The sequence below is a fragment of the Paenibacillus sp. FSL R5-0486 genome (assembly GCF_037975155.1).
In the GTDB taxonomy this organism is placed as follows: Bacteria; Bacillota; Bacilli; order Paenibacillales; family Paenibacillaceae; genus Paenibacillus; species Paenibacillus amylolyticus.
In genome coordinates, this window is sequence record NZ_CP150237.1 from 4,959,740 (window position 1) to 5,017,410 (window position 57,671).

47 protein-coding genes and 1 other RNA gene (1 of these 48 cut by a window edge) are annotated in these 57,671 nt (G+C 46.3%); 4 read left to right on the forward strand and 44 right to left on the reverse strand.

Features of this window, described 5'->3' with window-relative positions; all coding sequences use genetic code 11:
• From MKY01_RS21990 to MKY01_RS22045, 12 genes are all read right to left on the reverse strand, one after another.
• Window positions 1-550, reverse strand: the 5' portion of a protein-coding gene (locus MKY01_RS21990; RefSeq protein WP_127545281.1) for a hypothetical protein. 206 nt of this gene lie to the left of the window's left edge; 550 of the gene's 756 nt are visible here — the first part of the coding sequence; it begins with the start codon at window positions 548-550; its stop codon lies beyond the left edge, outside the window.
• A 20-nt stretch (window positions 551-570) separates the two neighbouring features.
• Window positions 571-1,662: a YcaO-like family protein gene (locus MKY01_RS21995; protein ID WP_339283512.1), complete on the reverse strand. Its 1,092-nt coding sequence runs from the start codon at window positions 1,660-1,662 to the stop codon at window positions 571-573.
• Window positions 1,663-1,675: 13 nt separating this feature from the next.
• Window positions 1,676-2,584, reverse strand: a complete 909-nt coding sequence (locus MKY01_RS22000) for a YcaO-like family protein (protein WP_339283514.1) — start codon at window positions 2,582-2,584, stop codon at window positions 1,676-1,678.
• Between the two features lie 137 nt (window positions 2,585-2,721).
• Window positions 2,722-3,531 carry a nitroreductase family protein gene (locus tag MKY01_RS22005; protein ID WP_124115993.1) on the reverse strand — a complete coding sequence of 270 codons (810 nt, stop codon included), beginning with the start codon at window positions 3,529-3,531 and terminating at the stop codon, window positions 2,722-2,724.
• A complete protein-coding gene (locus MKY01_RS22010; protein ID WP_127545273.1) occupies window positions 3,524-4,387 on the reverse strand; it encodes an McbB family protein in 864 nt (287 codons plus the stop codon). Before MKY01_RS22010 ends, MKY01_RS22005 begins: the two co-directional genes overlap by 8 nt.
• Before the next feature lie 76 nt (window positions 4,388-4,463).
• Window positions 4,464-4,592 (reverse strand): hypothetical protein, encoded by a 129-nt coding sequence (locus tag MKY01_RS22015; protein WP_276314444.1) that lies wholly within the window; start codon window positions 4,590-4,592, stop codon window positions 4,464-4,466.
• Window positions 4,593-6,425: 1,833 nt separating this feature from the next.
• Window positions 6,426-7,667, reverse strand: a complete 1,242-nt coding sequence (gene thiI, locus MKY01_RS22020) for a tRNA uracil 4-sulfurtransferase ThiI (RefSeq protein ID WP_339287224.1) — start codon at window positions 7,665-7,667, stop codon at window positions 6,426-6,428.
• A 5-nt stretch (window positions 7,668-7,672) separates the two neighbouring features.
• A complete protein-coding gene (locus MKY01_RS22025) occupies window positions 7,673-8,821 on the reverse strand; it encodes a cysteine desulfurase family protein (RefSeq protein WP_339283518.1) in 1,149 nt (382 codons plus the stop codon).
• 172 nt (window positions 8,822-8,993) lie between these two features.
• Window positions 8,994-9,746 carry a lytic transglycosylase domain-containing protein gene (locus MKY01_RS22030; protein WP_339283520.1) on the reverse strand — a complete coding sequence of 251 codons (753 nt, stop codon included), beginning with the start codon at window positions 9,744-9,746 and terminating at the stop codon, window positions 8,994-8,996.
• A 190-nt stretch (window positions 9,747-9,936) separates the two neighbouring features.
• Window positions 9,937-10,278, reverse strand: a complete 342-nt coding sequence (locus tag MKY01_RS22035) for a hypothetical protein (protein WP_235193989.1) — start codon at window positions 10,276-10,278, stop codon at window positions 9,937-9,939.
• A 107-nt stretch (window positions 10,279-10,385) separates the two neighbouring features.
• Window positions 10,386-10,604 carry a DUF1540 domain-containing protein gene (locus tag MKY01_RS22040; protein WP_074095869.1) on the reverse strand — a complete coding sequence of 73 codons (219 nt, stop codon included), beginning with the start codon at window positions 10,602-10,604 and terminating at the stop codon, window positions 10,386-10,388.
• 165 nt (window positions 10,605-10,769) lie between these two features.
• Window positions 10,770-11,276 (reverse strand): YpuI family protein, encoded by a 507-nt coding sequence (locus MKY01_RS22045; RefSeq protein ID WP_017687263.1) that lies wholly within the window; start codon window positions 11,274-11,276, stop codon window positions 10,770-10,772.
• Between the two features lie 283 nt (window positions 11,277-11,559).
• Here MKY01_RS22045 and MKY01_RS22050 point away from each other — a divergent pair, with 283 nt between their 5' ends.
• On the forward strand, window positions 11,560-13,434 hold the full coding sequence (locus tag MKY01_RS22050; protein WP_127545263.1) for a S8 family peptidase: 1,875 nt from the start codon (window positions 11,560-11,562) through the stop codon (window positions 13,432-13,434).
• A 102-nt stretch (window positions 13,435-13,536) separates the two neighbouring features.
• Here the strand turns inward: MKY01_RS22050 and MKY01_RS22055 are convergent, their stop codons facing one another.
• Both MKY01_RS22055 and MKY01_RS22060 read right to left on the reverse strand, forming a co-directional pair.
• The gene (locus MKY01_RS22055) at window positions 13,537-13,794 is read right to left on the reverse strand and encodes a hypothetical protein (protein WP_036615016.1); all 258 of its coding nucleotides are present in this window, start codon (window positions 13,792-13,794) and stop codon (window positions 13,537-13,539) included.
• Between the two features lie 86 nt (window positions 13,795-13,880).
• Window positions 13,881-15,401, reverse strand: a complete 1,521-nt coding sequence (locus MKY01_RS22060; RefSeq protein WP_036615019.1) for a PLP-dependent aminotransferase family protein — start codon at window positions 15,399-15,401, stop codon at window positions 13,881-13,883.
• A gap of 107 nt (window positions 15,402-15,508) precedes the next feature.
• Here MKY01_RS22060 and MKY01_RS22065 point away from each other — a divergent pair, with 107 nt between their 5' ends.
• Complete coding sequence (locus MKY01_RS22065; protein WP_036615022.1) at window positions 15,509-16,738, forward strand: PLP-dependent aminotransferase family protein; 1,230 nt, start codon at window positions 15,509-15,511, stop codon at window positions 16,736-16,738.
• A gap of 257 nt (window positions 16,739-16,995) precedes the next feature.
• On the opposite strand, the gene rnpB is transcribed toward MKY01_RS22065, so the two are convergent.
• The 24 genes from rnpB to MKY01_RS22185 form a co-directional block, all read right to left on the reverse strand.
• Window positions 16,996-17,405: RNase P RNA component class A (gene rnpB / locus MKY01_RS22070), an RNA gene on the reverse strand.
• Window positions 17,406-17,487: 82 nt separating this feature from the next.
• Window positions 17,488-18,603 carry a Nif3-like dinuclear metal center hexameric protein gene (locus MKY01_RS22075; protein ID WP_076328102.1) on the reverse strand — a complete coding sequence of 372 codons (1,116 nt, stop codon included), beginning with the start codon at window positions 18,601-18,603 and terminating at the stop codon, window positions 17,488-17,490.
• The gene (locus MKY01_RS22080; RefSeq protein ID WP_127545259.1) at window positions 18,579-19,337 is read right to left on the reverse strand and encodes a tRNA (adenine(22)-N(1))-methyltransferase TrmK; all 759 of its coding nucleotides are present in this window, start codon (window positions 19,335-19,337) and stop codon (window positions 18,579-18,581) included. The genes MKY01_RS22075 and MKY01_RS22080 overlap by 25 nt, the downstream gene beginning before the upstream one ends.
• Before the next feature lie 184 nt (window positions 19,338-19,521).
• On the reverse strand, window positions 19,522-20,661 hold the full coding sequence (rpoD, locus tag MKY01_RS22085; protein ID WP_017687256.1) for an RNA polymerase sigma factor RpoD: 1,140 nt from the start codon (window positions 20,659-20,661) through the stop codon (window positions 19,522-19,524).
• Window positions 20,662-20,704: 43 nt separating this feature from the next.
• A complete protein-coding gene (gene dnaG, locus MKY01_RS22090) occupies window positions 20,705-22,525 on the reverse strand; it encodes a DNA primase (protein WP_127545256.1) in 1,821 nt (606 codons plus the stop codon).
• 47 nt (window positions 22,526-22,572) lie between these two features.
• Window positions 22,573-23,061, reverse strand: a complete 489-nt coding sequence (locus tag MKY01_RS22095) for a YaiI/YqxD family protein (protein WP_047843776.1) — start codon at window positions 23,059-23,061, stop codon at window positions 22,573-22,575.
• A gap of 208 nt (window positions 23,062-23,269) precedes the next feature.
• Window positions 23,270-25,345 carry a glycine--tRNA ligase subunit beta gene (glyS, locus tag MKY01_RS22100; protein WP_127545253.1) on the reverse strand — a complete coding sequence of 692 codons (2,076 nt, stop codon included), beginning with the start codon at window positions 25,343-25,345 and terminating at the stop codon, window positions 23,270-23,272.
• Window positions 25,338-26,225, reverse strand: coding sequence for a glycine--tRNA ligase subunit alpha (gene glyQ, locus MKY01_RS22105; protein WP_017687252.1), 888 nt, complete (start codon window positions 26,223-26,225; stop codon window positions 25,338-25,340). Before glyQ ends, glyS begins: the two co-directional genes overlap by 8 nt.
• 410 nt (window positions 26,226-26,635) lie before the next feature.
• Window positions 26,636-27,388 (reverse strand): DNA repair protein RecO, encoded by a 753-nt coding sequence (gene recO, locus MKY01_RS22110; protein WP_047843778.1) that lies wholly within the window; start codon window positions 27,386-27,388, stop codon window positions 26,636-26,638.
• Window positions 27,389-27,421: 33 nt separating this feature from the next.
• Complete coding sequence (locus MKY01_RS22115; RefSeq protein WP_074095877.1) at window positions 27,422-27,562, reverse strand: YqzL family protein; 141 nt, start codon at window positions 27,560-27,562, stop codon at window positions 27,422-27,424.
• A 104-nt stretch (window positions 27,563-27,666) separates the two neighbouring features.
• Entirely contained in the window at window positions 27,667-28,566 is a 900-nt protein-coding gene (gene era / locus MKY01_RS22120; protein WP_047843779.1) for a GTPase Era, read from the reverse strand.
• Window positions 28,567-28,603: 37 nt separating this feature from the next.
• Window positions 28,604-29,017: a cytidine deaminase gene (locus tag MKY01_RS22125; RefSeq protein ID WP_074095878.1), complete on the reverse strand. Its 414-nt coding sequence runs from the start codon at window positions 29,015-29,017 to the stop codon at window positions 28,604-28,606.
• 257 nt (window positions 29,018-29,274) lie between these two features.
• Window positions 29,275-29,646: a diacylglycerol kinase family protein gene (locus MKY01_RS22130; RefSeq protein ID WP_127545250.1), complete on the reverse strand. Its 372-nt coding sequence runs from the start codon at window positions 29,644-29,646 to the stop codon at window positions 29,275-29,277.
• On the reverse strand, window positions 29,646-30,143 hold the full coding sequence (gene ybeY, locus MKY01_RS22135) for an rRNA maturation RNase YbeY (protein ID WP_036674804.1): 498 nt from the start codon (window positions 30,141-30,143) through the stop codon (window positions 29,646-29,648). The genes MKY01_RS22130 and ybeY overlap by 1 nt, the downstream gene beginning before the upstream one ends.
• 219 nt (window positions 30,144-30,362) lie before the next feature.
• The gene (locus MKY01_RS22140) at window positions 30,363-32,612 is read right to left on the reverse strand and encodes an HDIG domain-containing metalloprotein (RefSeq protein WP_127545247.1); all 2,250 of its coding nucleotides are present in this window, start codon (window positions 32,610-32,612) and stop codon (window positions 30,363-30,365) included.
• A 16-nt stretch (window positions 32,613-32,628) separates the two neighbouring features.
• A complete protein-coding gene (locus tag MKY01_RS22145) occupies window positions 32,629-33,600 on the reverse strand; it encodes a PhoH family protein (protein ID WP_017687243.1) in 972 nt (323 codons plus the stop codon).
• Window positions 33,601-33,606: 6 nt separating this feature from the next.
• Window positions 33,607-34,800, reverse strand: a complete 1,194-nt coding sequence (gene yqfD, locus MKY01_RS22150; RefSeq protein ID WP_127545244.1) for a sporulation protein YqfD — start codon at window positions 34,798-34,800, stop codon at window positions 33,607-33,609.
• Window positions 34,797-35,090 carry a sporulation protein YqfC gene (yqfC, locus tag MKY01_RS22155; RefSeq protein WP_017687241.1) on the reverse strand — a complete coding sequence of 98 codons (294 nt, stop codon included), beginning with the start codon at window positions 35,088-35,090 and terminating at the stop codon, window positions 34,797-34,799. Before yqfC ends, yqfD begins: the two co-directional genes overlap by 4 nt.
• A 180-nt stretch (window positions 35,091-35,270) precedes the next feature.
• The gene (locus tag MKY01_RS22160) at window positions 35,271-35,870 is read right to left on the reverse strand and encodes a hypothetical protein (protein ID WP_127545241.1); all 600 of its coding nucleotides are present in this window, start codon (window positions 35,868-35,870) and stop codon (window positions 35,271-35,273) included.
• 13 nt (window positions 35,871-35,883) lie between these two features.
• Entirely contained in the window at window positions 35,884-36,894 is a 1,011-nt protein-coding gene (gene floA / locus MKY01_RS22165) for a flotillin-like protein FloA (protein ID WP_036615045.1), read from the reverse strand.
• A 161-nt stretch (window positions 36,895-37,055) separates the two neighbouring features.
• Window positions 37,056-38,378 carry an NfeD family protein gene (locus MKY01_RS22170; RefSeq protein ID WP_051450046.1) on the reverse strand — a complete coding sequence of 441 codons (1,323 nt, stop codon included), beginning with the start codon at window positions 38,376-38,378 and terminating at the stop codon, window positions 37,056-37,058.
• 282 nt (window positions 38,379-38,660) lie between these two features.
• The gene (locus tag MKY01_RS22175; RefSeq protein WP_017687237.1) at window positions 38,661-39,104 is read right to left on the reverse strand and encodes a GatB/YqeY domain-containing protein; all 444 of its coding nucleotides are present in this window, start codon (window positions 39,102-39,104) and stop codon (window positions 38,661-38,663) included.
• 15 nt (window positions 39,105-39,119) lie between these two features.
• Complete coding sequence (gene rpsU / locus MKY01_RS22180; protein ID WP_005547957.1) at window positions 39,120-39,293, reverse strand: 30S ribosomal protein S21; 174 nt, start codon at window positions 39,291-39,293, stop codon at window positions 39,120-39,122.
• A gap of 232 nt (window positions 39,294-39,525) precedes the next feature.
• Window positions 39,526-39,885 (reverse strand): histidine triad nucleotide-binding protein, encoded by a 360-nt coding sequence (locus tag MKY01_RS22185; RefSeq protein ID WP_024628477.1) that lies wholly within the window; start codon window positions 39,883-39,885, stop codon window positions 39,526-39,528.
• Between the two features lie 247 nt (window positions 39,886-40,132).
• Between MKY01_RS22185 and MKY01_RS22190 the strand changes: the two genes are divergently transcribed.
• Together MKY01_RS22190 and MKY01_RS22195 are read left to right on the forward strand one after the other, a co-directional pair.
• Window positions 40,133-41,056, forward strand: coding sequence for a cysteine synthase family protein (locus MKY01_RS22190; protein ID WP_253502000.1), 924 nt, complete (start codon window positions 40,133-40,135; stop codon window positions 41,054-41,056).
• A 1-nt stretch (window position 41,057) separates the two neighbouring features.
• The gene (locus MKY01_RS22195; RefSeq protein WP_339283525.1) at window positions 41,058-42,191 is read left to right on the forward strand and encodes a bifunctional cystathionine gamma-lyase/homocysteine desulfhydrase; all 1,134 of its coding nucleotides are present in this window, start codon (window positions 41,058-41,060) and stop codon (window positions 42,189-42,191) included.
• 426 nt (window positions 42,192-42,617) lie between these two features.
• Here the strand turns inward: MKY01_RS22195 and MKY01_RS22200 are convergent, their stop codons facing one another.
• The 6 genes from MKY01_RS22200 to MKY01_RS22225 all read right to left on the reverse strand — a co-directional run bounded on the left by MKY01_RS22200 (window position 42,618) and on the right by MKY01_RS22225 (window position 57,547).
• Complete coding sequence (locus tag MKY01_RS22200; RefSeq protein WP_036674796.1) at window positions 42,618-42,962, reverse strand: hypothetical protein; 345 nt, start codon at window positions 42,960-42,962, stop codon at window positions 42,618-42,620.
• 427 nt (window positions 42,963-43,389) lie between these two features.
• Window positions 43,390-46,809 carry an SMC family ATPase gene (locus MKY01_RS22205; protein ID WP_339283527.1) on the reverse strand — a complete coding sequence of 1,140 codons (3,420 nt, stop codon included), beginning with the start codon at window positions 46,807-46,809 and terminating at the stop codon, window positions 43,390-43,392.
• Window positions 46,806-47,990: an exonuclease SbcCD subunit D gene (locus MKY01_RS22210; protein ID WP_036672068.1), complete on the reverse strand. Its 1,185-nt coding sequence runs from the start codon at window positions 47,988-47,990 to the stop codon at window positions 46,806-46,808. The genes MKY01_RS22205 and MKY01_RS22210 overlap by 4 nt, the downstream gene beginning before the upstream one ends.
• Window positions 47,991-48,043: 53 nt before the next feature.
• Window positions 48,044-52,471, reverse strand: coding sequence for a helicase-exonuclease AddAB subunit AddA (addA, locus tag MKY01_RS22215; RefSeq protein WP_339283529.1), 4,428 nt, complete (start codon window positions 52,469-52,471; stop codon window positions 48,044-48,046).
• The gene (gene addB / locus MKY01_RS22220; protein WP_127545222.1) at window positions 52,468-55,971 is read right to left on the reverse strand and encodes a helicase-exonuclease AddAB subunit AddB; all 3,504 of its coding nucleotides are present in this window, start codon (window positions 55,969-55,971) and stop codon (window positions 52,468-52,470) included. Before addB ends, addA begins: the two co-directional genes overlap by 4 nt.
• Window positions 55,972-56,170: 199 nt before the next feature.
• Window positions 56,171-57,547, reverse strand: coding sequence for a class I SAM-dependent rRNA methyltransferase (locus MKY01_RS22225; protein WP_127545220.1), 1,377 nt, complete (start codon window positions 57,545-57,547; stop codon window positions 56,171-56,173).
• Window positions 57,548-57,671 lie beyond the last annotated feature (124 nt).

Sequence of the window (57,671 nt, forward strand, 5' to 3'; positions counted from 1 at the left end):
TGTTTCTAAACATAGTCATGAATAAAGCAGGTAACATAACTAAACTTGCAACAGAATTAAGTGTAGCTGTTGTCACCGGTAGAGAGGCCAACAGTAACATTAACATGGCTAAGGGGAGACTAACTAGTAAGAAAGACACTATTGAGATTGCGACTAATTCAATCACAGGTAACTTAAACACAACTGCTGAGATTAAAGTAAATGCTAAGACAATAATGGAACCATGAATAATTTGTATAAAGTATAAACTGAAAATAATAGGTTTTTTGTCCCCTGCTACATAAGTAAAAGATCTAAGAAAACCAGTTTCTCGGAAAATTGAAATTCTACTCGCTATCCCATAAAGAAAAATCCCTACAAAGTTATAGGACCAAATCGCACTGAAGGAAGAAATGATTTCATTTATTTGTGGTGTTTTATAAAACCAATTAATATTGATAGAAAGAAAAATTAAAATAGGCATTAGCAATGACCATAAATAATTGCCGATCCCTTCTCTGAATATAATTTTATTGAAGAAAATATAAAACTCATACGTTTTTCTTAACATTAAAGCTAACCTCAATTCATTTAGGCAAATGGTATCATTTTAAATTTATTTGGATAATTATCAGATTCCATTTTTTTTGATATTTTGTAATCATTTGGGTCATATAGTACAGTATTAATGTGTGGAAATGCATCTGGAGAAAATACTTTTGCTATTTTGATTTGATTTTCAGGATAAGGAGAAGACATTTGTGTAACATAGACATCAATGTCGAAGCGATCTTTAAACATCTTGATCGAATCAAACAGCTGCTTATTTGACGGAGCATATTCCTGTGTATAAGTACATATTTCTTTTTTATTATTCAACAAATAACTTACATCCTCTAAAAAATCATCGAGACTCATGGAATAAAACATGTCAACATACATATTATCGTATTTATGACCATCTTCCTCCCGATATGCCTTATGAATGACTACACTTTCAAATATCATTAAAAATTCATCCAAACTTGATTCCACTGCTGCTTCAAAATTCCATGAACTTCCTAAGCCCACTGAAAATGCTTTATCTTCATAACCTACACACATAATTACATGAACGCCCTCTATGATGGAAATGCTATGAAAGGATATTTTTTTCAATGCAGAGCTGATCTGCGTAATTTTCTGTCTTAGATTTTGATTTTGGATGTATGCTGGATCAACTACTTCACCTGGGCACGCACTGAGCCAAGAATAGATCAATGATTGCCGCTCTATGAATTCTAAATATCCTTTTTCAATAACCAAATCACTCCGAACATGTGCTGCATTTCCCGTACTATCTGTAAAATTACCATGTTCCATGGAATCAAATATCGGTAAATGATGATTCAATAGTATAGAGTCTGCGCCTACATCGATGATATCACCAGAAATAAGGTTGCACGCTTTGAAGGTAGGCTGTTTATTATCAAACTTGTTTTTTTCAAGATATTTTATTCCTGCTAACCTTTCTTCAAATTCACCGATCGATGACTTCATTAAATTCTTCACATTGTTTTTTTTTGAGAATCCTTCTAATCCAGGATGCAAATATGAATTTATAGTACATCCTTTCGGTCGATGAAGAAAAGCAGATTGATAAATATTCATTGATTTCTTAATGAACGGTGCAGCACTATTCATAACCAACCTCCTTCTAAATAATTGGACAATCAGGGTAATTTTCTAATTCCATTGCAGTTAGACCTAATGTACGCTGATTAATCATAACTTTCTCATTTATGAATTTTTTCTGCGGTATATGCGTCAGTAATTCGTTAGATGATACTTTAATGGAGATAGAAGACGTATGAATTTTCTGTTGCAAAACCGAAACATTCATACTTGTAATCCACTTAGGAAGCCCCCCAAGGATCTTTGTAATTTTCGTTTTACTGTCAAAATCAGTAATATTATCATCAGGAGAATTGTTATTATACTTGATATTAAGCAGGTCTTGGATATGATCTATTGCTTTAGGAGACATAACAAATTGATCATGTTTATTAAGTATCCCTTCCTCGAAATAATTTTTCAAATCATGATATCTTCCCAAGAAGTAGGCTTCAGATACCGCTTTATCTACTGCATCATTCAAATGCATTCCTGAACCGCTACCAAATTTGTAAGTAATTCTTCCTTCCTTATCTTCTACTATGCATAGCACAACTAATAAAGGAAAAAAGAAATCTTGGAGGAATAAATGTACTATAAGTCCATCTTTATCCATTTTATTTATATAAATGGATTTATAATCCTCAGTTCTTAATTTGGTTCCATATTTTCCATACCAAAACAAAAAAATGCAGTTCTTTTCTAACAACTCCACCAAAGCATTGTATAATGAATGATATGGATCAGTATGAACAGCCGTCCCTGTTGTATCTACAGTAGGATTGTATTCATTATATTTTGTTAATTTTGTAGGGATTTCAACAACTTTTTCACTCAATAAATCATAGGCAAAGCTTGCTTCACCAACTGATTTGGCACCAAACATCAGAGATCTGCGTTCTACCGATTCTGAAAATGATTTAATTAATGCATTCCGTTTATCCAATGACACAGCCCCACACCCTATTGGTCCCATGTAACCTTCTTCATCAACATAGTTCCCAATAACAGAGTTAGATGTGTACACAGGAAAATTCGAAAATATCTTACTCTTTAAATTAAAATGAATTCCTCTACTTCGGTCAAATATCATAAATATTTACCAAACCACTGTGTTAACGCAATCGGGGCGATTCGAGGGTTTATTCCCAATATACTGCCCAAAGCATTATCATTGAAACCTGATATTAAGCAATCCCCCAAATGATCTTGTTTTTCAATAGCCACTCGAAAACTTTGAGCCATAAGACCAACCTCAATCAATGCATGTCTGTAGCCCCTCGTACGATATTTGGTGATGGCCCTTCTGATATCTACGGAATAACAAAGAAATACATCTGAAAGATTCTCGCCATAGATATTCTTGCTAATGTTCAAAATTTCTTCTTCGTTTAAATTTTTAATAAGCAGAAGTTCAGTTTTTTGTGAATCAAACGCATACACTCCTGGTAAGAGTTTTTCAACTGCATTTTCACTAATTATCACCAAAATGGGTATGACTGGATAAAGTGCTCCAGCAGAAGGAAATGGTTTGGTTTGGTATCCATCTGCAAATCCAAATGCAGTATGTAATATTTCACCAATCGTTTGGTAAGCTAAAGGCGTAGCCTTATCGAAAATCCGTTTGGTATTCCCTTCAGTTTTGGTGTCTTTTTTCACATCAAATTTATATTTCTCTTGATAATATTCGGGTAATATATCGTTACACTGAACTAAACCTATCCATTCATTGAGACGGGCTTCTACCTCAAAATCACCTACATTCTGCCAAGTGGTTTGTTGATGAAATTTCAAAACAGATGACATTGCTGTTTTATTTTGTAAACTTTCTTCTAAATATTCTGCTGTAAATGTGCGAGCAAGGTCATCAAGTCGACTATTGGATTGATTATCATTCATAGCAATTACACAACTCCCAATGTAGTGAAGTATCACGAGTTTTTCTGAAATTCTGAAGATCAACCAGTGTACACACCGTTATTTCCTCCCTGTGTAACTTAGTGACACTAAAGTCACCAATATAATCTCTTGTCTTATTAACCAGATTACTGATGATATTTAATTTTTGAATACTGGTGAGAGGCATTTGAACTTCGAAAGCTTCATTTTCTTTATAAATTAGATCGATCATATTCTGGTAAGTCATATCCTGTTCCGCATCTTCCACTAGTCCACTTGATTCAATATGACCAATGTGACACGAATGACAAGGTACCTTCCACTCAGGGGAGTATAAACAGTCCATGTAGAAGTTGCCATGGTATACATAACCAAACAGTAACTTTGAGTTTGATTCTTTAGCTTGTCTAGATACTAATTCTTTTCCTTTTTTTTTGCTGTATGGACTCATTAAAACTACAGTAAGCTCATTTTGAGTAGTTGGAGGCAAAGAATCTAATTCATAAAATTCAACAGGTACTTTTGAGAGATACTCTTCACTGAGATAGTGATGAATAGTTTGACCCGTTTCAATATCATTACTCGCTATCACGATTTTTTCAACGAAGACTGTCTTATCTTTCATTGGGATCAGGATATAATATTGCATTAAGAATTCAATTGCTTCGTCTGCCAATTCTTTGAATAACTCTTCAAGTTCCTCAGTGCCAATATATTCTTTTTGATTAATATCCCAATCCATTAATACTTGTTTCATCAATTCATCATTTACTGAAACTATACTTTGTTGATTTTGGATTACAATTTCACCATTCTCAATTTGAAACATAAGATATTTTGATATTCTGTAGTTCATCACCAAACCTCGATTCAATTAAAATATTGTCTCTGATAGCCTTATGCTATCAGAGACATTTTCTCAACCAAATTAATTACATATTAAAACTTAACTTTATTAGCTGAGCCACAACCACAAGTTGCAGTACAACCACTGCATTTAGAACCTGTTGGAGGCGACGTTTTGATACACGCTCCGCTGCAGCCGCCCATACAACCACCACCACAACCTCCTCCTGCACCTGATTCATATTTAGTTCTAATATTTGCACCTTGCCCAAAACGACTCACGCCTCTGTCATTACCGAAAATTGTTCTACCTTTAGCTTGATTTGACATATAACTACCCACTTTCAAAATTATTGAATTGCCTTAGTTAATATATATCCTAATTTTACCCATGTCAATATTTAACTCAACTTTCACACCTAGAATATTAAGCACACTTTCTGGTTGTTAGAAGATTTAAATATAGCGGTTTCAATTTACAAAAAATACCTCTCTGGTTTGGTATCATGGAAGGACCACCAACCATGCCAACAAGAAAGACGACCTAATTATACAAAATTCCATGTCTGAACAGTCCCGTTTCTCTATATTTATAGCTATACTTCTGATAGGGACAACCTTGAGAAATCAGAAATTCCCAAATCATTCACTCTCTCAAAGTTTAGCCATTTTTCGAATGGTATTCTCGTTATTTTTTGAAGGAAAGAGCTTGTTCCGCCTTCTGAAAGGTAAACGCTTAGCCAATCCTCAGGTAAAGATGTTGTCTATCTATTCTTGAAAACTGACTCCCATAAATGAAATGTTTAATATCCCATCCCATTTAAGTAGACACTAAAAAACCTTCAAGTTATCATGGGAGTTCAAGTGACACTTAGAGGGATACTTTTATGGCGAAAAAGTGCAAACATTTAAAACTTAAATTGAGAATTCAATTTGATTGTAGTTAGATCATATGTCAAAGGTTCTTCAAGACACAAGGTGGTTGCTGAACGCGAGGGGATGCCAAACTGTTCACAATTGAAGGTGTGAATGAAAAAGTGGAAAAACGGGAAAGCGTTCGAGGAGGGAAAAAAAGTCTCCAGAAACCACTAAAGAGACATCCCCGTACAAGCTTTGGCAGCATAATTGTAGAGCGAAATTATCTTTACAAAACGATAGTTTGGTTACCCACGCATGACAAAGGCGTTGTAAGAAGCTGGTCTGAACGTCAATAACAAGAAAGTATATGAATCATGCGGTAACCATCGATCCATTCGTTGATTCGCAAGAATCGAAAGAAGTCCAACTATACGCCATCTCTTAGCTATCAAAATCGTCTAAAGTGTAAATTTCATGCCACACCACCTCAGTAAAAAAAGTTACATTTTTTTGGAATTTATCTAAACGGAACGATGTTCAGCTCGTACTAGATACGGTGGGACAATGGACAAAAAAAAGAGACAGTTCGAAAGCCGTACTCCTTTCGAATCAGGCCTTACAGTATACTTCTCAGGATACAACTCACGATTAGATCCATTTGACGTCAAGGGCACTCACTCTGGCAAAGCAATCTTCCTGTATAACGAATGCATCGAATCCTTCTTTTTGCATTTCAATTTCAAGAATGAAAAGCTGTACCTTAACCAGGGTAATTCAGAAGTTGGGATTCGATAAGCGGCGGAAGATTACATTTACAATTACAACTACCCACGCTTTCAAGCCAAACCCAAACAGTGCGCACCGATTGAATATTGATGCGCACTGGCGGCATAGCTTTTACATCTTTGTCTTGACAAGAGCATAACCAAAATAGAGATTTTTTTCCTTTTACATCCTGAAAGAATTTTTCTCATCTCTAGGATCGACGAACAATATAACATTATTTCCCTTTCCAACGCTTCCCTGTAGAATATCGCCTCTGATCTGACTTACTTGGATCAATTAACGTGTTCATTCCGCATTTGCCCTTTTAATACCTTATTACGATACTTAATTACCCAGAATGCATGAAACTTGATGCCTTGTATCACATGGCTTTTCTTTTGGTATCTTTTCAATCATAAATTTTATTAGAACCATTCTTCTTTGATTTCATGATCTTTCTTTTGATCTGCAATAATGCCTGAATCACCAGCATGTAGCACAATTGTTTCAGTTTGTTCCACCGCTTGATCTACCCATTCTGACAGATGGCTCATTGTTGATTCAATTTTATCCACAATCCGAAGATTTGGATTGGTTGAAGGTGACTTTGGCACAAAGAGAGTACAGCAATCCTCATATGGCAAAATAGATATGTCATACGTTCCGATCTGTTTAGACAGGGTAATGATCTCCTGTTTATCCATCATAACCAGTGGTCGCAAAAGTGGCAGATCCGTCGCACGACCAATGACATTCATACTCGGAAGAGTCTGACTCGCTACTTGGCCCAGGCTATCCCCGGTGATCAGTGCGAGTGCCCGCTCACGCTCGGCAAGTTTGGATGCAATTCGCAGCATTGAACGTCGCATCAGCGTAATAATCAGATTATCCTGACCCAGCTGGGTAAATGCCGTTTGGATCTCCGTAAATGGAACCAGATGCAGCTTGATTGTTCCCGCATGATCAGCAAGGGCACGTGCTAAATCAATGACTTTCTCTTTGGCGCGCTCGCTTGTGAACGGGTAACTGTAAAAATGTACACATTCCACTTCAAGTCCACGGCGCATGGAAGACCAGGCTGCAACCGGGCTGTCTATTCCACCTGATAGCAGTACCATTGCTTTGCCATTCGTGCCCAGCGGAAACCCGCCTACTGCCGGAATGGTTTCGTTGAAAATATAGGTACCCTGATCCCGAATTTCCACTCGCAGTTCAATATCAGGTTGACGAACATCAACACTTAATTGCTGAAACTTCCGAAGGATCGGGGAACCGACCAAATGGTTCATTTCATGGGAGGAGTTCGGGAACTCCTTCCACACCCGCCTTACATTCACCTTGAATGTGGTGCCTTCTTTGAATTCGTCCTCCCTTTCGTCCATAAACGCGACTGCTGTTTTCACAATCTCATCAAGCTCGGATGGAGTAACTTTAACCGGACTAATCGACATCACACCGAATACCCGCTTCAGCACCTTAATCAGTTCAGTATGTGATTCACCGCCAAGATCCACATAGACACGGCCATATTCTTTGCGAAGGCTCGCTCCTGGATAAGGTTTAAGCAAAGCTTTCACCTGTGTAATGATCGTTTTCTCAAATCGGGCACGATTTTTCCCTTTTAACATAAACTCTCCGAAACGGAGAAGCAGCATATCATATTTCATATCCATTACATCCGCCTTTCGAGGGGCCGCAACTGCGCCACCATCTGATGTAAAGCCTGTTCAAGCAAGGCTACATCTTCTTCTGTATGTTCATCTCCAAGACTAATACGCAATCCGCCACCAGCACAAGCTGCATCTCTGCCCATCGCAAGCAATGCCCGACTCGGTTCAGCCGAGCGCGAAGAACAGGCAGATTGGGTCGATATGGTTACGCCAAGTTGCTCCAAGGTGTGCAGCGCCACTTCTGCCTTCATCCCGGGATAGGAGAAGTGTACAATATGAGGTGCACCCTCTGGGCTACTGTTCAATTCAAATTCAGGAATAACACGTATTGTTTCCATCAATCGATCACGGAGCACCGTTGTACGCCGGGCAAAATCAACCTGATCTTCTGCTGCCATTCGCATGGCCTTTGCCATGCCTACCAGCAAGGCTACGTTTTCTGTGCCTGCTCTTAGGCCCTGCTCCTGTGACCCCCCTGACATTAGTGGCGTAAGCTCCACTCCACTTCGCACATACAGGAGACCTACTCCCTTCGGCCCACGAATCTTGTGAGCAGACAGACTGTACAGATCTGCACCCCAAGCGTCAGGTGTAACCTTTATTTTTCCAAAGCCCTGAACACCATCCACATGGAAAAGCACCCGTGGTGCTTTCTTTTTGAGCTGTTTGCCGATTTCTGCAATCGGATGGATGGCTCCAGTTTCATTATTTACATGCATCAGACTCACTAGCACCGTGTCGGGCCTGATCGCGTCTACAACCTGCTGAGCGTTGACCACTCCATCGGAATTCACAGGAACTAATGTCACTTCCCATCCCCACTGCTGCAATTGCATAAAACTTTCGTACACCGAGGCATGCTCGGTAGCTGTTGTAATGATGTGTCTGCCTCGTGACTGATAACGTAATGCCGCTCCTTTTATCGCGAGATTATTACTCTCGGTTGCACCGGAAGTAAATATAATCTCCTCAGGCTTAACGCCGATTGCCGCAGCACATCCGGATCGAGCACGACGCAACAACTGATCGGCACGCTCTCCATACCCATGGATGGAGGACGGATTACCGAATTGTGTCTCCATAATTTCGGCCATCGTACGAATCACATCAGGATGGGGAGGTGTGGTTGCAGCATAATCAAAATATTTCAAATGAGGTTAGACCTCCCTTATCTCTTCGTTCTTGAACCTACAGTGAGCATTGTAACACGATACCCATACAACACAAAAAGACCAACCGGGAACAGGCGTTTCAAGCGCTTCTGCTCCCACATTTGATCTCATCCTGCCTACCATGTGTTTTCACAAATGTCTATTTGTGAGTTTAGATCACATATTTCGACTGTGCCTTCTCCACCTTGGAGATATAATTCTGTGTTTCTGAAGGCAGACGGTTAAGTACACTCATCAGTTCGCTATCACTCGACACGCCCAGACGTGAAACACGGCCCGGTCCTGCATTATACGCAGCAAGTGCCATCTTCACTTCTCCACCGAAACGCTGGAGCTGAAGGGAAAGATACTTCGTACCCGCATCAATGTTCTGGGCAGGATCAAATGAATTACTCACACCCAGCCCTGCAGCCGTGCCATCCATTAATTGCATAAGCCCTTTGGCACCGGCAGAGGACACCACATTTGGGTTAAAATTGGACTCTGTGTCAATGACGGCCTTGATCAATGATTCAGGAACACCGTATTTGGCACTTGCCTCGGCAATCAAAGATTCATAATCCGTAGGTACAGATGCACCTGAATCCACGATTCCTGTATTGGATGAAGATAATAAAGACTCAACGATGTTATTGGAGACAGAGGACGATCTTGCCGTATTTATATCCGGATTGTACGTGCTTCCGAGTTGCAGCCACAACAGACCATCACTGGATCTTTTGGAGACCGTAGCGGTGGAATCTGTATTGATCGTCGTATTGGCACCCGTACCTAACAGCCCGTCCATCACATTGGCGAAATCCACTGTTGAACCAGCATCCGATGGTGATCCACTGGTTTGGTTATTCACATTGGACAATTGCAGTTCCAACAACTGTCGCGATCCGCTTGGATCAATCTGCATGAGTTATACCCACTCCCGTATAATTAAGCGTATTATGACCTTATTCTACATCGTTTTACAGCAAGGTTCCATTGTTTTCAAAAAAATATATGAATCTCTCCACATAACCTGCGCATATACGAAAAAAACCTTCTGTAATTCACCACATTTGGGTGAGAACAGAAGGCTTTTGAATGAATCATTTTACACGTTAGCGAGCGAATGGAATCATGAAAAAATAACTCAGCGTAGCTACAACACCCAGTCCAATGGACCAGGCTCCCGCTGTCTTACGACCATTCACATAGGCATAGTAACCCAGTACGGCTGCGGCCGGTCCAAGTACGATTGACCACATAAACAAAGACGCGATCCCGAAGGCAAGTCCCATGTAACCCGCAACCTTGCCTGTTGATTCCATGACCCGGTCTGCCTCATGCTTCTCAGGTACAGGCTCTGCCCGTTCGGTACCTCCAGTTCTTACGACAGTCGGAGGAGCGACCTCTGCCCCGTATTCTTCCCGATGTGCTTTTCTGGGATAATCGACGCGCATACGCTGTTTTTCACCGTCAACATTGATTTTAGGGCGATCCTGCAAATTAAACTTATTATCGTCATTTTTCATTGGGAAGCACCTCCGTTATGAATAGGGATGACTGCTCACTTGGGTTTGAACGTGTGACAGCATGTTGCAGAGGATGTGCGTGCATGATCATGGTGATCGGAGTCAAATGTCTCACCGGCAAATTCCTCATGCAGACGACGGGTGGCATGTTGGTCGATGTCAATCATGATGGCATCAGCGTGGCAGAAGTTGTTCTCTCCCCAAAAGTTGCAGTTGGAGACGCTGCATTTGACAATTGGTTTGTCTTGGCTCATTTTTTATCACCTCGACTACTATTGTCTCCCCGTCACAAACCTGATATTCCCCGTCAAAATGCCAGATGATGACATGATCACACCTCGTCTGATTCTCACTAAGAACACAAAAAAACCGCCACAAGGGCGGTTTCGTCCAATTTCATATTCAGGTTTAAACGTTAATTAGGCGTGATTCCGTTGATTTTGCATACGGCGCTGAGTCAGGTAATCACTTTCATAATACGCCAGATCATCGCGCAATTCTTCGTACGTTTTGGAAACCTCAAGAATGACATCCCGTACTGCACGGATTGGCTTGTCACGGAAACGAATGGCATCTTGTCCTGTGTAAGCGTATCTTCCGTCTTCGGAATAACATTCATTTTTGGGATAGAAAAAGCTGTTTACGCATTGGTGATACGTATTATAAAGAGCCTTTTCGGCAAAATCGACATCAAAGTTGGCACGACGCAGCACAACGCCAAGTTTTTCGTAAGAAACTTCAGAAAAAACGAGCAAATGACGGAGATCTGAAAGAAATCCTTTGTAGAAGGCTGTTGATTCTTCCGTCTGATTCTGATCCAGTTCAGGCAAAGCATTCTCATTCAAAAAATTTTCAATCCGATCGATAGCCGGTTTTAACTTTTCCCTAGTTGACTCACATGTTTTCTGTACATTGGCTGCTGACATAAAGGTAGCTCCCCCTTAAATAAGTCCTTACATATAGGTCGGCCAACGGTGGTTTTCCCCTGACCTTTGAATTCTCAGCTATAATCCTACCATAAAAAGATGACGAGCGGTATCCCTTAATCATGCTTTCCGCTTCTGCCGTTAAACATGCCTATTATACGCAGTTAGACTCGAACTCGCCTGCATAAAAATATCCGCTTTTTCTAACGATAGTTATAACCAGTGACAACGACGAAGCACTGTTAATGATTGTCCAAAATGAACGAAGGAGGTTCCATCCACCATGTCCAGACCGAAATGGATTAACTGGGCCCTTGCAGCTGGTGCAGGAGCACTCGCCCTGACGCTTTTGCTCCCAACATCCAATCGTCCCGAACCTAAGCCAAGTGCCCTGTCCGACTCTGCTCATGAGGAGCACACGAGTAAGCATCGTCTGAAAGTGCAGGATGTCAAAGCAACCGATCTTCTGACCCGTATGGATGCCAAGCAACATCTCAGTATCATGCTGGAGAAAACCGCCACAATGAATGCTACTCAGGTTAGCCGATATGTGAATGATCTCCAAAGTTCACATGAACATATCAGATCCATTCATCTGATGAATACCAATGGCTCATTTAACAAGCCCTTTGATCACGCCTCCACACAAGGAAGCAAGTTGGAACAACAGAAGCTTCAACATTCGCTCAACCTTGCCAAAAAAGCGGTAAACAAACGTCAAAGTTTTGAATCCTCTTCTTTTCCTTTGGGAAAAGAAAAATACTTTGTTATGGGGCAACCCTCCAAAGATGGCAAAAGAGCTGTAATTGCCTTGTTCAGTCAGAACGTATTAAATGCTGTTGAACAACATCAGCGCAAAAATCTGCGCATGATCCCTTATCCGCGTGAGGGTAAATTCAAAATTGAGTCTGTTCACCCGGATACGCTTAACGAAATCACAGTGAAAACTGGACATGATAATGCCAATGCCAGTCATTTTTATGAAAATGAAATCGTCATCCGTTTTCGCCAAGATCCCGGTGAACGGGATATGCGTATCATTAAATCCGATCTGAGAGCGCAATCTGCGCGCAAGCTGGGATACACGTATGTTTTTCGGTCAGAACACATGAGTTACAAACAATTGCATAGTTATTTCGAAAGCAAATGGAATCCACTCTATATGGAGCCCCACTATATGTATTTAACCAATGATACTGTAACTGAACAAACAGATGTAACGATACCCAATGACATTTTGTTCTCCGATTATCAGTGGAACCTGCCTGCGATTGAGACAAACAGAGGTTGGAATATTACCAAGGGAAACAAAGATGTCATCGTAGCAGTAGTTGATACGGGGGTTGATATGAATCACCCTGACCTGAAGGGCAAGCTCCTTGAAGGTTATAATGTGGTCGAGCCCGGAAGCCAACCTATGGATGATGTGGGACATGGGACACACGTTGCAGGCATTATCGGCGCTATTGTCAACAATAATGAAGGCGTGGCAGGCATGAGCTGGTATAACAAGGTACTACCCGTTAAAGTACTCGACAACTCAGGTTCTGGTACCACGTATGCCGTTGCCGAAGGCATCATCTGGGCAGCCGATCATGGAGCCAAAGTTATCAACATGAGTCTGGGCAATTATGCTGATGCGCAATTTCTTCATGATGCCATTAAATACGCTTTTGACCGGGATATCGTCCTGATTGCAGCCACGGGAAATGATAATACAGAGCGTCCAGGATACCCTGCTGCTTATCCGGAAGTATTTGCCGTATCTGCTACGGACCCGGATATGAGCAAAGCTTCCTATTCCAACTACGGAGACTATGTAGATGTGATGGCCCCGGGGTCCAGTATCGCCAGTACCTATCCAAACAATCAGTATGCGGCCTTGTCTGGAACGTCCATGGCTAGCCCTCATGTAGCCGCACTTGCAGGTTTGATTCGTTCGTTAAACCCGGACTTGACCAACACGGAAGTGATGGATTTGATGCGCCAAAGTGTTATTGACCTCGGTGATCCGGGTCACGACAAGTATTTCGGCTATGGTCAAATCGATGTCTATAAGGCACTGCAAGCCGCATCAGGCAACAGCGCTCCTTTGCAGTTCTGGCCGCAACATGTCAGACAACAAATGGATAATACGATGAAAAAGTATACGCAGTAAGCGTAATGAGGATAATCTGTAAAAAATACAAAAGCAGCTGCGCCCCGGGGCGTACGCTGCTCTTTTTGGTTTATATCCAATTCCCCGGGGCACCCGCTGCGATTAGCGTTTGCGAGAAGTTGTGCGGGCTTTGCTTGATTTTTTCACGGATTTTTTCTTCGGATTATGGCTGGATACATAGCAAGGGTCTTCTTCTTTGACAACAACAGGATACATGTGGTGATGAATCGGAACACAGTGATGTTTTTTGATCACTTCAATCGGGTGGATTACAGGCACGATTTGTGGGATGTAATAATCCTCAACAACCTGGATCGGGTCACAGACAATCGGGCAAAGCGGTGGACAGTAATGGTTCATTTCAAAACCAACTCCCTTTCTGGTGATACTATAACCTATTGCAACAGATCGAAAGTGGATTGGATGTATGTCCATAGTCCGAAAAATTATATGAGCGGTAGCCTGTCCGCCACTGTCCCACCCTGCCCAGGTGTTACTCTGTCAATGACTTGGCACAGTACACGAAGTCCTTCACACAAAAGCTCAACGTTTGTTACAGTGAAGCAGATACGCAGACTTGGTGTATCCATCTCCCCTACATAACAGGCGGAACCGGGGAGGAAAGAGACCCCTGCAGCAAGTGACTGATGATGCAACTCACGCATATCCAAGTTACTCGGAAGTTGGAGCCACAGATTGAGTCCTCCCTCTGGCAAGCGCCATTGCATGCCCATAGTAGCATGCTCTTCCAGCACTTCAGATGCTGCACATAAGCGAGAATACAATTCATCCCTCAATCGGGATACATAGGCACCGTACTGATTCTGAATGAAAGATTGCAGTGCCTTTTGTGTAAGCAGCGGACTCCCCAGATCCGCCGTAGATTTCGCGGCCACAAGCCGGGTCAATACACTTCCGTCTGCGATGGCGCAGGCTATACGGCAACCGGGAGACAACACCTTGCTGAAGCTTTTGATATATACGACATGACCTGTCCCATCCATCGATTTAATTGAGGCCGGGGGAGGGTCCCGAAAATAAAGATCTGCAAACGGATCGTCCTCCAGAATGAGGCAGTGGTAACTTTGCGCGAGATTAAGAAGTTGTGCTCGTCTTCTTGCGCTCATCGTGATACCTGTTGGATTGTGATAGGTCGGGATCGTATAGATCAGCTTGGGTGGATAGGTATCACATAATCGGGTCAACAGATCAATACGCATGCCTTCGTCATCCATCGGGACCGTAATGATCTTCGCGCCTCTACTCGTAAATACATCAATGGCTCCGGTATAGCTTGGTGCCTCCATGTATACAACATCCCCAGGTCCGACAAAAGTTCGTGCCACAAGATCGATCCCCTGCTGAGCACCACTTGTAATTAACATGCGTTCAGGTGCAGCCTGTAGTCCACGCTCGGCAAAGTGTTCGGCCAAGATCTGTCTAAGCTCCCGATCCCCCTGAAAAGATCCGTAAGCTGCCATACGCTCTGTATGATCAGAGGAGAGTCGGTAGGCGCTGTCGATAATCTCTCGTGTAGGCAACAGTTCAGGCTGAATCGCTGACATATGAAGTTCATACCGCACTTGAGGTGACGTATCAAAATGTCTCCAGAGCTGGGCTCGCGGTAAATAATCCACCAGTGCCATCTGCCAATTCCATGACGTACTGGATTCACTGTTGGCATTGTTTCGTTGCGTTCGGTCCACATCCTCCATCTGATCCACGTTCAATGTACCTCTCACATAACAACCTTTCCCCTGGGAGCAGGTGATCAATTGAATCGCTTCAAGTTCAGCATACGCTTTGGATACAGTGACCAGGCTGACACCCAAATCCGCGGTCATTTTGCGAACAGAAGGAAGTCGGGTTCCGGGTTCAATGAGTCCTGATCTGATGCGATCGGCAATCGTTAGCGCAATCTGCACGTACAATTTGGTACTGCTTCCCCGCTTTAATTCAATATGCATATGTGCTCCCCCAACTGTTATGATCTTCATTTTACTGTTATAGTGTAGTCCGTCTATTATAGTTTATAATATCAGTATAACAGTGAATAACAGGAGATGAGAATAACATGAGTATCCCTTGGTCCAAAATGGCACAAAACACCCCGTCCTCTGTCGTTCGCGACATGCTCCAGGCCGCTCAGGCACCTGGAATGATCTCTCTAGCCGGTGGATTACCAGCCCAGACTTCATTCCCGCTGGAAGCCATACGCGTTGCATATGAAAAAGTATTTATGAGCGGAGCAGCCGCTCTTCAATATGCGGAGACTGAGGGTTACCGTCCTCTTCGCGCCAAAATCGCCGAACGTCTTGAATCCAAGGGCATTCCCGCTTCACCCGATCACATGCTTCTCACTACGGGTTCACAGCAATCCATTGACTTGGTTTGCCGCATCCTTCTCGACCCAGGTGACCGCGTATTGGTTGAATCACCAACCTACCTCGCTGCTCTGCAAGTCATTCATTCCTATCAGGCTGAATCTCACGGCGTAGCCTGTGATGATCACGGCATGTTGCCTGAATCTCTGGAGGAACAGCTCCAGTTGCATCGTCCAAAACTTGTCTATATTAATCCCACGTTCTCCAATCCTACGGGAAAAGTATGGTCGCGAGAAAGAAGACAGCAGGCTGTGGATCTGTGCCGCAAGTATGGTGTACTCATTCTGGAAGATGATCCCTATGGTGAAATTCGGTTTAATCCGGAGCAATTGGATGTCCCTGCTCTCGCAGAACTGGATGCAGTATCCTATGACGGCCCTTCCAACGTTATCTACACCAGTACATTCTCCAAAACGGTAGCACCTGGCCTTCGTACGGGCTGGATACTGGCTGCCCCCGATATTGTCAAAATGGCAGCACGAGCCAAACAAGGTGCTGACTTGCACTCCAGCAGCATTGACCAAAGAGCGCTTCATGCACTACTTGAATCTTTCGATCTGGATGCGCATATCCGCCATATTTCAGAGGATTACGAACAACGCATGAAAACACTGACTACTCTTATGGCAGCCAAAGCTTGGGAAGGTATCTCGTGGAATTCACCTCAAGGTGGCATGTTCTTGTGGCTGCAATTGCCTGAAGGCATGCTTGCAAGCAATCTGTTCACTTATGGAATCCAGGAGAAAGTGTGCATTGTCCCTGGTGATTCCTTCTATGCAGGCACACCAGAGTTAAACCGCATGCGGATCAACTTTACTCATACGGACCCTGAGCTCCTTCCGGAAGCCGTGGAAAGAATGGATCGCGCCATCCAACGTTGGCATGCTTCCTTAACATCGGACAGTGTTGTTACACTGTAATGAACTGTCATAAACGTTTGACTATTCCATTAGCATATGAAGATTAATAACTTGATATGAGAAACAAAAATAAGGCGGCAGGCCCGAGAATATCGGAACTGCCGCCTTATTTTTATAGAACCTGTTATCAACAGGAGTTAAGTTTTTTTAGATGTTCATGGGTCCTTCTGATCAGTCAGGCCATCGGATAATTCATACGAGTTGTCCTCGACTGATAGGTGGACTACATTGTGTTGCAATAGTGTTGTTGTTGCAGTTAGGAAAGCTTACCGTAAGCCGGGTTCTGTGCTCTTCGTGGTTCATACGGGAACTACCCTCCCACCAGAAGCGACAATCATCTATCTAGGCCATACATTGCTGCACAGCTCAAGCGACCAACCTAGACACACCTCGGGCTAAGGTTGCCTCCTCCGAAGAGGCGGCTGTGTCCCATTAGGTCTTGCTCCAGATGGGGTTTACCAGGAACGAAGTCACCAGCGTTCCTCGGGGTCTCTTACACCTCGGTTCCATCCTTGCCTGTGCCGGAAAATCCGGCCATCGGCGGTCCATTTCTGTGGCACTATCCTTCAACTCGCGCTGACTGGACGTTATCCAGCATCCTGCCCTGTGGAGCCCGGACTTTCCTCTCGTGGCAACAAAGGCCACCAGCGATTGTCTGTCAAGCTTTCCGAACAACATTACATAGTATACAGGCATTTAGGTTCCCAGACAAGCTTAATATTACTGGGAGCTGCACAGCAACGATCTTTTTAGATAAACTGGAATACTTCCGTATTTACCTCTGAAGCTGTAACTTGCGTATCATATCGTTTTTCTTCCAAACGGGAACGAAGCCAATCCGCTGTTTTTGGTTTCATAATCTTCTCGGAATTATGTCCCGGGTCGATGATACACATACCTGCCATTAACGCATCATGAGCCGTGTGATAATCAATATCTCCGGTCACAATAACATCCGCACCTTTGAAGCGGGCAGTCAGCGCGTAACGGCTGCCAGAGCCGCCAAGAACCGCTGCTTTTTTGATCTGCTTGTTCAGATCTCCTACTACCCGCACATGAGGCACATTGAATTGGGTCTTCACGACCTCCACTAGCTCACCTAATGTCTTAGGATCCCTAAGGGGTCCCAAGCGTCCCAGACCGAGCGTACGGCCCTTTAAATCCATTGCATAGAGGTCATAGGCCACTTCCTCATACGGATGAGCCTTAAGCATCGCCTGAACGACCTTACTTCTCAGACTTTGGGGTACGATGGTCTCAATACGCATTTCTTCCACACGTTCCATCTGCCCTTGGGTACCGATAAACGGTTGAGTCCCTTCACCAGGTACAAATGTTCCTGTACCTTCCGTGTTAAAGCTGCACTTGTTGTATTGACCGATACTCCCCGCTCCGGCTTCCAGAATGGCCTGAAGAACCTGTTCATGATGGGTACGAGGCACAAAGACAGCCAGCTTGTACAGATGATCTGTGTGTACATCTTCCAGCGATTCTTTACTCTCGATGCCAAGTGCATCGGCCATCCAGTCATTCATCCCACCCTCGGCCACATCCAGGTTTGTATGACTGATATAGACAGCAATATCATGCTTAATCAGCTTTTCATACAATTTACCCATAGGTGTATCTGTACTCAGTGACTTAACCGGACGGAAAATGATCGCGTGATGAGCGATAATCAGGTTGGCACCGATACGAATCGCTTCGTCCACCACCTCATCCGTCACGTCCAAAGCTACTAACACGTGACGGATTTCTTTTTGCAAACTGCCAAGCTGGAGACCAATGCGGTCATCCGGTACAGCCAGATGTTTGGGAGCGAGTTGCTCCATCAGTTGAATTACAGTTTGACCTTTGGCAAACATGCCAAAACCTCCTTCAAGTTTGCGATAAGACGCTCTACCTCAGCCGCCTTGTCCCGGGAAGAATCCTGATCGGATTTGGAGATCGAGTTTACAACCCCTTGCAGTTTGATGATCTCACTTTCCCATTTGGCAAAAAATACATCCGATGGACGATCCACCAAATAAGGTCCCATCCGCAGCAACAAATCTTCCGTTAATTCTGCCCCGCCTTGAAGCGGACGTGCACGATACACCTCGACATTGGCAATCGGGCTTACAGATTGTGGCATCGCCGTTATAATCTCATAAATCTTGCCATCTTCTTCGAGCAACTGTTCTGCTACAACCACCCAGTGATGCTCCAGTAACCAGCGTCTGAGGATATCCTCACCCACATTTGGTTGCAAAATAAGTAACTGGACTCCTTCCAGTTTGGATATACCTCGGTCCAAAATAGAAGCAATCAAGGCACCGCCCATACCTGCAATGGTGATGACATCCACTTCACCCGCAGAGATCACATCAAGACCGTCTCCACGACGCACCGTGATTTTTTCTTTCAAGCCAGCATCGCTGACTTGTTTGCATGCAGCATCATGAGGGCCAGGATTGACTTCCCCGGCTACTGCACTTGCAGCTTTCCCACTGCGGATCGCGGCTACTGGTAGCAACGCGTGGTCTGAACCGATATCAGCCATCCGGCTGCCATCGGGAATTTGATCATGTATTCGCTGTAATCGATTCGAAAGTTTCATGAAGCACCTACACCATTCATTTAATTTATTGATTTGCATTGAACAAGGAAAAGCGATAAAATAAAATCCAATAAAACATTTCAAGGATGAATTTCCAAAACCAAGAAATCAAGACGTTTAAATTAAAAATAAAGGAGACCCCGCCGCCGCTAAAGCGTCTTGCGGAAAGTCTCCCATAGTTCGATTATTCGAGGAAATCCTTGAGTCGTTTACTACGACTCGGGTGACGCAACTTACGAAGAGCCTTCGCTTCGATCTGACGAATACGCTCACGCGTAACACCAAATACCTTGCCGACTTCCTCCAGCGTTCTCGTCCGTCCATCGTCCAGACCAAAACGTAGACGAAGCACGTTCTCTTCACGTTCAGTCAATGTATCCAATACATCTTCGAGCTGTTCTTTCAGCAACTCATACGCAGCAGCATCCGCCGGAGCAAGTGCTTCCTGATCCTCAATGAAGTCACCCAGATGGGAATCATCTTCCTCACCAATCGGTGTTTCCAGAGAAACCGGTTCCTGTGCAATCTTCGTAATTTCACGAACTTTCTCTACACTCAGATCCATCTCAGCAGCGATTTCTTCTGGTGTCGGTTCACGCCCAAGTTCTTGCAACAGCTGACGGGATACCCGGATCAGCTTATTAATCGTCTCCACCATGTGCACAGGGATACGAATTGTACGCGCTTGGTCAGCAATAGCACGAGTGATCGCTTGGCGAATCCACCATGTTGCATACGTACTGAACTTGTATCCTTTTTTGTGGTCGAACTTCTCAACCGCTTTGATCAGACCCATATTACCTTCCTGAATCAAATCAAGGAACAACATTCCACGTCCAACGTAACGCTTGGCGATACTGACAACGAGTCGTAAGTTAGCTTCAGCCAGACGACGCTTGGCTTCTTCATCCCCGTTCTCAATTCGTTTAGCCAGTTGTACTTCATCATCTGCCGACAACAGTGGCACACGACCAATTTCCTTGAGGTACATACGGACAGGGTCATTGATTTTGATACCTGGCGGCAAGCTCAGATCATCATCAAAGTGGAATTCGTCCTCTCCCTCTCTGGTGTTGTTCTCGGAATCTTCACTAGGACGAAGTGTAACCTCTTCATTATTTTCATTCACTACATCGATACCCAGATCGCTCAGTTGCTCATAGAACTCATCCATTTGCTCTGCATCCTGCTCAAAAGGAGAGAGTTTCTCTATAATTTCCTTGTAATTCAGCGAAGCTCTTTTCTTACCTGATTCAATCAATTGATCTTTAACCTGATCCAGTGTCAATTCTGTTTCTAGTTCAGTATGCTGATCATTCGCCATAATTCGACTCCCTCCTCCCTAGAAACATCTAATCATCAGACGTTCACTGTCTCTCTAGGGCAATCATTTCAATTGCAATCTGTGCCGCGCGTACAGAATCACCTGCCCGCTCTGCAGCAATCATTTCTTCTTTTTTCAAATCGTACTCTTTCTTACGCGGATGCTTCAGCACTTCCCTGATGCAATCATCGAGCATTTGAATACTCCATTCACCTGGACCATCCATCATCGAGATTGAACTGACCGTTTTTTCCAGACGATCGTCATGCAGTGAAGACATAAAACGGCTTGTATCCGACGGTTTGCCTTGCGCATAGTAGGCATATAGATAAGCAGCAATAGCTGCATGATCATCCAAGTTAAAAGCTTCACCAAGATGCTCATTCACGTACTGGGCAGCCTCATCATCCTGCAACATCCAGGCAATCAGTTTGCGTTCGGCAGCGTGATAAGCCGGCAACAGATTGGGTGTAGGCACCTGCCTATTTTGTTGCCTACCATTATTCCACCTTTTCGGGTTATTATCCCCAAACTGGAGGTTATTTTTCATCGCCTCCCGTTCTTCATTACACTCCTGCTTCAATGTTTCGAACGATACGTCCACTTCTGCAGCCAGTTCACGAAGATACACTTCCCTTTCTGTTGGAGAAGGTAAGGGTGCAATCAACTTTACTGCTTCTTTCGAATAGGCGATTTGTCCGCCACCCTCTAGCAGTATATGGCTTTTTTTTAAGTTTATAAGTTTAAATTTTGTAGTTGTCACGGCACCGTCCACAATCTGGTTTCGGAACCGTTCACCACCATGCTTCCGGATAAAATCATCCGGGTCAAGTCCCTCGGGAATGAGAGCCACTTTGACCTGCAATCCAGCTTCCTCAAGAATAGGGAAGTTTTTGAGTGCAGCAGCCTGTCCTGCTCTGTCGCCGTCATAACATATGATGACTTCGTCGCACATCCCTTTGAGCATCAGTGCCTGATTCTCGGTTAACGCAGTGCCCATTGCCGCTACACCATTCTGGATATCCTGGTCCCATGCGGAGATGACATCACCATATCCCTCGAACAAAATGGCTTGTCTTTGTTTGCGAATTGCATTCTTGGCATAATGCAGATTATAGAGAACACGGCTTTTGTTAAATAACCGGGTTTCCGGTGAATTTAGATACTTCGGTTGCCCATCTCCCAATATGCGTCCTGCAAATGCAATCGGCTTACCGCTCCTGCCATTAATCGGGAACATAATCCGGTCTCGGAATCGATCCACATATCCCTGACCTTCATTTCGGGGTGACAGAAGTCCACCCTTTTCCATCTCTTCGAGTGGATAGTTACGTTTCTCAAGAAATTGTACCAGTGTGTCCCAACGATTTGGTGCGAAACCAATCTGGAACTGGTCAATCAACTTGTCGCCAAAACCTCTTGAGCGTAAATACTCCATGGCTGACTTGCCGTGCTCTGTATTTTTCAACAAAAAATGATACAGCTTCGCGGTAAGCTCATAAGCCTCCAACAGACGTTCTGTCTCCGGATTCACATGAGCAGATTCACGCCCTTGCCAGTCCCCCATAGAGATGTGACTTTCTTCCGCCATCGTTTTGACAGCCTCGGGAAAGGATAACCCTTCGATTTCCATCCTGAATTTGATGGCATTTCCGCCCGTGCCGCAACCGTAGCAGTAGAAAATTTGTTTCTCAGGTGTAACGGTGAACGAAGGCGTCTTCTCGGAATGAAAAGGACAGAGGCCTTTCATATACTTCCCCTGTTTGGTCAGATGCACAAATCGGCTCACCGTATCGACAATATCATTCTGCTGTAACACCGATTCAATAATACTTTCGGGTATACCGCCTTGTCCGGTACTCATCTCTGGCCACCTTCATCTCTTCAACACGTAAATATAATTCGATAAACTTACACATTCTCCTGCAAATCTTTTAAAAGTTTTGTCAGTTTATGTTGAAACATTTCTCGATCCTGCTCTGTGAAAGGCTTTGGGCCTTTCCCGTAATGGCCTCTTTTTCGTGCTTTGGCCGCAGTATGACGAGAATCCAACATGAAATCAATGTCACGATCGTTGAACTCACGACCACGAAAGGACAAAACATAACAACGTTTGCCAAGCGCAAGTGCCGCAAGTCCATAGTCCTGAGTGATAACCACATCATATGGCTTAATATGATTAGCAATATACAGGTCTGCGCTCTGATCACTGCGATCCACTTGCACGGTTCGTACCCCTTCTCCTCCTTGAAGCAAATGATCAAATGAAGAGACTAACAATACGGGGATGTTGAAAAGGCGAGCTGTTTGCGCAATCTCGGTTTTGACCGGGCAAGCATCACCATCCACAACAATGTGGCGTATATTTAACTCACTCAAACCCAGACCACCCGGTTTCATAAAATAGCTGCATATTGTTATATACGACCCCGGCCAGGCAAAATCCTTCTGCCGGAACGAGGGAAATCAAAGGCTAAAATACGGAGCGGTTGTCAAAAATACAATTCACAACCCGTTCCGTATATTTATACCCTCATATATCCTTCTTTAATACTGAATTTTAGCTTTGCGCCAAGTCTGTGGAAAAGGACTCATGAAATTCGCCCAATTACCAAACCAACTTGGAAAAATCAGCAAATCCTTTCAAGTCACGATCAATAGCCGCGAGTAAGGCAAGTCGGTTCGCCCGAACAGCTTCATCTTCAGCCATAACCATGACCGAATCGAAGAATGAGGTAATACCATCCTTCCAGGCAGATGCAATAGCCAGTGCTTCAGCAGCATGATGCTGAGTCAACGCCTGACGATATTCTGCATTCGTTTTGCTCCATGCCTCATGTAACTGACGTTCTCCATCTTCTGTGAACAGTTCTGGATGTACGGAAGCATTGGATGCTTTGGCAGCCAGATTACCCACACGGTTGAACGATTCAACCGTTGTTTTGAATGCGTCTCCTGTCATAACAGCCGCCATCAACGCTTCACCTTTTGGAACCACAGCGCTGATATCATCGAATCCCGAAGAAATTACGGCATCCACTACGTCGTAGCGAACTGTTTCGGACAACAATTTTTTCACACGAAGACCAAAGAAGTCTTGCAGATCTTTACGAACCTCTTCATCTGCACGTTTCAACAGGTTCATCTGGGCATGCACTTGAAGTGCCACTCCGAACACATCTGACAATGTCAGCGGAAGCTTGTGATCCAGCAAAATTTGTACAATACCTGCAGCCTGACGGCGCAGCGCATACGGATCCTGAGACCCCGTTGGAATAATGTTGATGGAGAAACAACCCACGATTGTATCCATTTTGTCCGCAGCACTCACAATGGCACCAACAAGAGAAGCAGGAGATTGATCTCCAGCGAAACGTGGCTGATAGTGTTCGAATACCGCTTTAGCTACCTCTTCTTTTTCGCCAGCTTTACGAGCGTAATCCTCACCCATCACACCTTGCAGTTCCGGGAATTCTCCCACCATCAGTGTCACCAGATCGAATTTGCAGATATCTGCTGAGCGGCTAACGGATTCGGCAACATCACCGGATACTTGCAGTTTGGCAGCAATTCCATCGGCAATCTTGCGAATACGGCGCACTTTATCTCCAACCGTTCCCAATTCTTCCTGGAAGACGATACTTTCCAGCTTCGACAATGCATCCTTAATCTGTAGCTTCTGATCTTCCTCATAGAAGAACTTGGCATCAGACAGACGTGCACGCAGAACTTTTTCATTCCCTCTAGCAATAACGTCCAGTGAATCACTTCCACCGTTACGAACCGTCACGAAGAATGGCAACAATTGTCCTTCATTGTCCAGTACAGGGAAATAACGCTGATGCTCACGCATGGAAGTAATCAATACTTCTTGTGGAATGTTCAAGAATGAAGAGTCAAATGTCCCGAACAATACGGTAGGTGTTTCCACCAGGAACAGAACTTCCTCCAGCAAGTCTTCCTTAATCGCGATATCCCATTTTTTCTCCGCAGCCAGTGCCTGAATCTGCGATACAATCATCTGTTCACGTTCCTGGATATCAGCAATGACATGTTCGGAACGCAACACTTCCACGTATGAAGACGGAGTGGAGATCACAGCCTCCTTACCGAGGAAACGATGTCCGCGAGTTACATTACCCGACTTAATACCTGTCACTTCCAGATCGATAACCTCACTGCCGAGCATAGCCACAATCCAGCGGATTGGACGTACAAATTTGAAATCATAGGAAGCCCAACGCATGAATTTTGGGAACGTCATGGCATGTAATACAGAAAGTAATCCTTCGCCAACTACAGAAGCCGTCTCCACACCTTTGCTGCTCTTCGTTGCATAGATATATTCAACGCCGTTCAGTTCCTTGAACGTGAACTGGTCGGGTTCAACCCCTTGACTGCGGGCGAATCCGAGTGCAGCCTTGCTCCAATTGCCACTGTCGTCCAGGGCAATTTTGCGTGAAGGACCTTTCACTTCTTCCTCGATATCTTCCTGCTTTTCAGCCACATTGTGAATCAAAACAGCCAGACGGCGCGGTGTAGCATATGCATTCACTTCACCATAAGCAATGCGGGATGCGTCAAGCCATTTCACGAGACGCTCTTGCAGCTGTGCGATTGCTGCGCGCATAAAGCGTGCAGGTACTTCTTCCAACCCGATTTCAAACAACAAATCCTTAGACATGCTCGGCTCCCCCTTTCTTGATCAGCGGGAAGCCTAGCTTCTCACGCTCTTCCATATATGTTGCAGCGACTTGGCGAGCCAGATTACGAACACGTGTGATGTAACCCGTACGTTCCGTTACACTGATGGCTCCACGTGCATCCAACAGGTTGAACGTGTGGGAACATTTCAGCACATAGTCATATGCCGGGAATACCAGATGCTGCGCCATGGCCTTGTTTGCTTCTTCTTCATGCATGTTGAAGAGTGTAAACAGCATTTTGACATCAGATACTTCAAACGTATATTTAGAGTGTTCGAATTCTGGCTGACGGAATACATCACCATAAGTGATACCTTCCACCCATTCCAGATCAAACACATTCTCTTTATCCTGAATGTAAGAAGCCAAACGCTCCATACCGTACGTAATTTCAACAGCTACCGGATTTGTCTCGATCCCACCAACCTGTTGGAAATACGTAAATTGCGTAATTTCCATTCCGTCCAACCATACTTCCCAACCAAGACCTGCACAACCAAGGGAAGGATTCTCCCAGTTATCTTCAACAAACCGAATATCATGTTTGAGCGGATCAATGCCAAGACGTTTCAGACTTTCTAGGTAAATTTCCTGAATATTGTCCGGAGAAGGCTTGATGATGACCTGGAACTGATGATGCTGGTACAGCCGGTTAGGGTTCTCACCATAACGTCCGTCCGAAGGACGACGGGAAGGCTCCACATAGGCCACTTTCCAAGGTTCGGGTCCAAGCGAGCGTAAAAAGGTCATCGGGTTCATCGTACCTGCCCCTTTTTCCGTATCGTATGGCTGGACAATAATACAGTTATGCTCGGCCCAGAATTGTTGCAGCGTTAGAATCATCTGCTGAAAATTCATAATCATGCTCCTTTTCAATGGTTTGTTAGCAAGCTTAGGACGGTGAAGACAACAATAAATAGCCCCCGTCCTACGCCTGTTGTACAGACGTAGGGACGAGAGCTATTCCCGCGGTTCCACCCTACTTGGCTTAGATCAAACAAGATGATCCTGTTCGTTCCAGCCCACTTTTCCGTGTCCATTCATGCTCCCGAGTGCCGTTTCAAAAACCGATTCAGCCAGGCTCCCACCATCCCCGACTCGCTCATTCATGATTCCCAAGTGTTATACAACGACTTGTCTCCATAAATGCAATAAATCCAGTCTTTTACTTTCTCGTTCAATGCATGTCTCATAAAGAGAAATTATATTTCATAATATATAAAATCTAGTATGAAGTCAAGATATAGTTTCACTTCCACCAAAACGCCTCAAATCCCGTACTTCTCCATCTGATCGAGGAAAGAACGGGATTTAAGATTCAGACCAAGCTGATGATCCATAAAGGCACGCATCAACTTTTTGATCTCATCACGGGTAGATTCACTCACTGATATATTCCCCAAGCGCTGCAGATCCAACTGTGCGAACAAACGCAACAACTTCAGAGCCTTTGGACTAACTGACATCGCTGGAGGATCAAAGTGTTTGCATGCTCGACACAAGACGCCACCAAGTCTGGGACTTATAAACAACTGCTCATCTGGTCGCTCCTGGTTGCAGGAGATGCACTCATCGAACTGTGGACCATATCCGGATGCCTGTAATATTTTCATTTCGTACAGACTTGTAATAACAACCGGATCTTTCTCTTCCTTCAACGCCTGCAAACAAGCCTTTAACTGTTTGAACCAAAATGTACCTGTCTCTTCATCCTGAAGCACCCGATCCAATAGTTCACACGCATAAGAGGCATAAGAGGCCTTGACCAGATCTTCACGCAACTCATGATAGGATTCAACAATTTCTCCAGCGTTCAGTGTGCCTAGACCTGTATTGCGAAAATATACATATTGACCATACGTAAACGGCTGCACCAGTGCAGCATGTCGGCTCTTGGGCTTTTTGGCACCGCGGACGAGTACCCCTACTTTCCCGCCGCTTTCGGTGCAAAGTGTAATGATTTTGTTCCCTTCGCCGTAGTCCATGCTGCGGATGACAATCCCTTCCACCCTGTATAGCATGCCTCGTCACCTAACCATTCCCGAATCAGCCAGTTATCCTTCGGCTTCTTCATCTTCAATCACTTCCCTTGCATTATCCGACTCCTGTCCTAACGAGTTACACGCCTCGGTATATAACAAATAGGACTCTACATCCCCCGTCATCGCAAAAACCTTCCACGAAAAATCTCGCATCGGAATTTCATCCTCTCTTCGGAAATGACGTCTGCATCTACCAAATAGGATGGAGTCTTGCAAGGTAAACTATGTGTTGCAATTACTGGATACAATTCCGACGATTAGTCACGGCCAAAGCCAAGGTCACGCAGAACTCGATCCTGATTTCTCCAATCTTTTTTCACTTTAACCCACAGGTCCATGAAAATTTTGGAGCCGAGCAAGTTCTGAATGTCGTGTCGAGCTCGTTTACCCACTTCTTTCAGAAGGGCACCTTGCTTCCCGATAATGATCCCTTTTTGGGAATCCCGTTCCACAAAAATGACAGCTGAGATATAAACGACACCATTATCCTGCACTTTCATATCTTCGATCGTTACAGCAATGGAGTGAGGCACTTCTTCACGAGTCATTTGCAGAATTTTTTCACGAATCAACTCGGCACATACAAACTGCTCCGGATGGTCAGTAACCTGGTCATCAGGATAGTACTGTGGACCTTCTGGCAAATACTTGCCTAGCTGTTCCAGCAACGTGCTGACATTACTGCCAAGCATGGCAGAGACAGGAACGATTTCAGCGAAATCGTGAAGCTTGCGATACGTCTCAATGAGTGGTAGCAGCGCTTCCGGCTCAATTTTGTCAATTTTATTCATGACGAGAATGACAGGTGTACGAATGTTTTTCAACTGTTCCGCAATATAACGGTCACCGCCACCCAAACCCTCTGAAGCGTCAATCAGGAACAGTGCTGCTTCTACTTCTCCGAGCGTATTCAGAGCAGTCTGATTCATATAATCGCCAAGTTTGGATTGACGTTTGTGAATACCCGGTGTGTCCAGGAATACGATTTGCTGATGTTCGGATGTATACACACCATGAATTTTATTACGTGTGGTTTGTGGCTTGTCCGACATAATCGCAATTTTCTGTCCGATCACTTGGTTCATCAGTGTGGATTTACCTACGTTTGGACGTCCAATAATGGCTACAAAACCGGATTTAAATGCTTGTTTTTTCATATGTTCCTCCTCAGGCGCCTAGGCCTGGAATATTGGTTTATTTTTTGGCAGAATTCAGATCAGAAGGCCCAAAAGCCCAAGGTAACAGTTCAGCAACGGTGGTCTCTTGCAGATCACCTTTCAAGTTCCCCAAGATGACTTTCATATCAGGTTCACACAGTTCGTACATGACCTGACGACATACGCCACATGGAGCAATAGGACCATCCGTGTCGCCCACAATGGCAATCGCTGTGAAGCTGCGAGGCTTCTGCCCACCTGCAATGGCACTAAACATCGCCGTACGCTCAGCACAATTACCTGGGGTATAGGCAGCATTCTCAATATTACAACCATGATGCACATGACCTTCACTGTCAAGCAAAGCCGCGCCAACACCAAAATGGGAGTAAGGCGTATACGCCTTCGTACGTGCCTTAATTGCTTCTTGCATTAACAAACTGTTATCCATTAATAATCTCTCCCTTAGGGTGCAATATAAAATCAAACTAGTGCATTTACACTGGACACTCCGCTGTCAGAACAACCTTCCGAGCGCTGTTATCCCCAGATTTTTTTGATCCCTTTTAATAAGGGAAAATCCGGGGATAAAGGCGCACACTCCGTTTCTTCAGGTTTTTTCTGACCTCTCCGTTATCGTGTTTGCATCAAGTAAATTTATATTAGTGTGTAGTATTAAAATCAAATCAAAACAAGGTTAAAACAAAATCAGTACAAATCTAGCCAGCTCATCACCGGCTTAATGAAAACGATACAACCGATGATGACGGCGAATACCGCAGCCAGCAGAACTGCCCCGGCCGCGGTATCCTTTGCCGCTTTTGCCAGCGGGTGGATATGGGGGTGTGCCAAGTCAACCACTGCCTCTACAGCCGTGTTCATCAATTCAGTCACCAGGACCAAAAAGACAGCGGTCAGCACAAACATCCAATCCGTTCTTGAGATTCTGAAAAAAAAGCCGGCTACACACATCAAAATAGCCACTCCCGTGTGAACTCTCACATTACGCTGAGTCCGCAAACCATATGCGATTCCTTCCGCAGCATTGCGGAATACCAGACCCCAGGAGCGTCTTCTCATTATCGTGTCAACCCGGCCTGGGCCAATACCGCTTCTTGTTTGCCCATCATTTCAGCCTCACTTGCTTCATCCTGATGGTCGTATCCAAGCAGGTGCAAGAAACCATGGACAAACAGAAAACCAAGTTCACGTTCAAATGAGTGTCCATACTCTTCACTTTGCAGGATGGTCCGTGGTACGGAAATGATGATGTCTCCAAGAACATCCGGCATTTCTTCCATTTCTTCATCTTCGTCAAGCTCATAGATAATATCGAGCTCTTCATCCACCGTCTCGTTCATTGCAAAAGACAATACATCCGTAGGACGGTCAATACCGCGATAATCACGGTTCAACTCATGAATCTGCTCATCATTCACAAAAGTCAGAGCCACTTCCCCGTCTGCAACACCTTCTGCTTCTCCTGCGAGATTCAGCAACTGTTCCAGCATTGCAATCATCGGTTCTGTAATTTCTTTATCCTGTTGTTCATTATTCCATGCCAGATTAAGACTCATTCTTTCATAACTCCTGTCTACTAATATTTAGAGGTTGTTCAAAAAGCCCGCTTTTGATTACGAAGGATGCCTAGGGGCATCATCAGCATCGAATATGGAATTCAGCCGAAATGTCCTTTGCTCACGTAGTTTTCCCTACGCTCCGCTACTCCATTTCTAACTTCATCCCATCTTCTCGGTACTGAAAACCAACCTTTTTGAACACGAACTATTATTAAATTAGCCTGCTTCGGGTGAAGTTGGCTTTGGTTTCTTGATCTCCTCCGGATATTCTATTCTGGAGTGGAAGATACCCATCACCGTTTCCTTCAATGTTCTGGCGACGATATCCAGTTCACGCATCGTAAGGTCACAATCATTAAATTGATGATCGTCCAATCGTCCTTTAATAATCTTCTCAATCATGGACTCCACTTGCTCCACTGTCGGTTTGCGCAAAGATCTCACAGCAGCCTCCACACTATCGGCAATGCCAACAATAGCCGATTCCTTGGACTGAGCCTTCGGCCCAGGGTAACGGAAATCTTCTTCCGTGAAATCAGGCTCAACGCCTGCTTCTTCCGCCTGGCGCAGTGCTTTGTGATAGAAATAGTGGAGAAATGTCGTGCCGTGATGCTGTTCAGCAATATCCCGAATAGGTCTGGGCAACTTATAATCCTTCTGCATTTCCACCCCATCGCGCGCATGGGCAACGATAATGGATTTGCTCAGTTTCGGATCAATTGAATCATGTGGATTCTCCATATTGTTCTGATTTTCAATAAAATAGATGGGGCGCTTCGTCTTGCCAATATCATGATAATACGAACCGACTCTGCAGAGCAATCCGTTAGCTCCTATGGCTTCTGCTGCTGCTTCGGACAGATTTCCTACCATAACGCTGTGATGATAGGTACCCGGTGTCTCCGTCAGCAACTTGCGAAGAAGCGGATGGTTCGGATTAGATAGTTCTACCAGTTTGAGCGCTGACAAAATGCCAAATGAAGCTTCAAAAAATGGCATCAGCCCAATAACCAGAATGGCAGTCAGTACGCCACCCGCAAATGCAAACCCAACACCATACAGTGTCGTGGTTCGGTTCCAATCGCCCGAGTCAATCAAAGCCAAGGTGAAGACGGCTATGGACCCGAACAGACAGACCATAATGGCCCCTTTCAGGATCGTTGATCGCTGGCTAGCCTTATGAGTTGCGAAGATCGCAACAAATGAAACCAATACAGCAAAGAAACCTAGTTCGAAGTCAAAAAGTTGACCCTGATGTGTATTCAAAATAATGCTGGACAACATACCGATCAAAATCGAACATACAAAGGCAAGCGAGGTATCCAGTAACAAGGCAATTAACATCGCTCCTACCGCAACAGGTGCAAGGAAGCCAACATAAGACCTCTCATTGGTCTGGATAATCGCCGTCACATGCATAACCACAATCGTAATAATAAAAATGAGAACAAGCATCAACAGCTGGGCATTATTATACTTAAAATGTGTTCCGCTGCCTTGCTGAATATACATCAGAATGGCTGCTGACAACAGGCAGGAAAACATAAGAAGTCCAAGCTGCGGCCAGTAGTTCACTTCATTTTTCAGCAAATCATTCTCACCCAGCAAAGTATACATCTCCGGGGTGATCATCTCACCCTTGGCAACTAATGTGTCCCCTTGCTTGATAAAGACGGTTTGCGTGTTCTCACGCGCCTGTACTTTGGCTTCCTTAGTTCCCTCTTCATCGTAGAAGCGGTTCGCGGTCACCACAAGGCGAGCAAGCTCTTGCACGACCTCACGTTGCGTACGCTTACCAAGAGAGCTGACACTCACCATCTCGGCTACTTTGGCACGAGCAGTGGTTGCATCGCTGATCTGATCCGTCATTAACCGGGCAACAATATCCCTCGCAACCGGCTTCATCTCCTGGATATCATCCGATGTCAGACGTGAGATTTTGATGTAAGTTTCTTCGGGAATACGGTAGCTTTGCTCCTGTACCACATTTCTGATTTCTTCCAAAAGAGTCTCGGAGTATGTACCGGCTTTCCGATTATTATTGATATAGTTGGTCACAAAGTCCTTCTGGCGCTGTGGAATTTCATCCCGATAAATATCAATCTTATCCTGACTTGAAATCTGATCATCCTGATTTAATCGATCTACACGATCAAGCAGGGTAGTCATCAAATTTTCGTTTCGCAACTGGACAATCTGAAATATCGGCTGTACCCGTTCAGCAGCTTCTTCCTGTGCTTTGAGTGTGGCCTTGTTATTCGGAATCTGCATGGGCGCAGCAATGTCCACTTCACTCCGTGTCCCTTCCTGAATATCATAGCGCTCAGGGAGCAGTTTGGAAGCCAGACTGACGTAGAAAAGAATCACCAGAAACAAAAACAGAAGATAGCGTGCCCACACGCTATACTTCCATCCTGTAGCCTTATTCTGAAAAGATTTGCCTTTTGACGGTTCCTTCGAGGTCACTTTAGACAATCCCTTTCTATGCTTGATTTTCTGCGGCGTGGTTGTAAGCCACGATAATTTTCTGGACAAGGGAATGCCGTACAACATCTTGCTCGGCAAAATAGACAAATCCAATCTCGTTAACTTCGTTCAAGATCGTATTCGCTTCCACAAGCCCGGATTTCTTACCACGCGGTAAATCAATCTGTGTCACGTCTCCGGTGATGACCATTTTGGAGCCAAAACCAAGACGGGTTAGAAACATCTTCATCTGTTCCGGCGTTGTGTTCTGTGCTTCATCCAGAATGATGAAGGAGTCATCCAGCGTACGCCCCCGCATGTAGGCGAGTGGCGCGATTTCGATTAACCCTCGCTCCAGTGCCTTCGCGGTCTGTTCCTGTCCCATAACGTCATACAGGGCATCGTACAGTGGTCTCAGATAAGGGTCTACCTTCTCTTGAAGATCACCTGGCAAAAATCCAAGACTCTCTCCCGCTTCAACAGCAGGCCGTGTGAGTACAATGCGTTTGACGCTGCCTTCTTTAATTGCAGCAACAGCCAGTACAACAGCAAGGTAGGTTTTACCCGTACCGGCAGGACCAATGCCAAATACAATATCACGTTTTTTAATTGTAGTTACATAGTGCTTCTGTCCAATGGTTTTAACACGGATTGGTTTACCTCGATATGTTGTCGTAATCTCGCCCTTGAACAGATCCAATAGCTGGTCTGCCCGCATATCCTTGGCAAGTTCAATCGCATATTTCACATCTCTCTCGGTTAACACATATCCATTGCGTATCAATTGCAGTAACACATCAAATAATTGTTCAAGCGATTCCACCTGCTGTGCGTTGCCAAAAATCACAATCTCCGCTTCACGGGATGCAATCTGGGCGGGAATCTCGGATTCAATCAGTTTAAGAAAAGTATCTTGGGGTCCAAAAAGAGATTGGCCCTCTCCCGCACTCTGGAGGGAGATTTGTATGCTGCGTGTTTGCTCTGACAAATATCCTCATTCTCCTTGACTATGGACTAGCGGAAGTTCTTCCGCAATGCTTTCTTCTACTTCAAATAAGACTTTCATATAAACTTTACCATTCTCTTTCTTCTCATGCAAAATTTTTTCACTTATAATTTTTGTTCCTTTGCCGTTTTTGGCGATAATATCGTTCCTTGCTCCTTCCAATCCTTTCGTTCTGGCCCATTCTATCGTCTGTTGTTGCTCATGCTCTCGGGTCTCCAGATCTTTCTCTGTCAGCCAACCCATAGGAAGTGTAAAGGATCGCCACGTCAATGGTTTATGATTACTCTCGGTATCAAATGAAGTGAATGGTGTACTTCCGTACCCCCACAGTTGAATCGCCCAATTCCCCAGTACCATGTAAAAACGTTCTTTGCTCTCACCTGTCATTGTATTATGTTTTTGCACTAGCGGAACCTCTACCTGATACTCACGCCATACCAGACCACGAACTTCGCCTTTGGCAACGATGGTTTTGGTGTTCTCCTCATCCCCGAGAATCCCTGAGATCAATACCTGACCCTTTTTGACACGCATGTCCTTCTGAACAACAGGGCGTCCCTGCTCCGCATAGATTTGAGTGACCACAGCATCTGACTTACTGATCAGATGTCTGGGATTCAGTAATGGTTCGCGCTTTGGTTGGGCAGATTCTACGACCTGAATGGTAATGGTTGTCCCCTCTTTGCTGACGCCAATCCAGGTTACATCCGGCAGAGCGAGTGCAAGCTGCCTGGAGAGCTTGTCTTGGCTTTGCAGACGGAACCCCCATTGGAAAGGATATATGCCCTCTTTCTTCGCTGCTGCGAGCACCTCGTCGGTGGGAATGGTGACGTTACCCTTGACCTCCACATCCCATACCATGGATGACAACGCAAACAAAGCTGCCACAAAAAACAGCATCCCCCCAAGAAAGAACTTCCTCCGCAATAAACGGGCCGCAAAAAAGGGGAAACCGCTGCGATGGGTTACTTTCACCCTGCAGCCTGTCCGTTTCAACATAGGACGCAACCTGAAAAAATGCGGCAGCAGAATATTCATCTCTGCCACGCGTCCATCGTGAGCACGCAGGTCCCAAACTTCCAGTCCCTGCTCTGCCACCGTGTTGATTAATGTTTCAATGTCTCCCCCAGTGACCGTGATTCGGACTGCTCCCCGCAGTTTATACAGACTGGGCTGCTTCATCCGTTCCCCTCCACTCCATTCATATGAATATCCAGAATCGTTCCTTCAACAGCTACTTCATCCGGCAAAATGTTACGTATCACCAAGGCAGTTCCTTTGATCTCTAACTGGCCTTGGGAAAGAGCCAACACGATACGATCCGGCGTGAAATGGATGACACCGCGATGATTCTCTATATACAGTTGCTTACTGCCGATCAGGGTTAACCGTGGCATATCATAAAGCACATCCTGCGGCAGATCCAACACTTCACTGGTCCATCTGCGCAGCTTGCGGCTGATCCGGGTCATTCGAAGGTCTTCCCCCTTCCTCTACAGTTCAACTTATGCGCAGATTCAAGAATTTATGAAAATTCCGGGGCGTGTTAGGGACGAATGTTGAGAAAAAAGGATCGAACACAGAAAAAGCCGTCTCCGGCGGCTTCATGCTCACCAGAGACGGCTTTATTTCCGTCCAGCAACTTAACTTATTTACAGTTTCCCTCTTGTACCAAACGGCTGTTTGGAACGAGGGGAACCCAGTACTTCTGCCCAAAGGACACCTGTACGAATATCAGCAGGACGAAGCGGAGACGCTCCCGATTCATTGGTGCTGGTCTCATCCCAACTGGAATCAGACACAACTGGTCGATTCGCAGAAGAGATACGATTCAAGCGTTCTTCAATTAAGCGTTGCTGTTCTTCCATGCCTCTCATCTGTTCCTCAAGTGAATTTGCCATCGCACTCATCGTGCCCTCACTTCTGTAGTCAGTTGCGGGGCGAGAAGATGCAGCAGGCTCCGAATACGGCTCATCATACTGATTCTCATATTGCACGTCATCATACCGATCGTCATACTGTTCATCATAGCGGGGGTCTGTAGGTCCGGAAGACTGCTGCGGAGATGAATTGTCTCTTGAACGTTCATCCCGGCCTGAATCACCACTGCCTCCAAATGTAGGCATCCCGTTGGCAGGACGCTTTTTGTTCGGATCAGCCGATTTGGCAGCTTTCCCCAAGAAGGAGAAGAGTGCAAAACCGATGACGGCCACAATATACAGATTATCAAAAATCCATTCAAATAGGCCCATATGCACTCACCGCCTATCTTCCGTTTTTGGAATCACCCTGATCGTTGGAATTCGAACCTTCACCAGGTTTTCCCAATGTATTACGCATTTGAGTATCCGCTTCAATGTTCTTCAGGTTCATATAATCCATCACACCGATTTTACCGTTACGAAGTGCCTCAGCCATGGCGAGAGGTACTTGGGATTCTGATTCAACAACGCGTGCTCTCATTTCCACTACGCGTGCTTTCATCTCTTGCTCTTGGGCTACGGCCATTGCGCGACGCTCTTCTGCTTTTGCCTGAGCGATACGTTTGTCAGCTTCTGCTTGCTCTGTTTGCAAGAAGGCACCAATGTTTTTACCTACATCAACGTCCGCAATATCAATGGACAGGATTTCAAAAGCAGTACCAGCATCCAGACCTTTGGACAATACAGTACGAGAGATCAGATCCGGATTTTCCAGGACGTCTTTGTGAGAATTGGAGGAACCGTTCGTACTTACGATACCTTCACCAACACGGGCGATGATCGTTTCTTCACCAGCACCACCGACGAGACGGTCAATGTTGGCACGAACCGTAACCCGTGCTCTAACTTTAACTTCAATACCATCTTTGGCAACCGCAGACACAATCGGCGTTTCGATAACTCGTGGGTTAACGCTCATCTGTACGGCTTGTAATACGTCACGACCTGCGAGGTCAATCGCTGCAGCACGTTCAAATTCGAGTGGAATGTTGGCACGTTGTGCAGCAATCAGAGCGTTTACAACACGGTCAACGTTACCACCGGCCAAGAAGTGACTTTCCAGTTGGTTCATTGAAAGTTTAAGACCAGCTTTAGTTGCTTTAATCATTGGATTAACGATACGGCTAGGCGTTACACGTCTCAGTCTCATCGCTACCAGTGTAATAATACTTACGCGTACGCCGGATGCAATCGCTGAAACCCAGAGCATAACCGGGAAAAAGCTGAAGAATACGCTCAATACGATAATACCTACTACCGCAATGAGCAAAATCGTAATCATAGATGTGTCCATTGTTTAATTTCCTCCATTTGCAATTTGAATTTTGATAAAAATGTTTGAGAAGACACTCATGAGTCCGCTGCTAAATTAAAGAATACACCACCTCGCTGGCAGCTTCAGCATGTGGTTATGTACATTGCCGAAGCGTTAATCCGCTTCGACAACAGAGCGAGTTACACCGGCAAAGCTTGCTGAACCACAATCCGGGTACCTTCCGCTTTAATCACAATAATCGGAGTATCGATGGGAATAAAATCTCCGTCGGTCACAACGTCAATTCGTTCCCCTTCAAACATCGCTGTTCCAGAAGGACGAAGTGGTGTCAGACTGATTCCTTGCAGACCAACCAGCTCTTTACGTTCTGTGGCTGATGAATAACCCCGATCCGCAGACATGCTGTCACTCAGTATGAAGCGATTCCATATCCCTCGATCCTTAAAGATAATTGAGATGATCGCAATGACTACCAGTGCTGCTCCAAAAGCGATACCTAGAGATACAAATGCATCACTCGTATCATAAGCAGCCCTTACAACACCGGCCACAAGCGCAATTGATCCCAAAATCCCCAGAATACCAAAGCTCGGAATAAACATCTCCAGAATCATCATGATGAGTCCGACGGTAAATAGCACCCATGTCTCTGCTCCGGCAAATCCCGCAATGTAATTACCCGAGAAATACAACACGAAACACACGATACCTACAATACCAGGAACTCCAAAACCAGGAACAATCAATTCAATGATCACACCCGCGATTCCGAGGAACAATAACACAGTCATCACAACCGGATTGGTAAGAAAAGAGGAGATATTCTCCGCTGTTGTTCGTTCTACCTTAAATACGTCATCCTGACTGTAACCGAGCCAAGCTGCCGCTTCTTCCGGTGTGTTGCTGATGTGGTCGGCATAACCAACTTTCAGCGCTTCTTCAGCAGAGAGAGCAATAATTTCACCTTTTTGCTTGGTTTTATTGATCTCTGGCATTTCAACAACGATGTTAACATCCGTCATTCCAGCTGCAATCTTGCCATCACGACCACTGATTTCAGCCGCTCCCTGCATTTTGCTTTTCCAGAATGCAACAAGCTTTGGATCATCAACATGTTTACCCGTACTGTCGACCATTGCTGCCGCACCAATCATACTGCCTGGTGACATTACGATCTTATCTGCATTCAGAGCCAGAAAACTCCCGGCTGAAGCAGCATCTCCACGAACAAATGCAACAGTCTCAATCGGACTGTCCTTAATTAGGGTACCCAATGCTTCTGCAGTGTCGACACGGCCTCCCGGCGTATTGATATCAAGAACGATCAGGCCAGCATTCATCTCTTCTGCTTGCTTGAACCCGCGTTCCATGAACTTGCCAAGTCCCTGCTCGATTGGTTTATCAACCGGAATAATATATACGGCACCACTCTTCTCAGCTGCATGCGCTGACGGTGATCCAATCCAGACAGGAAGCAACAGCGTCAGCAGCATTAAGAGCATCAATGGCCCCGTAAGCTTCTTCCGGCGCTTTCCCTTCACAATAGTCCCCCCTTTTCCATTAATGTTATACTGTCCAGCTTATGGTATTTATTACGTGCAATGCAACATTTCGTTTCAAAATCTTAAAATTATATTTGAAAACTCGATCAATTGCAAGAATAAAAATCCATATTAATATATATTAACCATTAAAAAGAAATTTCGTCATCCCAAGGACATCATGCCTTCTGATAAATGGAAAAAACACCTCCTGACAAGTCAGAAGGTGTTTATTGATTTGCTTTATTGCAGAAATTGTTGAACTGCTTGATTTACCAGTTTGCCGTCCGCTTTGCCTTTAACTTTCGGCATAAGGGCCGCCATGACTTTCCCCATCTCGGCTTTCGAAGAAGCACCGGTTTCCTGGATGGTCTGCTGTACAATAACTTTAATTTCTTCTTCGGTAAGCTGTGTGGGAAGGTACTGGATGAGTACTTCAATTTCCGCTTTTGCATTTGCCGCGAGATCTTCACGGCCCGCTTTGTCAAATTCTTGGAGGGCATCTTTGCGCTGTTTGATTTCACGACTCAGGATATCAAGCACTTCGTTGTCATCCAAATCTCTTTTCAAATCTATTTCAAGATTCTTGATCGTCGAACGAATCAACCGAATGTTGGAGAGTCTGAACTTGTCCTTACTCTTCATCGCTTGCTTCATATCTTCGTTCAATCGTTCGCTAAGATTCATGTAATTAAAATCCTCCTAAAACTTTCTCTTACGAGCAGCCTCGGACTTTTTCTTGCGCTTTACGCTTGGCTTCTCATAATGCTTACGTTTCTTCACCTCAGCCAATACGCCATCTTTAGCGATGGAGCGTTTAAAACGACGAAGTGCAGCATCAATAGTCTCGTTTTTGCGAACTTTAGTTTCAGACACCAGTTTTCCCTCCCTCCGACCAGACCGTCCAAGAGCAATAACACGGTTCATCATCTTACATTATAGGCGAAAGATAATAAAGGTGTCAACCTCAATGTAATGATCACTTATTTGAATCCATTTTATAACTCAAAGGTATTATGAAATGAATTCATTATATAAGCATTTGGTCACACATTCGTGGATTTAATGCATATGACTAAATCCTCAATAGTAGTACCCATTAGCTCGTTTATTTGTGAGAATCGGACAGACTTGTCAACACGCCAAGTCTGGTACCACCCAACAAATGGTAATGCAGATGATGAACGGTTTGTTCTCCATCCTTACCACAATTGTTGATTAATCGATATCCTGTTTCCTCCACGCCAAGACGCTTCGCAGCTTCTTGAGCAGCCAGATGAATCTCGCCGATCAACGGCAGATCTTCTGCAGTAACTTCATTCATGGAAGCAATATGTTTCTTCGGAATGACAAGAACATGTGTCGGTGCAGCGGGCTGGATGTCATGAAAAACGATAACATGGTCATTCTCCAGTACTTTATTGGAGGGAATGCTGCCCTCTACAATTTTGCAAAATAAGCAATCCATAGTTCATACCCTCCTTTGTATTCCAGTGTATGTATTCCCCTCTATCATACTAAAAGTAAAAACCCACGTCCAATCTTTAGACACACAACCAGGTATTCTAGGTCAACTCTCCATCTATCATCAAGCCGAACACTATACAACATTGGATGTATACCAAGCTCTTTTATCGAAATATGGTTTTATCACGCACTTTTCCCAATTAAACAAATATGTATGGTTAATGACACACAAAAGGAGATTGGTTAATTTGACCGTTTATCAACATGTACAGGAACTTATAGGTAATACACCTCTGCTTGAATTAACTCGTTATCCATTACCGGAAGGAATCCGCCTGTTCGCCAAACTGGAATTCATGAATCCCGGAGGAAGTGTGAAAGACCGGATCGGCAAGTTTTTATTGGAGAAGGCCTTGGCAAGAGGAGATGTTAAGCCAGGTGGAACAGTGATTGAAGCTACCGCAGGCAACACAGGAATTGGTCTTGCAATGGCGGCTGTAGGCCTGAATTTAAAGGTCATTTTCACGGTACCTCAGAAGTTCAGTGTTGAGAAGCAGCAGTTGATGAAAGCCCTTGGTGCTACGGTCGTCAACACACCCACATCCGAAGGAATCACTGGTGCCATACGCAAGGCGGAATCGCTGGCGAAAGAAATACCGGGTTCGTATATTCCAGGTCAGTTCTCCAATGCAGATAACCCACTCGCACATTATGAACATCTGGGTCCTGAGATTTGGCGTGATCTGAACGGGCAGGTGGATGTATATGTCGCCGGAGCCGGTTCTGGCGGAACTTTCATGGGAGTATCTCGCTATTTGAAGGAGCAAAAACCGTTAATTAAAACATGTATCGTAGAACCCGAAGGTTCGATACTCGCAGGAGGTCCATCGGGACCACATCGTACAGAAGGAATAGGGGTCGAAACGTTATCTTCTTTTATGGATGTGAGTTACTTTGATGCCATTCATACGATCTCAGATGAAGATGCCTTTGAGCGGGTAAAGGATCTGGCCTTGTTGGAAGGCTTACTGGTAGGAAGTTCCTCAGGTGCAGCTATGCAAGCCGCATTAAACGAAGCTGTTCACGCAGCTCCCGGAAGTAACATCGTCGTTATTTTCCCGGATAGCAGCGAACGATATTTAAGCCAAAATATCTATAATGGAGGACAATGAAATGAGACCAAAAACCAAGCTGATTCATGCAGGTATTGTTGGTGATCCACACACTGGAGCAGTTAGTGTACCGATCTATCAAGTAAGCACGTATGAGCAAGAATCGGTTGGCGTACACAAAGGATACGAGTATTCACGAACAGGCAATCCTACCCGGCATGCGTTGGAAGAAGTCATTAAAGAGCTGGAGGATGGCGTTCGAGGTTTTGCTTTTAGTTCGGGCATGGCTGCAATTCACGCTGTACTGTCTCTGTTGAAAACAGGAGATCACGTCATTCTGACGGATGATGTATACGGCGGGACTTACCGCATTTTCAACAAGGTGCTGAGTCGTCTGGGGATCGAGTCTACCTTTGTAGATACTACCTCACCACAAGCACTGGAAAAGGCTTTGCAATCCAATACAAAGGCCATTTATGTAGAAACACCTACCAATCCGTTACTCAAGGTCACCGATATTACTGCTGTAGCGAAATGGTCAAAACAACATGAGTTGATGTTCATCGTGGATAACACGTTTAGTACGCCTTATTGGCAGACCCCGCTGGCTCTGGGAGCGGATATTGTATTGCATTCTGCAACGAAATACATCGGCGGTCATAGTGATGTCGTGGCAGGACTTGCGGTTGTCAACAGCGAGCAACTTGGTGAAGATCTGCATTTTATTCAAAATGCAATTGGCGCAGTCCTGGGACCCATGGATTCCTGGTTGTTAATGCGAGGTCTTAAAACATTGGGATTACGGATGGAAGCGCAAGAACGCAATACAGAGCAGCTTGTGACATTTTTGAATCAACATCCAGCAGTAAGCAAAGTCTATTATCCCGGGTTGCCCGACCATCCACAGCATAAGCTTGCTTCCACGCAAGCGAGAGGTTATGGCGGTATGGTCTCCTTTGATGTAGGCAGTGCTGAAAAAGTAGATGACGTGTTAAGCAAAGTCCGTTATTTCACATTGGCTGAAAGTCTGGGCGCGGTGGAAAGTTTAATTTCTGTCCCTGCCCGAATGACGCATGCCTCCATTCCTTATGAACGTCGGCAAGAATTGGGGATCACGGATGGTTTGATTCGTATCTCCGTTGGGATCGAGGATGTTGAAGATTTACTTGAGGATTTGAAATCTGCATTAAGTTAAGGGCATTTTGAAGTCCATGCTGGCTGATCTTGGAGAAGGTGTAGTGGACGATTTTCTAAGGAACACAGGAAGTCTTATTTGGCGTTCAGGCTCTCATTTGAAATTACAAGGAACAGCAGGCACGATACACGTTAAGTGCTACCCGTTCATCATCGACCTTACACTAATTAGATTCAAAAAAAGGTCATGCCTTACAGAAGTTCGCTTCTGCACAGGCATGACCTTTTTGGATATTCGGTATGTTGCCAGTTGTATTGCAATGACTATCGCGATACATCAGGCTGAGACTCTGTATGTGATAAGACCTCTCTATTTTATGCTGTACGATGCCATGAACGGAACATCCATCCTCAGCTAGTTATTCTCGAGGATTTTCATAGGGTGCATAAGAATGTGTCACTTTAGTTATGACTGTTTTTTCTAATCTCAATAGTACGGTAAAAGGGTTAATGCTGTAAGCGCAAATAACGGGAGCACCAGTCGGTTAAAACGTCTACGGCCATAACCATAATACGGATAAGGTGTAGGGTAGCCGTAACCTGGATAAAATCCGCGAGTATGACCTATCGGATAGTTTGCTCCAGGCATTGCATTTGGAGCCCAGTTCGCATGATTCACCATGGCTTCTGGTCCAACGGGAACAGCCAGGTAGATCATTTCGTCATCCACATTTTCCATAATGCCATCGTAGTGCATACCGTCATTCATCTGTACACATACATAACGGTGCATGTGTTCCTTACATATTTTCTTTGCTTCCACTTTTTCCACTTGCCAACGCCTCCCTGATTCTGCTCTTGATCACCTTTTCATGGTATTCAGAACTGGGCGAATTGACACTACTGACGAAAAAACACAAAAAAAAGAGCACCCCGTGAGCGGCTTCCTTGGAAGTCTGCTGCGCGGACATCTATTCAGGAAACGTCCTGATCAGATGTCCGCCGGGGTACTTAAATAAAGTTTGTCGGCTTAACTGTAGTATAACAGCGGGATGAACCTGTATCTGTGATGTAACTCACTCCGCTAAGTTATCAAAGCAAGAAAAGAAATATTTTCACAAAAATAATATTACGTAATAGTGCGTGTTTAATAGGCACCATTCGTAATCAAAAGCGGACTTTTTGAACAACCTCTAATATTCATTTTGCTTGGACTATTAGAGGCGCTTCTATGATCTATATTGCTTACACATTGCCCTCTACAGAGTCTCCAAGACCACACGTGAGCCGTTTCCGGCCTCACCTGCTGGAATCACCACAAGTTTGCGCGGCAAGCGTGCACGCAGTTCAGGCACGTGACTGATTACACCAACAGCCAATCGGTCGTCATGCAATTTTTCCAGAGACGTAATGACGGTATCCAACAGCTCAGGGTCAAGTGTACCAAACCCTTCATCCAGGAAGAAGAATTGAAGTGGGTACTGACCTCGCAGCTGAATCTGGGCCGACAGTGCCAAGGCCAGTGACAACGAAGTCAAAAACGTCTCGCCACCTGACAACGTTGATACCGGTCGTTTGACTCCCCCGTTGGCATCATCACAGATTACAAAACCACCACCGGAATCCACCTCCAGTGAATAACGTTGTTTGGTCAGGAAACGCAGACGCTGAGATGCCGCATGACTAACCTGCATCAGTTGTTCTTCGGCAATATACTCGACAAAAGCATTGCCTCTGAACGCGGATTGAAGTTTGCTGAGCAGTTCGCCTTGACGGCTTACCTCCACCCGCTTGTTCTCCAGTTCGGTCCAGCGAACATGTCGCTGCTCCACATCCTCCAGATCACGTTCTGCACGTGCTTTGGCACGAAGGGAAGCCTCATCCTCAATTCGGACCTGCTGCAAACGTTCGGTGCACGCTAACCACTGTTCCTCCGATACGACAGCACCACCCAGCTTTTGTTCCAATTCACGCAACTGGGATGCCAGTTCACGCTCACGTTCACGGTGCTGCTGGATCTCTCCTGCCAGTCGTTCTGCTTCCTGGGAAGGAATTGCCGCGGATACAACAGCATCATCCGAGTCAAACGGGGATTGTTCCAACAATTGCTTCCACCGTTCCTGTGCTTGTTGCAGATGTTCTGTAGCCGAGGCGGCTGCCTGTTGAGCCATAACGTCTTTCTTAGCTGATTCCTGCTTCAGCGTGTCCGCCTCTTTGAAGCGTTGTGCCGAGTCCGAAGCTGTTTTCCGCAGTCCATCCAGACGAGCCTGAGCCGCAGTAATCAGATCTTCTACCCGCTGCTCCCCAACCCACTGGCGCAAGCGTTCTTCCTTCTCGGCCAGCTGTTTGCTATTGCCCTGCCACTCCGTTTGCCACTGAATCAGTTGTTTATCCAATTCAACCAGTTTCTGCTGGAGAGATTGGATGATCTGGTCTTTTTCCTCAAGGAACGTCACGCTTTTGTTCAGACGTTCCTTGATGTCTTCGGCGCGTGCATCGCGCTCCTGCATCGCCTGATAGAGGGCCTTGGCCTCCTCCTGAGCGATGCCGGGCAGTTCCGAGGCCCAGCGGCTCTGCAAGGCAGCCGCTGCGGCCTCGCTCTCGGCCAGCTTGCGATCCGCCTGGGCGAGCCCGGCACGGCCGGCCTCTTGCGCAGCTGCCGCTTCCATGCGGCGCTGCTGCGCGCCTACAGCCGCCTGCTGTAACGCGGCGGCTTCGGCCTGGAGCGGCGCTGCTGCGCCAGCCAGCGCCTGCGCGGCTTCGCGCAGCGCAGCGGCACGCGATGCCCAGCCTGCCGGGGAGCGCCCGTGTTCGGGCGACCCGGCGGGCTCAGGCTCCGCTGCCGCAGGCGCGGCCTCGGCTGCGGCAGGAGCTTCGCCGGCCGCAGCGCCAAGCTGCGTCAGCAGGCTGCGACGTTCGTGCAGCTGCTGGCGCAGCCCAAAGCGCAGCTCCTGCAGCTCCGCGTGCAGGCTGCGCAGCAGTTCCAGGTCCGCGTCGCCTGCGTGCGGACCTTCTCCCGGCGGCGCAGCCGGGAGCGGGTGATGCGGCGAGCCGCACACCGGGCATGGCTCGCCGTCGTGCAGTTCGGCGCGCAAGGCGGAGGACAGCCGGTGTAGCTCCTGCTCGCGCATCGTGCCACGCAGCCGTTCCTCCGCAAGGGCCAGCAGGCTTTGTTCGCGGCTAATATCCTGCTCACAGGCAAGCAAGGCCTCAAGACCTGCTGACGCCTGTTCTACCAGATGCTGACGCTGATCACTCAGGCGTTTTTCTTCCTCAGCCGCCGCCTTCAGCTTGTCGGCTCCCTGTTCTGCCGATTGCTTATAGGCTTGCATGTCAGCCTTATTTTGCTGCAACTGCTCCGCGGCAGTATCCACACGATGTTTCAGTTCTAGCGCAGCTTGAAGTTGCCTGCGTTCCTCTGACTTCACTTCATTTGGCTTGAGGCTCTCCTGTAGTTCCTCTCGCCGTTTGCGTCCGCGCTGTTGCAGTTCCTTTTCTTTCTCAAGCTGCTGTCCCAGCGTAGTTTGTTCGCTCTGCCCCTGTTCCAGCAACTGCGCGAGGCGCGAGCAATCGGCTTGAAGTCCGTCCCGTTCACGTTGTAGCTCTTTCGCTTGTTCGAGTTGCTCCAGGCGCAACAGAAGTTTCGGTTCTTCCTCAGTCATTTGCTTGCGTGCCGTCTCAGCCTTCTCCGCTTCCTGAACAGCCAGACGCTCATGTTCCAGTGCTTGCTGATGAGCTGTCTCGGCAGTATCCTGCCGCTGCTTCTGTGTAGCCATGGCATCTCGAACCGTCTGCAATGCAGGCAGTATTGCATCTGCCGCAACGGATTGTTTCAGCCGTTGTTCGCCTACCTCTATCTGTGGTTCCAGTGCTTTCAGCTTCTGCTGTTCATCCGTCCGGGCCTGCCGTTCGTTACTTAACTCACGAATTTTGCCCAGTTGTTCAGCTTCCTTCACAGCTTCATCCAGCGCTTTGCGGGACAATTCAGACTGCTGAACAGCGTTTTGAAGAAGACGTTTCGTTTCTTCCAGCGTCTCCTTGCTGGCATTCCCAAGTCCCTGTTGCTCCGCAGCAAGAGATTGGTGAACCATATCATTATCCTTAACCCGCCGACTTAATTTGATGGCCAGCTGATCCCCATACTTCTCCAGATGGAACAATCGTTGCAGCATCTGACGACGTTCACTGCCTTTGAGTGACAAAAACTCGGCAAACTTCCCTTGCGGAAGCACCACTGCCCGTGTAAAATCATCCATCTTCAAACCGATCACATCTTCAACGCAGCGATTCACATCTGCCAATTTGTCGGCAAGTACCTGTTCTTCGCCATTAACCGTCTCTATGAATTTGCTGATCGTGTTACTCACCGAAACTTCATTATTTCGTTTGAAACGTCGCTCTACCCGGAACCTTCGAGTGCCTTCCGCCGACATCAGTTCAAATGTAAAAGCAACCGACAACGAATCCTCTGCATGATTCATAATGCCTTGCGTCCCGTTCACCGCACGTTCCACTTTTCCGTACATGGCGAGTGTGATGGCATCGAGCAAGGAAGATTTACCACTGCCCGTTGGACCGAAAATACCGAATAGCCCCGTCTCTGTCAGCACGGTAAAATCAATCTCCTGCATCTCCCGGTAACTTTGCAGTCCGGCAACTTTTAATAGAATTGGCTTCATCTTTCCTCGACCTCCTCACGCGCACCCGGCTCGTCTTCATCCACAAGTTCCAGGAAAAGCTGTACCAGGCTGTCTTCCGGTTGTGCACCACCGGTCTGACGCTGATAAAATTTACGGAACAGTTCGTGGACCGGCAGCTCGGATCGTTGTTCCAAAAGTCCTGCTGCAGCCATCTCGGGATACACCGGGCGAATATGAATGATACCTTCATGTGATTTTCGCAGCTGCTGAATCTCCTTCAGGGACATCGCCTCGTCCAGCCACACTTCCATGTCGATAAAAGCCTGTGGATCACGCCCCTCATCCAACCAGCGATATACTTCTGCCAAACCACCACGGGCCTGCCAACGTACAAGCGGACGCCCGGACGTTAACAAAACTTCTTCTACCTGTGCTGCTCCACCCGGCGCCAGATCAACCATCGTGACAGACTTGCTCTGCCCTGCTTCCGAGAAGCTGTAGGCGAGAGGAGAACCGCTATATCGAATCACACCGTCTCCTTTGACAGCCTGTGCACGATGAAGATGCCCAAGCGCCGTGTATTGCGCACCAGTCGCTAAAGATGAAGGGTCCACCGTGTAGGCCCCACCGATCTGAATCGGACGTTCCGAATCACTCTCAAGTCCGCCGAGCACATAGATATGGCTCATGGCCAAGTTCACGGTATCCGGGCGAAAAGAAGCTGCCAGACGCTGCATTAACATGCCCACCCGGTGACTGTATGCCTGACGAAGCACATTTTCGTCCCCATCTGTTGTCAGCAATTCATTCAATCTGGCTTCAGAAGGATAAGGTAATGCGGCAATCTGTGCAATTTCTCCGGTTCGCTTTGCATGGATGGTTACCGCTTCTGAAGTAGGCATCCCTACGAGTGTAATGCCCTGTCTGTTCACAAGTGGAGTTACAGAAGCTACACGTTCTGGCTGATCATGATTTCCAGCAATCACCACGAGGGGTCTTCCATGCTCCGTCAGACGCGCTGCCGCTTCATAAAAAAGTTGTTCCGCCGCTGCGGGAGGATTCACCGAATCATACACATCTCCGGCCATCAATATGGCATCCGCCTGTTGCTCATCAGCGACCCTGACGAGTTCATCAACGAAATCTTCCTGTTCACGCAGTCGGCTTCGTCCTTCCAGCGTTTTTCCCAAATGCCAGTCCCCTGTATGCAAAATACGCATCGTCCGTTCCACCCCTCTCCCATGTGATATACATGGTTTTAAATTCCGATCTTTTACAATTTCACTGCATGTCCACCATCAAAAAAGTACAGCCATTTCCGGTCAACTTTCCGACCCAATATATCTTCAATGGCCCGTCCATACAGATCTAGCTGGAAGCGATAATTTTTGGTGAGTTCATCCAAACCACCACGATGCTCCAATACCCGATCCGTCTTGTAATCAAGCAAGACAAGCTCGCCGTCCACCTCATACAGACAATCGATAATCCCCTGTACAAGCACGGTTTCATTTTCAATCGTTGCCTGCATTTTGCTATCTTCATTTATTATCTGCATATCTGAGTTCGCCGCCCGTTCATGTAGCCATTCCACAGGAGACTGATGTGCCGGAAGTCCATACACAAACGGAATCTCCCGTTTCACCCACGCTGCACGCAATAATTCTTTCCCTGGTTCTGTATTGAAAAATCCGGCCAGTTCTTCAGGTTCGATAGCCGCAGCATGATGGGGCAGCAAAATCTGAAGCTTAATCAACCGCTCAATCGTCTGTTCAATAAGCTGTGAATCAACAGATGATCCATCTATAGGAAGATGCTGCATCAACGTATGATACACGTTCCCCCGTTCTGCCCCTGTCAACTGCGTTGCCTCCATGAATTTGGGACGACGCAGGTACAGTTTGAAAGACGTACCTGCAGATCCCGCATCCGGAAGGTTCACCGTACCGTTTGAATCTGTCCATGATCCAGTCTCACGCTCGTTAGATTCATCGGATACGCCACGTAGTACATGGCCTGCTTCATCTTTGGTGTAATTGATTCCTGGGTTGTTGTGAGCCAATAATTTCTCGGACTGCTCCCCCAGTTCCTCCATCACCTCTACGGACTGGATGTCCTGCATCGCAAGTAATGTTTTCAACTCCGTGACAGATGTACTGGCTGCTACTTGAGTTGCTGCTTCATAGGGGTACGTCCATGAAAGTCGTTGATCAACCTCGTTGATCAGCCGTGTCTCCTCTTGTTGAAGAGCTACTATGTCTGCACCTTCATCTCCAATGTTTTGGTTAGCCGTATCTTGTGCACTCTTCGTCAGCTCTTCTACAGTTGAAGATGTAACCAACTTCACGGGTTGGACGGCTTTTAGTGCAGCAATTCGTTCTTTCCGTACCTCATTTATCCCGTCTTCTTCTCCGAGTGCCAGATCTACCACATGGTCACGGGATACCTGATCGGCGGAAATAATAGAGATCGCCCATCGTGATTGATCATCTGCAAGACAAGCTGAGAACGAATCATTGCTTCCAGCAAGTTCACGCAGCACAGCCGCATCTGGATGTCTCATCAGGGATGGTCCAATCCAGTCCAGGTAACTCCGTCCAGCAGCAAGCAGATAGTCTGGCAATGCCAATTCAGGGCTATCCTTGACCTGAGACCACGCGAGCGCTTTTTTCGCGGCATCTTTTACAGTACCCAGCAAAATCATTTTCTCTTTGGGACGGGTCAACGCAACATACAGCACACGCATCTCTTCAGCAAGCAGTTCAAATTGCGCACGACGACGAATCGCCAGATTGGCTAATGTAGGATAGGCAACCCGGTTCTCACGATCCACAAACCTCGGACCAAATCCCAGTTCCTTATGCATTAGAAACGGTGCGTTCAAGTCCTGCTGATTAAACATCTTGGATATGCCACCGACAAAGACAATTGGAAACTCCAAACCCTTACTCCGGTGAATCGTCATGATACGTACGGCGTTGTCCTGCTCACCAGAGCTACTTGCTACAGTTCCGAGGTCTCCCCCGTTTTCCCGCAGTCTGGAAACATAGGTCAGGAAACGGAACAAGCCGCGATTCGCAGTTGATTCCTCATATTGTCGTGCGCGGTCGTACAATGCCTTAAGATTACTTTGACGTTGCAGTCCTCCTGGAAGACCACCAACCCAGTCCAAATACCCGCTTTCCCGATACATACGCCAGATCAGTTCACTTAGACTGCCTTGTCTTGCCTCAAGTCTCCACTGCTCCAATTGACGCATAAAACGAATTAACTTTTGCTGTAACTCCGAGCCTGAGATCTCCGTTATGCCCGGATCCTCACTTGCATGTCCCGTAACACCAGCATCTTGCATTCCATCTGTATGCAATGTATGCACATCGGATTCATAGACATCATCCAGGATCTCTGCCTCGACTGAAGCTGCTGTCTCCCGCTGTCCCTGTTCCATCTCTGCCCAGGCTTCCGGCCACTGCAACTGGACCATATTGGAATCGGGATGATTATCCTGCCGGGATTGTTGTACAGCATTAGTGGAGGAATCGCTCCAATCTCCCGCAGCTGATATAACCGCATCATAGAATGATTGTCTTTTGTCACCAAGCCGAATCTGTGCCAGTTCCTCTTCATCCAGTCCAACAATCGGGGAACGAAGCACGGAAGCGAGCGGAATATCCTGCCTTGGATTATCAACAAGCTGAAGCAGAGACATCATGATTTCCACTTCTGTAGCCTGAAAATAACCCTTGCTCTGTTCTCCTCCAGCAGGAATTCCCTGCTGTCTGAACTCCTCAATCATGAGCGGAGCCCACATCAAGGTCGAACGCAGCAAGATGACCATGTCACCGTAACGTGCCGGGCGCATCGTTTGCAGGGCTTTGTCATATACATGGAGGGCAGGTTTGTCCGTATCCCCAACCATCTCACGAATACGCCTTGCGATCGCCCTCGCTTCCAACTGTGCTGTTTCGAGTTCGGCACTCTCCAGTTCTGCGGAGACCGATACATCCCCATTCTCATCCGTGCTCTCTGTCAGATCCGGACCACCACCCTGACGATCGATCAGCATGAGTTCAGGTGTATACGCCTCATCACCAAGTGTTTCTGACGGGAACGTAGCCCCATATGCCAGTTGAGCTCGTTCATCGTAAGCAATCTCTGCCACACCTTCGTTCATGAGTTGCCGGAATATCATATTGACCGAATGCACGACTTCTGCTCGACTACGAAAATTCCGCGCAAGATCAATACGTTGACCTGTACGATGCAGACGTTCTTCCACCATTCCGTCCTCATTTGTGCTCGCTCCATACTGGCGATACTTGTTCATAAACAGACCTGGCTCAGCCAACCGGAAACGGTAGATACTCTGTTTGACATCACCGACCATGAATCGGTTACCCGGGTTTTCTCTGGAGATCAGTTTCACGATATCTTCCTGAACCGTATTGGTATCCTGATATTCATCAAGCAACACTTCATCGAATCGCGAACGGTACTCCATAGCCGCATCGGAAGGCATCGACAGTTCAGGCGTTGAATCCTCATGTCGCAAAATGTGAAGACAGTAATGCTCCAGATCACTGAAGTCAACTTGCCCACGTTCCTGTTTGGCCTGTCGATAACGTTCTCCAAATGTACTAACCAACCTAGACAACTCCTGCATGAGTGGTGCCGCTTGCTCCAGCTCCTGCCAGAACGAAAACGCACTCCTTCCGAACAATGAACCTTTCAGGTCGGTAACTGCCTTTTTCGCAGCCTCACGGAGTTCCTTCACCTGATCTTGTAAAGCAGGGTCCGTCTGATCTTTCTTGCAAGGTTTCAGTTTGCCAAATGTAGCGGGTTGAAACACTTCAGGCAACCTTTCCCATGGCATAACCTGGGCCGCAGACAACAGTTCTTCTACCATCACCAGGTCTTCTTTTAACGTATCTGCATAAGGTGCCGGACCTTCAGGCTGCATGGAAATATGAATGCCTTGACGGAGCAATCCTGCTGCACCACTTAAAGCAAGAGCCGCATCACGCAAAATACTCTGAACCCATGCTGAATGTCCAAGTGCCTCTACACTTTCCACCTGAAAAGCAGACGCCATCTCTGAGAGCCAATGATCCGGCCAGGAATGACTGCGGGAGAAATCATACAAACGTTGCACCAGTCGATGCATCGCATCATCGTTTCGTTCTCCACTGAACCAGTCTACTAATTCGCGGAATGTACTCCCTTCATCTTCTTCGCCATACTTTTCCTCAAATAGTTCTTCAAGCAGTTCCTGCCGCATGATTTCCGCTTCATTTTCATTCAGGATACGGAAAGCCGGGTTCAACGGAATTTGCTGATAATAACGGCGAATGACTTCCATACAGAATGAATGCAGCGTTGTAATAGATGCCCGTCCAAGCAGCGACAGCTGCTTACGCAGATGCTCTTCTCCAGGCTGTTCTTCCAGCGCACGTTCCAACGCTTCCCGAATCCGTTGTTTCATCTCGGCGGCGGCCGCTTTGGTAAACGTAGCTACAAGTAAACGATCCACACTGTATCCTTGGGAGGGATCTGCGATCTTGCGAATAATTCGTTCAACCAGCACGGCTGTCTTGCCTGATCCCGCCGCTGCGGCAACCAGTATGTCTTCTCCGCTTTCCGAGATGGCACTCCACTGGTCATCACTCCAGAAGCTACCCTCCGGTTTTGGCATATTCGTCATGATGTTTCCCCTCCCTTGGTGTGAGATAACATATCCCAGATTTGCTGTTTGCCCGGTTTGGACAACAGGTTATACTCATTTCCTTCTATATTCTCATCAAACTGACAAACAGGCTTATACGGACAGAACGTGCACGCCACTTCCTGCTGAATACGATAAGGCTCAATGGCCACATCCCCATCCGTAATTCGGGTACCAATCTCACGGATATTACTGCGAACCGAAGCAAGCAGCGTATCCCATTGCTCTGGCGTAGCTACAGCGGCGCTACTATAAAAGCTTCCGTCCGCCTTAAGAGCAACTGGAATAATAGCTGAATATCCCTTATCCAGGGTGTTGTCCATTTGAGCGATTGCGTCCCGATCCGCCAGAAGCAAACCTTTCATTTTGAACCGTTTCAGTAGTTCTTGTCCTGCCTGCTCTGATGTCATGCCGTTTGCAGATTGCAACAGCGGGTTATGCACATGGAAATACAACGTTCCTCCCGGCATCGCCGTTTCCCCAAGCCATTCTTCGGCAGCACTAAGCAGCACCTCCAGATAGGTGAGCATTTGCAATGACAGACCATAGTACACTTCATGTAACTTGAGGTCCGTCTGGCTTGATTTATAGTCAATGACACGCAGGAGCAGACCATTCTCTCCTTCTGCGACATCTACACGGTCAATTCGACCCACGATCTCCATCACACAGCCGTTCTCCAGTTCAAAACGTAGTGGCGGCAGTGTTTTATCGGGTCCAAAATCAAGCTCCAATCCAATCGGTTCAAAACTTCCACGTCTGGACTGTTCACCAAGAATAACCGATGCCCGGCTAACAATGTCCTTCAATTTGCGGAAAATATAACCGTATCGCTTGGTGCTTAGCAAAATCTCCCCTTGCAGCTGTGGTGCAATCTGCTCCACAGTTTGCTCGGCTTCCTGACGACATTGGTCTGGAGTCAAACTGCCCCAACTACGATTTTCTTCGCGCAATCGCATAGCCAACTGGCTTAGTGCAGCATGAAACAGCTGTCCGATATCAGGAGCCTGAAGGCGGTACAATTGCCGTTCTTTGAGACGCAGCCCATGCGAAGCAAAATGGGAGAACGGACAAGCGACGAACCGCTCCATTCGCGAGACACTAGTCCTCACCTCTGTACCATACAGTCTGCGACTGGTAGCTGTACGTAGTGGTAATGCCCGATTACGATAAAAGATTGATCCCATCAACCGTTCCAGCTGAGGTCTGCTTGTCTCTCGAGATACATGCCAATTGTAGACCGCCCACCACATTTCAGGGATGTCTTCTCCGCGGCGCCATTTGCGCAATTGTCCAATAAGCGTTGACAGACTCTGACCCGGATGGGTGACATAGGACCAATGCGCTTCTTCCGAGTTCGCAACCGGTGGTTGAGCGAGCAATGGCTGTTCTTGTAGACCAAACATCTTCCGTACATGGCGGACAATCTCGGAAGGAAGCAGTGCTTTCCCCTCATCATCAGCAACCGGGTAACTCAGCCACAACTGGCTGCTTGCCGCTGTAAGTGCCGTATAGATCAGAAAACGTTCATCCAGCATCTGCCTTGTTGCACCTGGTCCAAGCGCCATGCCTCTTTCCGTCAGTAACGCTCTCTCCAGTTCCGTTAATACGCCATCATCCTGAGGTACGGCGGGTAATTCACCATCAACGGCGCCAAGGATAAATACGTATTTGATGTCCTGAAGGCGTGTACGGTCCATAGAACCCATCAAAACCTGATCAAGTGCTGGTGGTACCAGACCCAGCTTCAGTTCCGTCAATCCGGTCTCAATCATCCCGGCAAACAGCGTGATATCCAGCCGTTCATTCCCCATCATATCGACCATCTGATCCAATAAATCTAGCACAGCTCCCCACATCTGCCGATGTTCTCTCGACCGTTCGGGGTCACCTTGTGCCTTAGCTTCAGCAGACATGTTCTCCAGCTTCCATGCGATCTCAGCATCTTCCAGCAGTCTGTATAGTGCCTCGCACTGGGCTTTGGCTGTCTTTGCCTTTTTCATTCGTTTCTCAAAAGCACCCAAGGAATCTGTAATGACCGTTCGACAGCTCTCCATTAAAGAAAGCATCTGGTCCCGTCCTCGACTACGGCCATCCTGACCGTTATCTTCCAGTGATAAGCTAGGTACATACTTCCACGGTTTGCCGTCAGTCCAGCGATACCCGTGAATACCACAAGCCAGTACATAATTCTCAAGCTGGTCCATATCTTCACGAGTGATGGAACCATCACGCGGAAGTAGCAGATCCGTTTTGACACAGCGAAATACATCCTCGTAACGCCAATGTCGACGAACAATGTCGAGTGCAGAACGGATAAACTCGGATAATGGATGATGAAGTTCATTTCTTCTGCGGTCCAGAAAGACGGGTACGTCATAATCCCTGAATAGAGGTTCAGCTATATCAGCGTAGGTATCCAACTGACGAACAAGTACCGCCATATCCCGATAACGCGCACCTTCATTTTGTGCCAGGCGCCGCATCTCACGCAGTGCTCCCTCCATCTCAGCTCGTCGGTTCTCCGCTGCAACCAGTCGGATTCCGGAATCAAGGCCTTCACTTTTCCAACGAATTCGGCGGTCGAAACCAGCCTCCAGATGAGCAAGTCCCGGGCGATCCTTGTATCTCGGTGGAATCTCCGAATCTAGAACGGTTATATCGCTCGTTACACCCAGTTCGTCAGCCATTCCTTTCAGGCGCGCATAGGCACTTGCCGTGGGATAAAATAGTTCCAGTTCTCCAGGCAGTGCGCCGTGATCATAAGGACGATCCAATGTCAGTGCAATCGTCACGGAAGAGGACTGCAACATCAGCCGACCAATCACACTCATCTCCTGTGGTGTGAATCCCTGAAAACCATCAATCCAGATCTGGGCATCCTGCAGCAATGCACTTTCCGACAAACGATCTGTCAGCTCGGTCAACGTGTCTTCATCATCAATATATAAATTGGTCAGTTCCTGTTCATAGTCACGATATATCAGATTCAAGTCATGCAACTTGTCCTCCAGAATTGGCGAAGTGGATGAGGTATTCCCTCCAGACAGCCCGTCTTCCAGCAATGATGGATCAACTTCATAACGTTTAAATTCACTATATAAGTCATTTAATTCGCCTATAAAACCCAGCTGGCTGCCGGATGCACCAAACAGCTTTAATTCTTCCTTACGGCGCTGGATGACCTTGTAGAGCAGCATCTTTTTGCCTTCGGCTCCGATCGGAATACGAGCAGAACCACCTGCTTCTTGCATTACACGATAGGCTAGACGGCGAAAGCCGAGCACTTCTGCACGCATGGTACCTTTAATTGCTCCAGAAGACACCAATACCTGCTCTGTTCGAAAAGAACTCTGTTCGGGAACGAGTAAAATCAAAGGTGTGCCTTGCGGCTCCTTTTGAAGCAGGGATGTAATTTCCCGGGTAATCAGCAAGCTTTTTCCGCTGCCTGCCCGGCCAATAACAAAACGAACGGACATGTCTAATCCTCCAAACCACACGTACAAGATTTTAATTCCCAGTATAACATATCTGACTTGGTTCGGAACATACGTTTGCCACTATCCGGTAAAACCGGAGATCATCTCCGTTAACACAGCAAAACAGCAAAAAGCCCGCAGCTATCACACTGTGGACTTTTGACTTGATCTATACTTGATTGGAACGAAAATCATACGATTAATTCTTTTTACTGCGCACTTCGAAAATAGCAAATTTCAGGTAATGTCCTTCATCCACGCCCAAAATTTGTGGGTGATCCTTACCGGCTGCTTTCCAGTCGATCAAACGAAGCACTTTGCCTGCATCTTCCGCTGCATCGGCAATCGTATCCAGGAAGAGGTCTGGACGCATGTGATACGAACAGCTGGCTGTTACCAAATATCCACCCTCATTGACCAGTTTCATTCCTTGCAAATTGATATCTTTATAACCGCGACATGCACCTTTAACTGCTGATTTCGTTTTGGCAAATGCAGGAGGATCAAGGATGACCACATCAAATGTTTTACCGCCAGCTGCAAGCGCTTTGGATGTATCCACTTTCTGTTCGCCTGCACGTGCACGTGCGGTACGTTCATCCAGCCCTTTCACTTGTTCACGCAAGTACTGGAATGCATCAGCAACTACGAACTCAACCCGGTCAGTGAAACCGTTCAGCTCCACATTTGTTCGTGCACTCTCAATGGCATGCTCCGAAATATCAAGACAAGTCACTTTTTTGGCTCCATACTTGCAAGCATTCAACGTAAAGCTACCCGTGTGTGAGAAACACTCCAGAACAGTGGCACCATCCCAATATGGGAATGTAACTACCTTACCGCTTTTATTCACAGGCAAGAGCTGCTCTGTGCCATCCTGCTCAGTCGTTTGAAGTGTGATTCCACTCTTGTAGCCCCAACCCTTCATGAGCGGTTCGATGGCTGCACGATTCTCACGTTGGTCGAAGAAGTAACCTGTCTTCTGCCCTTCCACGATATCCACTTTAATGAGTAGTCCATTCTCTGTAACCGTGACATGCCGTGGGCACTCTCCATGCAGCGGACCTTTGGTCTGCTCCAAACCTTCCAGTTCACGAATCGAGACATCACTGCGCTCATATATGCCTTCCGGCTGCATTACTTCAATGAGTGCCTGTACGATGGCTTCACGGCAACGATCCATGCCAAGTGTAAGCAACTGTACAACGAGGATGCTACCGAAACGGTCAACGATCAATCCTGGTAGAAAATCAGCTTCGCCGTAAACGAGCCGGTATGCCTCGCCATCCTGTATAAAACGTTCCCGATGACGCAAACAATCGCGGAAACGAGCTGCAAAAAACGCGGTGTCCATCTGTTCGGACTCCAGAGGTTGATACGCTACAACTCTTACAGTGATTTGAGATGCGGGATTGTAATATCCTGTCGCCAGATAGCGACCTTGATGATTCAATACATTGACCAGATCACCCGGTTCCGGGTTTCCGTCAACAGAGGCAATTTCATTGTTAAATATCCATGGATGTGCATGTTCAAGCCGCTTTTTGCGACTGCGTTCGAGTGTAACTGATGGCAAGGTAGATCCACTTCCTTTAATTTAATAGTTCAAAAGATAGGTTTGGTGCGGCGCGTAGGTGGCGTTTCGGTTACGAATCGATCTTCCGATCGCTGTTGTCTCCAGATTTTTTTGATTCCTTTTT

What these genes read in the sequence shown, in the direction of transcription:
- MKY01_RS21995 (WP_339283512.1), bottom strand. Translation starts at nt 1,662, where the DNA reads ATGAATAGTGCTGCACCGTTCATTAAGAAATCAATGAATATTTATCAA.
- MKY01_RS22005 (WP_124115993.1), bottom strand. Translation starts at nt 3,531, where the DNA reads ATGAATGATAATCAATCCAATAGTCGACTTGATGACCTTGCTCGCACA.
- MKY01_RS22010 (WP_127545273.1), bottom strand. Translation starts at nt 4,387, where the DNA reads ATGAACTACAGAATATCAAAATATCTTATGTTTCAAATTGAGAATGGT.
- thiI (WP_339287224.1), bottom strand. Translation starts at nt 7,667, where the DNA reads ATGAAATATGATATGCTGCTTCTCCGTTTCGGAGAGTTTATGTTAAAA.
- MKY01_RS22030 (WP_339283520.1), bottom strand. Translation starts at nt 9,746, where the DNA reads ATGCAGATTGATCCAAGCGGATCGCGACAGTTGTTGGAACTGCAATTG.
- MKY01_RS22035 (WP_235193989.1), bottom strand. Translation starts at nt 10,278, where the DNA reads ATGCGCGTCGATTATCCCAGAAAAGCACATCGGGAAGAATACGGGGCA.
- MKY01_RS22040 (WP_074095869.1), bottom strand. Translation starts at nt 10,604, where the DNA reads ATGAGCCAAGACAAACCAATTGTCAAATGCAGCGTCTCCAACTGCAAC.
- MKY01_RS22045 (WP_017687263.1), bottom strand. Translation starts at nt 11,276, where the DNA reads ATGTCAGCAGCCAATGTACAGAAAACATGTGAGTCAACTAGGGAAAAG.
- MKY01_RS22050 (WP_127545263.1), top strand. Translation starts at nt 11,560, where the DNA reads ATGTCCAGACCGAAATGGATTAACTGGGCCCTTGCAGCTGGTGCAGGA.
- MKY01_RS22055 (WP_036615016.1), bottom strand. Translation starts at nt 13,794, where the DNA reads ATGAACCATTACTGTCCACCGCTTTGCCCGATTGTCTGTGACCCGATC.
- MKY01_RS22060 (WP_036615019.1), bottom strand. Translation starts at nt 15,401, where the DNA reads ATGCATATTGAATTAAAGCGGGGAAGCAGTACCAAATTGTACGTGCAG.
- MKY01_RS22065 (WP_036615022.1), top strand. Translation starts at nt 15,509, where the DNA reads ATGAGTATCCCTTGGTCCAAAATGGCACAAAACACCCCGTCCTCTGTC.
- MKY01_RS22075 (WP_076328102.1), bottom strand. Translation starts at nt 18,603, where the DNA reads ATGTTTGCCAAAGGTCAAACTGTAATTCAACTGATGGAGCAACTCGCT.
- MKY01_RS22080 (WP_127545259.1), bottom strand. Translation starts at nt 19,337, where the DNA reads ATGAAACTTTCGAATCGATTACAGCGAATACATGATCAAATTCCCGAT.
- rpoD (WP_017687256.1), bottom strand. Translation starts at nt 20,661, where the DNA reads ATGGCGAATGATCAGCATACTGAACTAGAAACAGAATTGACACTGGAT.
- dnaG (WP_127545256.1), bottom strand. Translation starts at nt 22,525, where the DNA reads ATGAGTACCGGACAAGGCGGTATACCCGAAAGTATTATTGAATCGGTG.
- MKY01_RS22095 (WP_047843776.1), bottom strand. Translation starts at nt 23,061, where the DNA reads ATGAAACCGGGTGGTCTGGGTTTGAGTGAGTTAAATATACGCCACATT.
- glyS (WP_127545253.1), bottom strand. Translation starts at nt 25,345, where the DNA reads ATGTCTAAGGATTTGTTGTTTGAAATCGGGTTGGAAGAAGTACCTGCA.
- glyQ (WP_017687252.1), bottom strand. Translation starts at nt 26,225, where the DNA reads ATGAATTTTCAGCAGATGATTCTAACGCTGCAACAATTCTGGGCCGAG.
- recO (WP_047843778.1), bottom strand. Translation starts at nt 27,388, where the DNA reads ATGCTATACAGGGTGGAAGGGATTGTCATCCGCAGCATGGACTACGGC.
- MKY01_RS22115 (WP_074095877.1), bottom strand. Translation starts at nt 27,562, where the DNA reads ATGCGAGATTTTTCGTGGAAGGTTTTTGCGATGACGGGGGATGTAGAG.
- era (WP_047843779.1), bottom strand. Translation starts at nt 28,566, where the DNA reads ATGAAAAAACAAGCATTTAAATCCGGTTTTGTAGCCATTATTGGACGT.
- MKY01_RS22125 (WP_074095878.1), bottom strand. Translation starts at nt 29,017, where the DNA reads ATGGATAACAGTTTGTTAATGCAAGAAGCAATTAAGGCACGTACGAAG.
- MKY01_RS22130 (WP_127545250.1), bottom strand. Translation starts at nt 29,646, where the DNA reads ATGAGAAGACGCTCCTGGGGTCTGGTATTCCGCAATGCTGCGGAAGGA.
- ybeY (WP_036674804.1), bottom strand. Translation starts at nt 30,143, where the DNA reads ATGAGTCTTAATCTGGCATGGAATAATGAACAACAGGATAAAGAAATT.
- yqfD (WP_127545244.1), bottom strand. Translation starts at nt 34,800, where the DNA reads ATGAAGCAGCCCAGTCTGTATAAACTGCGGGGAGCAGTCCGAATCACG.
- yqfC (WP_017687241.1), bottom strand. Translation starts at nt 35,090, where the DNA reads ATGACCCGGATCAGCCGCAAGCTGCGCAGATGGACCAGTGAAGTGTTG.
- MKY01_RS22160 (WP_127545241.1), bottom strand. Translation starts at nt 35,870, where the DNA reads ATGGGCCTATTTGAATGGATTTTTGATAATCTGTATATTGTGGCCGTC.
- floA (WP_036615045.1), bottom strand. Translation starts at nt 36,894, where the DNA reads ATGGACACATCTATGATTACGATTTTGCTCATTGCGGTAGTAGGTATT.
- MKY01_RS22170 (WP_051450046.1), bottom strand. Translation starts at nt 38,378, where the DNA reads ATGCTCTTAATGCTGCTGACGCTGTTGCTTCCTGTCTGGATTGGATCA.
- MKY01_RS22175 (WP_017687237.1), bottom strand. Translation starts at nt 39,104, where the DNA reads ATGAATCTTAGCGAACGATTGAACGAAGATATGAAGCAAGCGATGAAG.
- MKY01_RS22185 (WP_024628477.1), bottom strand. Translation starts at nt 39,885, where the DNA reads ATGGATTGCTTATTTTGCAAAATTGTAGAGGGCAGCATTCCCTCCAAT.
- MKY01_RS22195 (WP_339283525.1), top strand. Translation starts at nt 41,058, where the DNA reads ATGAGACCAAAAACCAAGCTGATTCATGCAGGTATTGTTGGTGATCCA.
- MKY01_RS22205 (WP_339283527.1), bottom strand. Translation starts at nt 46,809, where the DNA reads ATGAAGCCAATTCTATTAAAAGTTGCCGGACTGCAAAGTTACCGGGAG.
- MKY01_RS22210 (WP_036672068.1), bottom strand. Translation starts at nt 47,990, where the DNA reads ATGCGTATTTTGCATACAGGGGACTGGCATTTGGGAAAAACGCTGGAA.
- addA (WP_339283529.1), bottom strand. Translation starts at nt 52,471, where the DNA reads ATGACGAATATGCCAAAACCGGAGGGTAGCTTCTGGAGTGATGACCAG.
- addB (WP_127545222.1), bottom strand. Translation starts at nt 55,971, where the DNA reads ATGTCCGTTCGTTTTGTTATTGGCCGGGCAGGCAGCGGAAAAAGCTTG.